This is a genomic window from Riemerella anatipestifer, assembly GCF_009663465.1.
In the GTDB taxonomy this organism is placed as follows: Bacteria; Bacteroidota; Bacteroidia; order Flavobacteriales; family Weeksellaceae; genus Riemerella; species Riemerella anatipestifer_C.
Window position 1 is genome coordinate 173014 of sequence record NZ_QXHU01000003.1, and the last position, 57671, is coordinate 230684.

Sequence of the window (57671 nt, forward strand, 5' to 3'; positions counted from 1 at the left end):
GCTAGGTTAGTAGCATATTTAGGCACACTATCATCTAGTTTTAAATCTCTAATAGTAGAAATATAATTCTCTAGTTTTACAAATTTTATAAATCTGTTTTTTATCATTCTACCATTATACCAAGCATACATACAAATACCTATAAAACCAGCAAGAACTACCGTAATCCAACCGCCCTCGTGAAATTTTATCACATTAGCACTGAAAAAGCCTAGTTCTATTGTACCATAAATACCTAAAAATAGAAAAATCAATAACTTATTAACTCGTTTTTTGATAAGGAAGAAAGATAGTAGCAGGGTAGTAGTAAGCATAGTTACCGTGATAGAAAGCCCGTAAGCGGCTTCCATTTTTTCGGATTCTTTGAAGTAAAGTACCACTACTATGCACATAAGGAGAAGTCCCCAATTAATTTTAGGAATATACATTTGTCCTTTAACTCCAGAAGGATAATCTATTTTATGGATAGGCCAAAAATTGAGCGACATTGCTTCTGAAAATATCGTAAAAGAACCTGTAATAAGGGCTTGACTAGCAATAATAGCTGCTAAAGTAGCCAGTATTACTGAAGGTAAAACAAACCAATCTGGCATTATTCCAAAGAAAGGGTTGAGGCTGCCAAGAGTTTCGTGATTGTACTTTAATATCCAGGCTCCTTGACCTAAATAATTGAGAATAAGCATTGCTTTAACAAAGCTCCAGCTTACTCTAATATTTTTAGCTCCACAATGCCCCAAATCAGAGTAAAGCGCTTCGGCTCCTGTAGTACAAAGAAATACCGCTCCCATTATAATGATGGCACTAGGAGAGTGTGTTATCAGTTTGTAAGCATAGTAAGGATTAAAGGCTTTTAAAACCTCTAAGTCTTCTGCCAAACGAAAGAAACCAAAACCTCCCAAAGCTAAAAACCAAAGCACCATTACAGGTCCAAAAAATTTACCTATAAACGAAGTTCCAAATTGTTGTACAAAGAAGATTGCTACTAATATCCCTAATGTAATGGGAACTACTGGAGTCTCGGGATTATAGATTTTCAACCCCTCAATAGCAGACATTACTGTAAGTGATGGTGTTATTACTCCGTCTGCAATCAGTGCAGAGGCACCTAGTATTGCAATTAGGTATAGCCACCTTTTTTTTAGATTTTTGACTAGTGAAAATAATGCTAAAATACCACCTTCCCCTTTATTATCCGCTTTTAAAGAAACGAGTACATATTTTATAGTGGTTTGGATTGTAAGTGTCCAAATGATACAAGAAAGAGCCCCTTCTATATATTCATCAAAAGGAATAGAAGCATCTTTTCTAGCATTAACAATGGCTTTCATTACATAGAGAGGAGAAGTACCTATGTCTCCGAAAACAATACCTAAAGAGACTAATATTCCAATGAGTGAGAGTTTTTTTGTGTCAAAATGAGAATGCTCTCCGCTAAGTGTAGACATTATAATTTTTGAATTAAAAATAAGGGCAAAATTAAGCCAAATTTAAATATGGCTAAAGAAAATTTAAACTTTCTTTATAGTAAACAGAGAAAGGAAGTAGTTTACAAAGTGCAACAAAAACACCCCATATTTTTTCAATACAGGGTTTATTTATATCATTATAATGAAATACTAACCTTCCTTTTTATAAATATTAGTGTCGTAGTAAGGGAACTTACCTTCCGTAGGAGAATAGTACTCTTTATCTTTATCTCCGCCTAAAGTAACTACCAAAGTATAGCACCAGTAGATGAAGAAGCCACAACCTAGTAAGAATAGAACCCAGTTCAAAATATTACCAGCAGCATCATAGAATCCAAAAGACCATTTAAATAAATCGCTTAAAAATAACCAGAAAGAAGTCATTGTTTTTCTTTTTTAAATTAACTTTGCACAAAATTATAAAAAAATGTTCAGATTACTCTCAAATGAAATTAAAATTTTTTCTATTCCTATCTATATAGGTGTTTTGTTTCTTATGGTAATCGGGTTTAATGCTTTAAATTTCAATACTGTAGAGGCTTTTTCTGGTTTATTTAGCTTCACGGGTATTGCTTTAGGGTATTTTTTATTTAATAAGATAGGACTGAACTATAATAGACACGTACCGTTTTTTATTTATACTTTCGTTGTATTTGCTTTTTATGAAGGAAATTTAGATATTGGGATAGCCTTTAATCTTTTCACTAATGCATTTGTATTACTTATTTTAACCACTGGAGAGGAAGTTTTTAAGAAAAATTACTATCTGATTGTGGGGGCGTTACTTGCTTTGGGATATTTATTTTTACCTACGGTGTGGGCATTTACCATTTTTGTAATTATCCATCTAATAGCAACTTCAGATAAAATAGGGCTTAATATATTTAGGCTAGTTTTTGGTTTTATGCTAGTATTATTGTCTTACTTTGGAGTAATGTATCTCCTTGGGAACAATTCATTTAATCCAGCTTATCTACCTTTAATTACGCCTCGACTTCAAGAGAATTACTATCCGTTATATTTTCTGTTACCTGTTTTGCTGATGGTGTTTTATGCCGTTGCCAATCATTTTATTCATTTTAATAAGAAAAGCCCTATTAGTAGGTTTAAATACACTTTTATATTGCTATATACACTCACTCAATCTATAACGATATTTTTATATATGGGGACGGTGTACGAATATCTGCTATTCATTGCATTACCAGTAAGTATCATCGTGAGTAGAGCATTAAGATTTATACCACAATATTGGAAGCAAGAGCTAGGGCTTTGGGTGGTAGTTTTGAGTTTAGTTTTGTTTAAAATAGGAACTTTTTTAGATATTAAAGAAATAATAAATTTATGATTCAGATAGAAGATAAACTAATTTCGGAGGATTTGTTCTCGGAGGAATTTGTATGCAACCTTAACAAGTGTAAGGGAGCTTGTTGTATAGAGGGCGATGCTGGGGCTCCACTAGAGCAGTCGGAAGTAAAGATATTAGAGGACATTTATCCTAAAATTAAAAGCTACCTTCGCCCAGAAGGAATTAAAGCCATAGAAGAGCAAGGAACTTCCGTGGAAGATTTTGAGGGTGATTTAGTAACACCATTGATTGATAATAGAGATTGTGCTTATGTTATTTTTGATGAAAATGGCATCACCAAATGTGGTATAGAGAAGGCTTATGAAGAAGGAGCTATCGATTGGCAAAAACCAATCTCCTGCCATTTGTACCCTATTAGAATTACAGAATACTCTACTTTTACAGCGTTCAATTATCATGAGTGGAAAATATGTAGCGATGCCTGTGCTTTAGGAAAAGAGCTTAAAGTACCTGTGTATAAGTTTCTAAAAACACCTTTAATCAGAAAATATGGGGAAGGTTTTTACCAAACATTAACGGAAGCTGCGGAAGAATACGAACGTGCTTTTGGTAATCGTGAGTAGTAGAAACTTGGCTTCTTTGAAGAATATGGCTTATCTTTGCAAAAATCTTAACTAAAAAACAACTAAAACAGATGAATAATAAGTATATTAAACTTGTGGTAGCTGCCCTTATGATAGCTTTTGGTATTTATTTGATGTTTAATAGAAATATAGGTTGGGGTATTGTAATGGTGTTACTATCCTCGTTGCCTATTATATTATTCTTCAAAAATGAGTTTATCCTTCTTGCGTTTTGGCAGTTAAGAAAGCAGAACTTCCCTAAAGCCGCACAATGGTTAGCTTCTATAAAGAATTATAAAAGTCAGTTGCACCGTTCGCAATACGGTTACTATCATTACTTACAGGGGCTTACTCTAGCTCAAGACGAGCCTAGAAAGGTAGAACCTCTAATGAAAAAGGCTTTAGAATATGGTCTGAATATGAAACACGACCGTGCAATGGCAACCCTTAATTTAGCAGCAGGAGCAATGCAAAGAGGACGCAAACAGGAGGCTCAAAGACTGCTAGAGGAAGCAAAAAGACTAGATAGTTCGGGTATGATGACAGAGCATATCAAAACAATGAAAGACCAACTTAAAATGCCTACTATGCAGAAACACATGCATAACCCAAATATGAGACAAAGAGGTAAATTCTTTTAAAATATAAGTTAATAAAACAAAAATCCCTTAGCAAAAAGCTAAGGGATTTTTTTATTGATAAATAATTATTTCTCTTGAAAGGTTTTGTAATGGTCTTTGGTAATCCACACTTTACCGTCTTTTGTAAAGATGAGTCTGTCGGCATTTCTTCTACCACATTGGTAGTTGATGTCCGCCTCGTAGTAACGGTCTCTTCTAGGAAGCTGATTTTCTCTGTTTCGGAATTTATCTCCACCAATAGCTTTCCCAGGCAGCACTTCGCAAAGATTACCAGAGGAAGGATTCCACCCTGATTTTTTAGCTTCACTTTTGGTAATGTAGTATGCTGGAAGTTCGTGATGTTCTTTTATATAAGCAATTACGGTGTTTTCTTCTGTAAGAGCCTCAATATCTTGCTGAGTGCTTTCTTGAGAAGACGCACTTGTGCTAACCTCTGAGGTAACATTATTTAGGGCATCAGGACTAGATTTCTGAAAACATTTAACTCCTATTAAAGTCCCTGCTAATAGTCCTAAAACTAGGAAAATCCATTTACTATTAAGGTATTTCATTGTAATAATTAAATTCCTATTTCTACTTGAAATCTAGCGTACCAATTATTATCCTTTCTTCCATCTATATAGAGAAAATTATTTTTACTTACTTCTACTTGAGCTTTAAAGGCGTGTTCCCAAATATACTTAGTAATACCAAAGGAAAACTGATTTTGTTTTGGTATTAAGTTCTGTATATTTTTACTAGGTGTCATTTCAGAGAAACGCCCAATAACTTCCCAATTCTTAGGGAAAATATAACTGAGTTGAGTATCGTAGCCGTGTCCTGCCGCCACAGGTATTACTTTAGAAAAATCGGCATTATGTGTGAGAGGGTTGCTGGTGCTTCTGCTCATATAAGCAACGGTAGCTGTCCAGCCATTGTATTTCATCATACCATCTAAAAGGATAGACTGCAAATCTCTACTCTCCAACAATCCTTTACCTCTTTGCCCTTGCGAAAAGTTAGACCTTTGGTTAAAATGATAAGTGCCTCCTAGGTAAATCTTAGGTGTAGGCTCTCGTTGTAGGTCGCCTTCAAAAAATTCTCCATTATTCTTAAAAGCTCCTAGAGGGTAGAGTTCCACTCTCCCAGTGTAGGCAAGTCCGTCAGTTTTGTCATTAAAGTTTCTTCCTTCCCCAGTAGTTATGGCAGTTTTTAAGCTGTACCCAAACTCGTTAGCTTTAGTATTGTTATAAATGGCTTGGAAACCAAAATCCCTATCAATGTTAAACATAGCGTTGTTGATGGAACGGTCAGTAAGGTCTAATGCTCCCGATGAGTTCACCCTTTGTCTGTTACCTGGTAGTTTTGTTTGTCCGAAACCAAGCATAAGTTTATTGGTGGCTTTATAAAATACAATAGCATCTCTTATGATGTTAAGAGGATTCCCTTCTTTAATTTCGCCCACATCATCAGGAGCAAAGGAAAGCTGTATGGCATACAAAAACCTAGGATTACCCACATACCCATCAAACCTCAAACGAAGACGGCGGATGGCTGCTTTATACTCTGTATTTCTGTTATCATTAAAATCAGCTTCCAGCCTGTTCTGCATTCTAAAACGAATATTAAATTGGAATAGACTATCGGGAGAAGTAATTCCTACACCTTTACCAAAACTATAGTAAGGGAGAGCCTCTAAGTGCAGCTGTTTAACCGTCTTAGAGGATAAAACAGTATCTTTTTTAAGTAGAATAATGGTGTCTTTTTTTTTAACCTCTTGAGACTTTAACCCTAGAGATAAAATGAAAAAGCATAGGCTAAATAGATGTTTCATTCTGGTATTATTTTCTAGGAAACAAATTTAATTAAATTTAAACTTTGTACCTATAACTCCTTAAAAAAAGACTCTTACTGTATCCAAAGAAAAAGATTACCTCCTTGCCGTTGAAGGGAAGTTGCCACTAACTTATATATACTCTGATATCCAGCGGCAACCAAGTACGATATAAGATTGCAGCGTGGGTAAGTTGCTAAAATTAGCACTACTGAACTTCTATGGAACTAAGCACTTTCGTTGCGTCAGCCTCGCGTAAAATTTCCATCGGGCAAGAAAATTTACGCGAGGCTGATGAAAAAAATAGTCCTCCCCTATAGAGTAAAAATAGCTTCGGGGTGGCAGATTTTGTTAGGGCTTAAAGCGACATAAAAGTGTTACGAAATACGGGAACGAATTATCAGACTAAACGAAATAAATAGAGCGAGTAAGAGCGTAAGGGACAGGAGCTACTACCTCGCAGACACAAAGCTATGAGGCTTCGTATGGCTGTAGCGAGGAGTAAAAGTGGATAGCCCAACCCGAGCGACTGGTAAAGTCATTGGCGAGGGATACACCCTCTTTTTATAAAAAACGCCTTTCTCTTCTTATAGAGAAAGACGCTTGGTTTCGTATTCTACACAAATCGCAGGGCTACTTAATAACCGATTCAAACTTTTTTTGGAAATTTTCCCATTGTTCCTTGGTCTCTATTTTCTTATATTCATCTTTGTAAAATAAAGAGAGATAAAGTTCTAGTTCTTTAGGTCTAAAAGCTCCAACTAAGTTAGTAATGGGCTTCCCTGCTTCGTCTAGAAAAACGGTTGTTGGGTAAGCATTTACATTTAGAAATCTAGCTAACTCATGCGGAGCATTTCTACCCGAAATATTAGCTCTATAATTAGGATTTGTGAAAGTTCTATCTTGATAATGGGCAACCTCATCGCCTTCGCCGTTGAATTTAACGGCATAATAGTTTTCGTTAATAATTCTAGCTATTTCAGGGTGACCGTAGGTTTCCTTTTCCATTAGTTTACACGGACCACACCAAGGTGCATATACATCTACTAAGATTTTTTTTGGTTTAATCTTTTGAGCCGCTAAAGCCTCATCAAAAGTAAGCCATTTCACCTCTTGCGCTAACACTAAATTAAACACAAACAATCCGAATACTATAATTGCTTTTTTCATTATCAATTTCCTTTAATTAGGCAACAAATGTACATAATTCTTTTTTAAACCAAAATAAATATAAAATTAAAAACTCTGAACTTTGAAGTTCAGAGTTTTTTTTAATATGTTATTTAACGCCGTGCATCATTTTAACCAAATACTTACTTAGTAAAAATAAAATAACTGAAGATATACCAGACATAAATACAAATAACATAAAGAAATCATACAAACTAGCTACTTTAAATCCTAAAAAAGATTTTTCTTTTACTACTTGAGCTTTCTCTATTTCTAATTTTATATTTTGTTTCAAATTTTCATCTTTAATATCCGCTACAGTAATCTTATCAAAAGGTATCATATTTTGCCCACCAATTTGAACAACATTCTTTTTATCATTGATATTAAAATCTTTGTTTATGAGAGATGTATTTGCTTCTTTTTCAAAATCTTGAACCTTATTTACAGAAACATATGATTGTGGATAAAAAGAAGATAATGTTCCTGCAAATTTGTTAGCCGTTGCTGTACTTAAAAACCAAACCCCCATTAGTAATGAAACAAATCTTACAGGAGCTAGTTTATTAACCATAGATAAACCTATAGGCGAAAGACATAATTCCCCAAATGTATGTATTGTATATAAACTTACTAGCCACATCATACTTACTTTCACTCCTGGAGCTAAGCCTTTTACTCCAAAAGCAATTACTAAATATCCTAAAGCCAGCAAAAATAAACCTATAGCCTGTTTATATGGGGAAGCAGGTTCCATTTTCCTTTTACTCAAAGTAGACCATATAACTGCAAATATTGGAGCAAAAACAACAATCGCTACTGCATTGATTGACTGAAAATAAGATGCTGGTACTACTTTTCCTAATAAATGTCTATCTGTTTGTTCCTCTGCAAAATAGGTAAGGGAAGCCCCCGCTTGCTCAAAAGCAGACCAAAAGAATATGACAAAGAAAGCCACTATATATATTACCCAAATTCTTTTCTTTTCAATCTTGGTTAGTGACGGGTCAGATATAATATACCCTGGTGCAGCTAATGTTAAAGAGAAAATAAAGGCACCTATTAAATCTTTATTCCCATCATCTCCACTCATTAAAAAGTAAAAAGCACCTAATAAAACTAACCAAATCCCTCCCCATACTATCATCAATTTTGTTGCTGCCGCTTTTTTTGTAGCACTGGTATCATCTGCTAAACCAACATTAACTACATCATCTTTCACGGGAGTCTCACTAATAGTTGGTTTTCCGCCTATAGCTTCTCCTTCTGGAGTAACTAAATACTTATTTTTAAATAGTAAAAAAATAATAACACTCAATATCATTCCTATACAAGCTACTAAGAACCCCCACTTAAAATCTGCAGCATTACCTGTATCTCCCAAATATCCACATAATAAAGGAGCTATAAAGGCACCCAAATTGATTCCCATATAAAAAATAGTAAAAGCACCATCTACTCTACTATCATTTTCAGAATATAATTGTCCAACCATGGACGAAATATTAGGTTTAAAAAAGCCATTCCCAAAAATTAAGAATCCTAAACCTGTAAACATAAATAAAGGAGCAATATCCTTACTCTCATATAAGTATCCCGACATAAACATTAAGAACTGCCCTAAAGCCATCAAAATACCTCCTACAACTATAGATTTTCTATTCCCCCAATATCTATCTGCTATATACCCACCAATCAAAGGTGTTAGGTATACCAATCCAGTATAACTACCATAAATTTGGGCACCTAATCCTTTATCAAACATTAAAGCCTTAGTCATAAATAATACAAATAAGGCTCTCATACCATAATAACTAAAACGCTCCCACATTTCCGTTACGAACAAAAGATACAGCCCCGCTGGGTGACCTTTTTTACTAACTGTTGTATCCATATATTAAAAATTGTTATGTTTTTTCGTTAAAGACCAACAAATATAACCTTTTTTGGAGTTCCACAAAGAAACTAGGCTAAAAAATGTTAATCTACACACAAAAGAAAATGGCTCGTGATAATATTGTAACAAAAAATGCTACTTTATTCTCTATTTTTACTAAAGTAGCATTTTTATAAAGTTTAAAAGTTAAAGCTTAATCTAGAAAACACATATCTTCCGTTGAGCCCAAACTGTGAGGTCGCTCGTGTGTAAACAAACTGTCCATTACTGGTAGAAGCAGGAAGATTTCGGCTAGGATAAACATCAAATAGGTTGTTGGCTCCTAGTGTAAAGGTAATTTTAGGAGAAAAAGCATATCCAATAGATAAATCTGTAACTACTCTATCCGTCATTATTTGGTGCTCGTTAGGCAACGTAATACCATCGCCATTTGCATCTACAACATCAGCTCCTGTTACTTTTCCGAAATAGCTATTTCTTAAATAAACATTCAGTTTTTTGTAACTAAGGGTATGAGAAAGCCCCGCCTTGAATCTAGGAATAGCTTCTTCTACGTAAATTCTAGAACGCTCGGAGAAATAAGTCTCGTCTAAACCTGCTGCTTTAAGCACTGGTGAAGAATGTATCTCTCCTACTCTTCTTGTTTGGCTAAGGTTAAGAGCAAAATCATTAGTTAGTTTAAAATCATTATTTTTAAAATCGTGGCTTATCACTACATCTAGCCCTTTAGTTTCTGTGTCTATGGCATTAGCAAAAAACTGTGCCGCATTTACGTTAGCTTGTGCAAATAGATTTTGCAACTCTGTATTAGCTCCTGCTCTGAAGGTATCCGTAAGCACCACTCTATTGTTGATACGCGTAAAGTAGGCATCTCCTGTAATGCTTAATCTTGCAATAGGAATACGATAAGTAAATCCTGCACTTACAGATTGAGAAGTCTCTTGCTTGAGTTTAGGAATCCCTAACAGATTGGCTATTCTAGAGTGATTGTTAAAAGTCCCTACCTCTTGCAGTTGCCCATTAAGGAAAAGTGTAGAAGTGGTATTGTAATAAATCTGGTGTACAGATGGAGCTCTAAATCCAGTAGAACCTGCTAGACGGAAATTAAGATTATCCGTTGCTTTTATTCTGGAAGCTAACTTGTAGTTTAGTGTAGACCCAAAATCCGAATAATTTTCAAAGCGAGTAGCTGCTGCAACTAGAAACCTTTTGGTAAAGTTAGCTTCTACATCGGCATAGAATGCGTAGGAGCTCCTACCATTACTACCTGCATTCTCTGCACGGAAGCCACCAAATACCTGTGAGCCACCAGGTAGAGTATTCCCAAAGAAATCCGTTGGTTTTTGGCTATTGGGCGTTTGTGCCGTTTGTGGGTTACCAAACACATCATAGGAAAGATAAGAAGCAGGCTCGCCTTCTCTAATTTTAAAGTTTTCGGTTCTCTGCTCTGCTCCAAAAGCCAGATTAAGCCCTGCCCAAACATCATAATTCCTATAAACATCTAAATTAAGCGTGTTTTGAAGGAAACGCAATCCTCCAGCATTAAATTCATTTGGAGAGTTGAACCTCAACGAGGTATTGCCAGAGTTTCTTACATTATAATCAAAACTGTTCTGCCCAAAAGTATTGCTCAAATCTACTTGCCACGCTCCTAAATTCCCTTTGATACCTGCCGCTAGCGAGAGGTCTTCTATATTGGTATTGATATTAGGTAAGAAGCCATCAAGATTAAACCCTGTAAAGGTTCTGGATTGGTTGGGTCTTCGGTAGAAACCTCCTGAAGTCCCGTTTCTGAAGCCATATCCCCCAAAGGTATAGACCTTCCATTCGTCATTCAAGGGGACTTCTATGTTGGCAAAAAACTGGTGAGTGCTTAGTTTAGATTGCCCCACGAGCATATTAAAATCTTTTCGGTTAAGCCCTCGATACGCTAATTCTTGGTTGGTAACGTCTTCCGAGAGTATTTTCTGCAAAGCACTAATGCTGTTGGCAGCCTGTATCTTGTTCTGAAAATCTGGTGCAAAGTAGGCTACCTTTTGGGCATAATTATGAATATAATCTACCAACTGCTGCTGGTTGGGCGTGGTATTGATATTCGTGAATAGTGAGGATAGATTAACGCCTCCCTCTGCCGCTCTTCGTTCTATAGCATTATAGGCGTTAAAGATTTTACCTTCTTCCTCGTTGGCACGATAGGTAGGATTTCTGAATTGAGATGACCAAGTAAGGTTATAGAAACCACCTTTAGAACCTATCTTATTACCGTAGTTTAAATCTACCTGAAAGGTTTCCCCATCTATCCCTTTGGTGTGGTTATTAGAGGCGTTGCTCGGATTAGCTCCGAAGGAGAGTTGCCCTTCTAGTTTGCCTGTATTTCTTTTAAGATTGAGGTTCATTACCCCTGCAATAGCATCAGAGCCATATTGTGCCGAAGCACCATCTCTAAGCACTTCTATTTTGCTAAGTGCAAAGGCTGGTATGGCGTTGAGGTCGGTACCTACGGTACCTCTCCCTGGTGTCCCATTAACATTGATGAGGGCAGAGGTATGCCTCCTTTTACCATTAACTAATACCAAGACCTGGTCTGGACCTAAGCCTCTAAGCTGTGCAGGGTCTAGGTGGTCTGTACCATCAGCTCCCGTCTGTACGGTAGAAGTAAATGATGGGGCTACCACATTCAGTATTTGGTTGATATTGGTTTGAGGCAATGTAACCCCCATTTTTTGAACATCAAACACATCTACTGGCACGGGGCTATCCGTTTTAGAACGAGCTCCAGAACGGCTCCCTAGTAGTACTACTTCTTCTACTTGTTTGGTCTTTACAGTATCCTTTCTGCTTTGTCCGTAAAGTCCTTCTCCCACAAAAAACAACGCCGAGGCTGTAATGAGGTAAGATTTTGTTCGTAATGACTGTTTCATAATAATTATACTTTTTAAAAATTAAATTCGTGATAATAAAAAAGCCGCTTACTTTTACTAAGTAGCGGCTATATACAAGTGCTTAATTTGTTATTGTTGTCTAAAACACTGGTGTACCATCTATCGCCGCATCTTGTGCAAGACACATCATAAAACACGGCATTATTGAAAGACTGTTGTACATCTAGTGAGTAATTTTAACGGGACAAATGTATCTACAATAATTGACTCTACAAAATTTTTGTTCTATTTTTTTTACTATCGTACTGATGTGGTAGCATTAGTTTCGTTCCGTATTGCTTTAGTCTAGGGCTTATTTGGAGAATATCTTCCCCAAAATTAAATTTATCTATGAAGCAGAACTATCTATTCCGATACCTTATAGATTAAAGAAACTAATGCCTCTTAAAATTGGTTTTATTCTCCTTAAAATTGGTTGGTGAATGGGCAAACAAGGAGAAGTTTTGTTCTAAAAACGGATTTGTTAAACGGAAACTATTGGTACACAAACTAAAATCAGCTGCTTATTCAATTCTATTGTAGTAAATGTATTTTTGGCTTTACAGAGCTAAACCAATTTGCGAGAAGATTTTTTTTTACAGAATAATATGTCTTAGCTCCCTCTTGAATTACTCTTCTCTCTTTTACAAATTTTAATAGTAAATGAGGCTCTTCGCCTCATTTACCTCTGTTTCTGTATTATTTTCTACTCTTCGCTAAGAATACAAGCGGACCAAATACAGGAAAAAAACATACAAATAAATGCCATAATAGTCTGTTAGGTTCGTTTTTTCCAATATTTACGACTGCCCAAATAAAGTTTGCTATAATTAAAGCAAAAACTAATGTTAAAATTAAAATGTTCATAGTAAGTTAAGTTATCAATTTATTGCCCGTCTAGCGGATAATTTCAGCGAGGCTAATGTATATACAATAATTGATTCTGCAAAATTTTTTTCTATTTTTTTTATTCTAATGTTATGTGGAGTTGGGTACAATCAGCCTGCGGGAACTTAAACACACTTGTGTGAAAGGCAAAACAAGACAATTTGTCCTATAAAACAGTGGTGGTTTGGTTTAATCAACCTGCGGGAACTTAAATACACTTGTGCGAATGGTAAAACAAGACAACTTGTCCTATAAAACGGTGGTGGTTTGGTACAATCAACCTGCGGGAACTTAAATACACTTGTATGAAAGGTAAAAAAATATCAAGGCAACTCAACATAACTGCTGGGGTTAATTATCTGCTCTATTTCAACACCACTCCCATTATATTAGAAATACTTCCTTATTGTATTTCTAATTCTATAGGATTATAGTATTTCGCCACTTCTATACTTTTCACTCTTAATTTTTGTAACATTTCGGGATCATCTATATAATTATCAAATCTATTTGGATTTGATTTCATATTTTTTTTGTAATTGAAAATTTTTGCTTTATTTACCAATTTTGCATTTGTGTAAATATTAGCTGATTTACAAGTATATTTCCGTTTTACAAAAGCGTACATTTTAAAATGATAATCATCTTTATCATCATACAATTCTACAATTAGACCTGGCAGATTTCCAAACTTATAGGGACCATATTGAAAAGGAATATCATTTGAAAAATAAGCTATCCAATTACGACCATACTTAGTTGTAACGGCTTTCTGGCAGTTTATATTACCTATCTTTTTATATTCATCAATTAGTTTCCAACTAGTATCGTTTTTTTCTTCATATTTGAAATTTTTCCCACCAATATTAAGACTAACATAAATTTTTGAATTTGTCATTCCAATACCTTCACGAAAATCATTTTGATATTTAGAACGGCTAGCCAAATCATTTAAGACATTTGATGTTTCTTTAAGTTTTTTTGTATGGACTAGAGAATCCTCTACATACTGATTCATATTTTTAAAATAAGCTTCATTTTTTCCAATCAAAAGAGCAAATGTAGTCTCATAAATTGGTGCATACTCCCTATTGCTTAACTTATAATTTAACTTATAATCAGCCTCATATTCTACATTAAAAGGGATTTGAGAGTAGAGTATTGAATGAACTAATACCAACAATAAAATTGGAATAAATTTTCTTTTTTTCATAATATCAAAAACGGCAATCCATCTTTAGGATAGATTGCCTAAATTTATTAGTGAGTATAGAAAACTATTTTCCCACTAGTTCCACAATTTATCTCGTTGATATCTTGCAATAAATCGATTAATTCCGCTCTAGTCATACCAGAGTTAGATGAAACATTCACTGAAACAACATCTCCACAAGAGGTTCTGAAAGGGAAAGCGAATACACCACCAATTCCAAGTAGCACAAAGCCCAAAGTTACCGTCTTTTTCATAATTTTTAAAACGAGTCCTCAATTTTACTTAATCAAGTCGAGGATTTTTACTTGATTAAAATTAACTATTGCTTTTCACTTCTCTTAGTGATTTCTTACTCCAAATTATGAAAGGATTAACACCTACAGCTCTTTAAAACTTTCTATACTATACTCTTAACCACGTAAAGTAAGAACAGGAGATTCTAAAACACGACATTACATCAAAATAAAATATACATCTAATGAGTAGCAACGGGGCAAATGTATCTACAATAATTGACTCTGCAAATTTTTTTTCTATTTTTTTTATTCTAATGTTATGTGGAGTTGAGTACAATCAACCTGCGGGAACTTAAATACACTTGTGTGAAAGGTAAAACAAGACAACTTGTCCTATAAAACGGTGGTGATTGGGTACAATCAACCTGCGGGAACTTAAATACACTTGTGCGAATGGTAAAACAAGACAACTTGTCCTATAAAACGGTGGTAGTTTGGTTTAATCAACCTGCGGGAACTTAAATACACTTGTGCGAATGGTAAAACAAGACAACTTGTCCTATAAAACGGTGGTAGTTTGGTTTAATCAACCTGCGGGAACTTAAATACACTTGTGCGAATGGTAAAACAAGACAACTTGTCCTATAAAACGGTGGTGGTAGAGGTTAATTACACTCACAAATACAAAAGTATCTTGTGATAAAATATTGTTAATTTTTTCTCATTATTCCCTCACCCCCACCTCGTTTCAATACACCGTTATACGATATTTTCTATAAAATAATAACCTCTCAACAAGAACGTTTACATTAAAGTTGAGAGATGAATTTGAGTTTAGTCTATATATTTTTTAACAATTAAATTGTAAAAAAATAGAACTAGCAATAAGGATAAATTCCCCACCGCAATAATAAAGAAGAAATGACTTAAATGCTTTATCTCGAATAAAAATTTAAACGACAAAAACATTGTTATTGAAATTACTGATATTATTCGTAGGATTTTTATGATAGATTTCATTTTGATAAAAAATTTATAACTAAGAAAATAATTGTATTGAAACAACCGTAAAACCGACTTTTTTATGGAAAACTTCACTAACTAAAGTCCCCCCTTCTATATGCAAATTAGCCAAATAAGCACCAATAGCACTGTTTGTTTTAAAGTTTGAGTTTATCATTTTATTGTGTTTTAATATTGTTGCCTACTTTTTTAAAATTTCAGCTCTTGAAATCTTAATTTTCTTTACAATCAAAGAAGGGGGTAATTTTCGGTTTTTTCCTCCCCATTATAAGGGTAAATTAAACAGTTTTTTTACTATTATTTCAAGGTATTCCTTCTGTTTTCCTTTTATTATTTTAATATGAAAGCAATGCTCTCATATAAAATAATATACTGGAACAAATGTATCTACAATAATTGACTCTGCAAAATTTTTCCACTTTTTTGCTATCGTTTGATGAGTGGGCATTAGTTTCGTTCTGTATCGCTTTAGCCTAGGAGCTATAATGTTTCAGCTTAATATAATATGCGGAACAAAGTACCAACTTGTCCCGCATTTTTACTCATAGTGAGTAGGTATGCATAACCTGTTATTTTTTATTAAGTACCATTAAACTAGAGAAAAGCCCAATTAAAGGTAAAAAAACTGTTACCAAAATTAGAGAGATTTTCATCGAACTTGTATTGTCCGACTTTACTAGTTTGTAGATTGTCCATACCATTGCAATAAAATATATTATTACAAATATAAATGCTGTAGATTCTAACAAAGAAATTTTCATAGTCAATAATAATTAGTTAATTACAAGTGGCACCATTACAAGCCATCGTTACAGTTGCAAAACAAATATGGCTATCCGTTACACAAGACACATCTGTTCCAATTATTTTGCAATCACCATGCCCATCATTAATAAACTGTACCGCATCATATCTTGCTCTATAAGCGGCTGCAGAACTTGTAAAACCAATACTACTTTCAAATTCTGCACATGCTTTTTGCTCAGCTAGTCTCATTGTTTCAATCCCTCCCATTTTTCTAATTGAAGTATCATATAGCTCAATATACAAAGCTATCAATCTTTTCAATACATATGCATCATTACCTTTAACAGTATCAATAAATTCATTTGTAACTTCAACTTCCTCTTTTCCATTGTTAAAAAATAAAGTACCCTTTATAACATCTTTTTTTATGGAATATAGATTCGAAAACATAGCTGTTGAAAACACAACAAGATTATCCTCTAATGAAACATTAGTATTTTCAACTATCTCTGGATTTCCTCGCCTACCAGCTGCTCTTAACGACGAAACTTTATATCGTCTATTATTTATCTTATCTATATTAATCCGTTTAATATTAAAATTAATGCTAAATGGAGACAGACTCCTCAGACTTTGCTCTTTTAATGTATAATTTTCCATTTTTGATTCAATATTTTCATTAGAATCATTTCTGCATGACATAAAAAGTAAAAATGAAAAAGTTATAAGCCCAAACAGTACGATTTTTTTTAAGTTTAAATTTATCATTTTATTATATTTTAATATATTGCCTACTTATTTTGTATGATTATACTTTATAATCTAAACTTTTCGCATAAGCGAAGGCAGGTGTTCGGCTTTTCCTTCCCATTATAAGGGCAAATTAAATAGTTCCTTTACTGTCGTTTTCAAGGCATTCCTTCTGTTTTCCTTTCATTATTTCAATATGAAAATGATATTCGGGTAATGTTCTTAAATAAAATAACTTATAACGAGGCTAATGTATCTACAATAATTGATTCTGCAAAATTTTTTTCTATTTTTTTTATTCTAATGTTATGTGGAGTTGGGTACAATCAGCCTGCGGGAACTTAAACACACTTGTGTGAAAGGCGAAACAAGACAACTTGTCCTATAAAACGGTGGTGATTGGGTACAATCAACCTGCGGGAACTTAAATACACTTGTGCGAATGGTAAAACAAGACAACTTGTCCTATAAAACAGTGGTAGTTTGGTTTAATCAACCTGCGGGAACTTAAATACACTTGTGTGAAAGGCGAAACAAGACAACTTGTCCTATAAAACGGTGGCGGTAGAGGTTAATCAAGTGGTGGGTGTTTATGCGGCTGGGAGGGTAGCCCCTACTTTGCTTGGGCGATAAAAAAAACACTTGCCGACTTCTAGTGAGTAAGCCCGCAAGTGCTGGTAAACGGAAACTGAAATGAGGTCTTGTGCCTAAAACACGATTTTTACTTCTTCTTTATAGCTCTGCATTGTGCCGTTGAGGCTTGCCGTCCAACCGTCTATAAATACTTTGCCGTTTTTTATTGCCATAGCGTACTGTTCTGGGGTTAGGCTATGGCTATTGGTAATGTAATAGTGGTGGCCTATTTTGTAGATGGCGTCTTCTACTACTACTTCTGGGGCTTGTGTAGGCTCGTCTATCCCTACGGTAAATATCATATTGTAGATGCGGCTTAGGGCATCGTTGGAGAGTTTTGGGAAAACTATTTCTTCCTCGTTGAGCTCTAGTTGGGGGGCTTCTGTGCTGTCGAACACTTTAAATCCTAAGTCGGGCATTGGTTTTGGGTCTTCGCCAGAGGTGCTTCTGCGGGTGTTTTCTTCTTCTATTTTTTGGGCGATGCTCTGCCCTGCTCGTTTGAGGCGTTCTATGGTGATGCTAGAGATTACGGGCTCTAGCTGGTGGTCTTTGCAGAACTGATGGGCAGGTTTTTTGGGGTCTATGGGTTCGTCTATCTGGCAAAGGATAAACTTACGGTTGCCCCCGTCTTCGGCATTGAGCTGCATTACGGCGTGCCCCGTAGTCCCCGAACCTGCAAAGAAGTCTAAAATGATGGAGTCGGGGTCATTAAAAACAACAGCATTAACTAAATATCTAATGAGGCTAGAAGGTTTGGGAAAATCAAAATATGTTGACTGTCCAAACACACTTTTTATTTCTTTATTAGCATCTTCGTTAGTTCCAACATTACATTCATTCTTATTTATAATATTTGAAGGTGTTTTTATTCTTAGTTTATTTCTTTCATAACGAATTGCAAATTTTTCAGTTTTAACCCAAAATATAGTATCATTATCAATTTCATCATCTACCGTTGATTGCACCCACTTAAATTTACCTTTTAATTTTAAGTCTGTATTAGCTTTTCCATTTTTAATTTCAATATCTTCCAATAGCTCCACTCTATCATAATTACCCTTTTTGAAAAATCCATCAAATTTAAAATTGACATTCTCTTTTTTAAAAACTAAAGTTCTTTCAGAGTTAGACTCATTCAACAAAGGCATATCACCTCCTTCTACCTTCCCAGCTGATAATCCATTACTTCTATTATTGGATTTCTGATAACACAAAATATATTCATACTTTCTACGAACATCATTTGATAAACTTGGTGGCGTTGCTGTTTTATTCCACAGAAACTGACTCACAAAATTCTCTTCGCCAAAAATTTCATCGCAGAGGAGTTTTAGGTTGGCTTGTTCGTTATCGTCAATAGAAATAAAGATAACGCCGTCTTGGCTTAGTAAATCTCTTGCCAATAGTAGGCGTGGGTACATAAAACTCAACCAACCGTTGTGGCTTTTCTTGGTTTTAAAACTAAAGTCCATTCGGTCAAACTCGTCCTCGCTTAAATCGGCTAAACCTAAGACTTGGGCTTCTTCTTTGTCAAACTTATCGGGATATACAAACTCATCGCTAGTGGTATTGTAAGGCGGGTCTATATAGATGCATTTTATTTTGCCCGTGTAGTGGCTCTTGAGTATTTTGAGGCTGTCTAAATTGTCGCCTTTTAGTACGAGGTTTTGGGTGGTGTCTCTATTTTGACTTAGCGTGGTATTAAGACATAGCTCTTTGGTGGTTTTTTGGGTGTATTTTGCACGAGCAAAGTTTCGCCCCACAAAGTTGAGCCCGTAGCCATTTACTTTCTCGTCTATGGGCAAGCCTAAAAGAGTTTTGAGTTCTTGTAGGTTGATTTCGTTGTCTTTTAGGACACTGGGATAGTGCTCTTTTAAGAATTGGTACAGTGGGTGCTGGTGTGGCTCTCCTATAACGGAGAAGCCTTGGTCTATAAAGTGTTGTTTGTTCATTGTTTTGGTTTCTTGGTTCTACTTTTTTAGTCTTCTATCAAACTTGCGAGTTAGTCTTCATTATTTTTAACCTATGGAAATAATCTTTCTAAAATTCCTTACGTGTGCTAAAAAATTCCTTACGCATACTAAATAATTGGTTTTTAATAAATAAAAATACAGTATTTCAGGTTCCTTATGTTTTCTTTAATTTATATACAGCGTTAATATCTCTTATTTTATTTGTGTCTTTCTCCATAATTCCATTTTTAATAAACTCGTTAAGATATCGTCTAATTGTTTTTTCATTTGCACCTATCTTATCATCTATTTGTTTTATATTAAGTTTATGATTGATGAAAAGAGTAGATATAATTTGCTTTTGAATATCTGTGTATCTGCTCCACTGTCTTTCTATTTTATTGATAAGTTCTGCTGATATGGTTTTACTGTGTTCGCTAATCTTATTCTTAAGTATTAGATATACATTGCCATTTTGCACTCTGTATTCTGGAACAGAAAGCATAGATTTTTCCATAGATTCATAAATACGAGCTACTCCCTCATTAAGTTGCCGAACATACCCTAAATCTTCAAGTACTCTTGCTATTCTAGGGTTTCTAGCAAATCGTTCTGTTTTTATATTATCTACCGTAACCTGTGCGGGTAAAGGTCCGCTATTTGAAATTTCTATTCTATCATCAAAGTGTTTAATATAAATAGCACTCCCTTGCACATTATATGAACGATGACATAGAGCATTAACAATTCCTTCAAGCCAAGCTTCTTCTGGATATTCAGGCACTTTGATAAATTTTCCTATTTCAAGGTCTAAAAAATAGTATTCCTTTAATGTGATTTTTATAAAACGATGTAGTTCTGTAATTAAGTTTGGGATATTATTTTCAAATCGTTGATCTTTTATAACATTGTGATTTGTGCCTGTTTGAGATAAAACACCCTCATATCGTATGTAGCGAACTGATGCTGATGGAATATATTTTTCGGGGTCTTTTGAAAAAAGTAATACTGCTGATTTTTTAAAAATGTAATTGTTTTCTTTTTTAATAGCAAGATGTCTTTGTTTTAGTAACTCAAATATTTCACCTTGGTAATTTAGTTTTTGTTTATAAACCTCTAATAGCGTAGTATCAAAATCTTCAATATCAAAATCTTCTACTAACTCCTCTTCAAATCTTCTAATATTTTTATCATACTCTAATTTTCTTACCTGCTCTCTACCTAATTCTCTATTAGAGTCAGCCACTCGTAAAAAAATCTTTTCATTATCCTTACGACTAAACACACGCTCTATATCTTGTTCTACATGATATAAAAAAATTAGATTGCCGTCTATTTCTACTTCTTCTAATCTGATGTTAGACGGAGGAGTAATGTAATCATATACAATTTTTCTATAGTCGTTTAAATTAGCCACCTTCTTTAAGTCTAAAATTTGTCCATCGTCTGAAATACCGAAAACTAAGACACCACCATCCGCATTGAGCATCCCAATCAATTCTTCAGCTATTTTAGAGGGTTTGCAATCTTTTTCTCCAAAACCTTTTCGCTCAAAATATTGATTTTCTTTTTGAGTTAACAAATACTCTTTTGTAAGAATTGTATTTTCTTTAGAGATGGATATTTTCATATTTACTATATATTTTTTAGTTCCTTATTAAGGGGCTAAAGTTCCTTATGTTTTCTAATATACTATTAATTAGTTGCTTTTAATCAAAAAAATGCGTTCCTTAATTCATAACTTAATGTTCTTAATCTTCTATCAAACTTGCGAATTGGGTTTTGCTAATACGCTCTTTAAAGGATATTTTTATGGGCTGGTCTTTGTAATAGGCACTCAACGCTTCAAAATATTTTCGGGCGAAGTCTATTTTAGATTTCTCGTCGGTAGGTATTTCGGTGGAAAGCTGATAGCCTTTGGCTTCTACCACAAGGAATACCTTTTTGCCTTCTTTGGATTGTACGGCATAGCAAAAATCGGGATTGTATTCTCCCATCGGCGTTTTGATTTTTAGGCGTGGCAGTTTTCCAAAAATCTCAATACTATTCATATCGGGGTCTTTTTGTATGAGGTTTAATTCAAAATCGCTATCATACTCTATCACATCCTCAAATACCCATTTGTTTTTAAGCGGAAAGTCTTGTTCTATGGTTTTTTGGAATTTCCCTGTACTGCCAATATCTAGATAGGTTTTCCCTTGCTCTGTTTTGAACAGATTAGGCATTGCTGTGCCACTAATGCCATCGTAACGGACATTGGCTTTAAGCATTGCGACTAAATTTTTTTTGATAATTTCCGAAATTTCTTTTTGTGCCTGTGCAGGATTATTGCTAATGATTTTGCTTTTGAAATCTTTATCCAATGCGTTGAATATCTTAACCACAAAGGCAATAGGCGTTTTGGTACTACTAGAAAGTGCGCGTACCAACTCCAAATAATCCACTTGGTTTTGGTAAGAAATGGTATTGGTAATTTGCTCCGTAATGGCGTTGCTTTTCCCTATTTGGTTTATATTCAGTTCTGCACGAACGGTTTGGAGGCGAATGCTGCTGACCTCCAATCTTTCTATTTCTTGCTTTATATTGCTGATTAGTTGTTGTTCTTGTGCTTCGTTTAATGTTTCTAAGATATAGAAAGTATTTTTGTGTATGGCATTCCATAAATTTTGGAACTCCTTGAGATGCGTCGGTTTTATAAATACTTTTTTCTTCTCGCTTCTTTCTTTGCCTTTTTGTATATACGCTCCAGCATCTGTGGCAAATATATTTTCTAGCACTCTTCTTTGTTCGTCTGGCAGATTTTGCTCTCTAAGGATTTGGAGAAAATCTGGAGATTTTTCAAAAACATCAATCCCATCTACCATTGTTTTGTAGATAATCATTTTGGTATGTTCCATCGCTCGGAATAGATTCCGAATGGTAGAGTCATCAAAGTTAGATTTTGCTTTAATTCTTATTTTGAGTTCTTGCTCCGTGAAGACTTCTGCAAGTAAATAAGAATTGCTTAGTATTTCGCTCTGAATTCCCTCCACAAATCCTTTTTCCTTGTCGGATACTATCACATCTAAATTGTTTATTTCCCAAAACAACTCTTGGTCGTTCCCTAAATTCTTGAGCGTTTGTCTCTCTAAATCCTGATTAACGCAAATCCTAAGTCCACGCCCTATTTGTTGGAGTTTGGAAATATCGCTTCCCTCGTTAGAGAGTTTACATATAGTAAATACATTTGGGTTATCCCAGCCTTCTTGCAATGCCCAAATGGAAAATATAAATCGTGTAGGACTGTCAAGGGATAGGAGTTTCTTTTTGTCCTTGAGAATTTCATCAACGCCTTGTTTTATTTTGGCATCTTTGCTTCCCTTATCTCCCGAAAAGTAGCCCTTGTGTACTTGCAGTTTGCCCTCGCTGTCAAAATCTTTTTGGAGGTAAGCATAGTAAGGATTATCGGGGTCTAAACTTTGCAACAACTGGGTTCTATAACGGGTATATTCTTCTTCAAAAATGATTTTTATTTTGGGCTGGTCTCCACGATAAGCACTAATGTTGCTTTCCATAAAAAAGAGTGTAAGGGCTTTGATGCCTTTTTCAAAAAGTTTTTTCTCTTTTTCAAAATGAATTTTAATGGTTTCTTTAATCATAGCCCGTAGAGCCTCATCGGACAAAGCGTATTCTGGGCTCACGATGGTATCGTCTCCTAGTATTAGATTTTTTTTATTGATTTTCTTTATCGTTTTTCCATTAAAGACCTCTCCAGATACGAGCTTTCTCCTTACCGAAATCCCGTTGATTAAAGTATTTACAAGAGCGGTATTTTTGGACTGTATAGTTTCAATCCCCACAAGCGTATCTTCACCAGTGGCTATACCTTGTGTATAAACCACAATTTTCTTAACCAAACTCTGCCGAAACGATGATATACTGTCTAATACATACGCCACATTAGACAAAGACAAGCTGTCTTTTTTCTTCGGAAAAGTAGCACCAAAACGAAGGTAATAATTATCAAATCCTTCAAAATATTTTTTAAACGCATCGCCTTCAAAACGGTGAGGTTCGTCCATTATAATAATGGGATTAAGGCGTTTTAGGCACTCTAAGTAAGTTTTAGGCGATTTTTGCTCACTTTCAAACAAAGTAGGTGTATGTATTTCTTTGTCTAACGGACGGTTCAATATATTATCACTACTATTGAAAGAACTTGGCGTCATTACCAAAACGGATAAGTGATTAGCCATTATAAATTGCCTTACCGCAGAAATATTACCACCTTCGTAAACGAAAGTTTCAATCTCCTTATCCCTTTCGTTGGCGTAGAGACTTCTGAAATAGGTTTTGGTATCTTCTAAGTTGGTCTTAGTACCCTCTCGGATAGGAACCGTAGGCACTAGAATGATAAACTTCTTATATCCAAAGTTTTTACTTAACTCAAAGATAGTTTTAATAAAAGTAAATGTTTTTCCCGTTCCCGTCTCCATCATTACATCTATATTCCTAGTTTCTTGGACAGGGAAATTATATAAATGTGTCTCTTGATGGGTTTGCAATGCTTTTGTGAAGGGTACTCCATCTCTGAAATTTTCAAACAGACTAATGATGTTCCCAACACAATCTTCTTGATATGCTTGTACTTCGTACTGAAACTGTTTTACTTCTGCCCTCATTTACTTTCTTAAAGTTTTCAATGGGGTCAAAGATAACTCATTTCTGTCGTTTTATTAAACAAGAACCAATAAAAATAATTTAAAATTACCTTCAAGCATATTCATTTTTTTTAACAGAATATAATCTTTTTTATAAATTTGCCACCAAGTAAAAAAAATAAAAATGCTCCAAGAAGATATAAGGCGCAGAATAGAGAACCTTAGAGAAACTCTGCACCAGCATAATTATAATTACTATGTTCTAGACACTCCAGGTATTTCTGATTATGAATTTGATGTAATGCTGGAAGAACTAAAAAACCTAGAGCTAGCTCACCCCGAATTTGCAGATGATAACTCTCCCACACAAAGAGTAGGTGGTAACATTACCAAAAATTTCCCCACGGTAGAACACCGTCACAGAATGTATTCCTTAGATAATTCTTATAACTTCGAAGACCTATCCGACTGGCAAAACAGACTGATTAAAAGTTTAGATACAACCGATATAGAATATGTAGCAGAACTAAAGTATGATGGAGCATCTATTTCTATACTTTATGAAAACGGTGCATTCAAGCAAGCGGTTACTAGAGGCGATGGTTTCCAAGGCGACGAAATTACAGCCAATGTAAAAACCATTTCGGATATTCCGCTAAAAATCAAAGGAGAATACCCTAACACCTTCTACATCAGAGGAGAAATATATCTCACAAAAAAACACTTCAACCTCATCAATAAAGCTAGAGAAAAAGAGGGTTTAGACCTTTTTATGAATCCTAGAAATACCGCTAGCGGAAGCCTTAAAATGCAGGACAGCACAGAGGTCAGAAAAAGAAAACTTTCGGCAGTACTCTACCAAGTAGTAGCAGAAGACACTCCTGTAAAAACACACTGGGAACTACTAGAACAAACTAAAGACTGGGGATTTAAAACATCTCAACAAGCTAAACTCTGTAAAAATCTAGATGAAGTAAAAGATTTTATTGACTATTGGGACAAAGAAAGACAACATCTTGATTTTGAAATAGACGGGATTGTAATTAAAGTCAATAATCTTAATCAACAACAGCTACTAGGCTACACTGCCAAATCTCCAAGATGGGCAATGGCTCATAAATTTAAAGCAGAAAAAGTAGAAACACAATTAGAAAGCATTTCTTATCAGGTGGGACGTACTGGGGCCATAACCCCTGTAGCTAATCTAAGACCCGTACTTCTGGCAGGGACAATCGTAAAACGAGCCTCTCTACACAATGAGGATATTATAAGGAAACTCAATCTACACACTCAAGACTTTGTTTATGTAGAAAAAGGTGGAGAAATTATTCCCAAAATAGTGGGCGTTAATGAAGAAAAAAGATTGCCAAATGCAACGTTGGTAGCCTACATCAGCCACTGTCCAGAGTGCCATATGCCACTAGTGAGAAACGAAGGAGAAGCCGCACATTTTTGTCCCAACGAAACCCATTGCCCTCCACAAGTAATAGGAAAAATGATACACTATGTTTCTAGAAAAGCTCTCAATATAGAAAATTTAGGCTCCGAAACTATAGAACAACTTTTCAGAGAGGGACTTATTTCCAACATTGCCGATTTTTATACTCTTACTAAAGAGCAGCTACTCCCCTTAGATAGAATGGCAGAAAAGTCTGCACAAAATATTTTGGACGGCATTGAAAAATCCAAACAAATTCCATTTGAAAAAGTGCTATTTGGCTTAGGCATTAAGCACGTAGGCGAAACTGTAGCCAAAAAGTTGGTAAAAAACTTCCGTTCTATTGAAGGGTTAAAAAAAGCCACCCTAGAAGAGCTTACAGAGGTAGAAGATGTGGGTATAAAGATAGCTGAAAGTCTCGTCAATTATTTTCAGAATGAAGAAAATATTGAAATCTTAGATAGATTGAAATCTTACGGTATCCAACTAGAACAAGAAGAAAACACCAACACAAAAGTAAGTGATGTTTTAGAAGGTAAAACCTTTTTATTTACGGGTAAATTATCACTATTTACCAGAGAACAAGCCGAAGAAATGGTAGAAAAATACGGTGGCAAAAATATTTCTGCTGTATCCAAAAACCTCAACTATTTGGTAGTGGGCGAAAAGGCAGGGAGCAAACTTAAAAAAGCCCAAACTCTAGGCACTGTAACCATATTAGACGAACAAGAATTTTTGGATTTAATAGATAGTTAAGATATTTTTAGTGTTTTTTCTATATATTCTAACCTATTCATTATATCATTGATAAGACTGGTACTTTGATTAGAATAAATACAGCCTACAATTAAAAAGCATTCCTCATCTACATTAGGAACACAGCTTATATAAGACTTTTCAGAAGTGATGATAAGGTATTGTCCCTTGTTTCTGTCTTTTTCGTAATTTTTTCTAAGCAACAAGATATCCTTATCCTGATAAAAAGGATTATCCTCTATTTTAGAAGTTACTTCCAAAGAATACTCCACATTCGCGAACAGAGATTGTTCAACTTTAATCGGATAAAATTCTTTTTTATTTTCGATAATATTTTCTTTCTTATAGATTAAATCTTCTACTTCCTCAAAATTAGCTAATTGATTAACCGTAAGAGGCTTAGATATTAAATCATCTGTTTTCATATCTAAAAACTGTGCAATTCTAAGGAGAGTTTCCACCTTAGGTTCAGCTCTACCATCTTCGTAAGAACTTATAATTCCTCGTGTTAAATTCAGCATATCCGCAAATGCTTGTTGAGAAAGCCCTTTTATTTGCCTTATTTTTTTTATATTAGTACCGAAATAAGTCATAATTGCTAATATTTTATGCAAAACTAAAAAATATTTTTCTCTTTAATGTTAAAAATATTTGCAATTTTAATTTTTATAATTATATTTGCATAAAATATTAGCAAAATTATTAACTATGAAACAGCTTAATTTATTTCAAACCATTAAAGAATGGTTATTAGAGTGGGAGTTTCAGCTCATATACGAGAGTGCAGACAATAAAGTATTCATCATTGAAAAAGAAACAGATGGCATTAAAAATATGATGATAGCCATTGCTCCACAAATCCTCATCGTAGAACAGTTTCTATTTTATTGCAAAAATAATAAGCAAAATATATTTAAGGAACTTCTAATTAAGAATAGAGATATTGTTCACGGAGCTTTTGTACTAGATGAAACAGGAGAAAAGGTAATTTTTCGCAACACTTTGCAAACAGAGAATTTGGACCAAAACGAGCTTATGTCAACCATAAATTCACTAAGTTTATTATTAAGTGAGTATTCATCGGAAATGATAGAATATAGTAAAGATTAGCACTATGGCATACTTACTCGTTACCTTAATTTACTTTATCTTAGAATTATTATTAACCTAATTAAAAAAATAAAAAATGAACATACTTAAAAGACTTTTCAGAATAGGCAATGCAGAAACTCACGCTGCAATAGATAAATTAGAAGATCCTATTAAAATGACCGAACAGGGCATTAGAGAAATGAAAGACCAGCTAAGCAAAAGCATAGATGCTCTAGCTCAAGTGAAAGCCTTAGCAATAAGAAGAAAAAACGAACAAACAGCCTTAGAGAACCAAGCGGAAGAGTATCAAAGTAAAGCCATTATTCTTGTTCAAAAAGGAATGAAGGAAGAAATGCCAACCGAAGAGGCGGATAGATTAGCTAAGGAAGCTCTTAAAAAGAAGGAACTTTCTTTAGCCGATTCTAAAATCGCAGAAACCGACCGTAAAAAATTAGAAAGTGATGTTGAGAAAATGCAAGCAAATATCAACACGCTTAAATCTAACATTGCCAAATGGGAAGGCGAACTAAAAACTCTAAAAGCAAGAGTACAGGTAAGCCAAGCAACTAAAGATATTAACCAAAAAATGTCTCAACTTTCAAACGATAGTACCATCGGTATGTTAGAAAAAATGAAAGAAAAAGTACTTCAGCAAGAAGCTGTCGCAGATGCTTATGGAGAAATAGCCAATGCTAGCAAAAGTATAGATGAGGAAATAAATCAAGCAGCGGATACTTCTAATGCAAAAGCAGAAACAGCATTAGCAGCACTGAAAGAACAACTTAAAAATTCCTAATCCACAATGACTATCCGAGAGCTTATAGAAGTATCTTTCAATCCAGCCAATACTGTACTAAGCATATTACTCATTTTAAGCGTATTGTATTGGCTTCTCACTATATTTTCTGGCTTAGGAGACTTTGATTTAGACCTAGATTTAGAATCTGATAGTATAGCTGTTAAAAATCCAGATGGCACGCTAGAAGTACCTCATGAACCCTCTGCTTTTATTCAGTTTCTAAAGTTTTTAAACTTAGATATTGTTCCTATCACCTTCTTTTTAACCCTAGTATTGCTTTTTACTTGGCTTATCAATGTTAATATCAGTTACTTTATTATGTTACCACAATGGGCATATTTTATAACGATATTTCCTGCTTTTTTTATAAGTTTGTTTATCAGTAAATATATGTCTATGCCTTTAAAACCAATATTTAAAGAAATTAATCATAAAGGAGAAATAGCATACGACTATTTAGGGAGAGTAGGCACACTAAAATCTAGTATAGAACAAGATAAAATAGGTATGATAGAACTAGTTATCAACCAAAACCCAATTAAGCTATTAGTAAAAAGCAAAAACGGAATACCTTTAAAAGAAAACGACAAAGTCATCATCATAGATGAACATCTTGATAAAAAATATTATTTCGTAGAGAAATACTATGAGCTTTAATAACCAAAATCATGAAAAACAAACTATCATTAAAAAATAAATTAAACTAATATGACAACATTCTACATTAGCGTTGCTGTAATTGCTATTGCAACTTTAGGGCTTATCTTTTGGATTTTATCCATGTACAAAAAAACAGTACAGGGCGTAGTATTACTCAGAACAGGATACGGAGGTGCCAAAGTGTTCTTTAATGCAGGAGTGGTAATCCCAATTATCCACAGATTAGAGCAAATGGATATTTCTGTTAAAAAATTAGAAATTGCTAGAGAAGGAAAAGATGGATTGATTTGCAAGGATAATATGCGTGCTGATATTCAAGTAGCCTTCTTTGTAAGAGTAAATAAATCTGTAGATGACATCATCAATGTAGGACAAACCATTGGTTGCCAAAGAGCCTCCGATATATCTACCCTTAGAGAACTTTTTGAAGCAAAATTTTCGGAAGCTCTAAAAACTGTTGGTAAAAAATTTGATTTCATCGAACTTTACGAAGCCAGAAGTGAGTTTAGACAAGAAATATTAAACATCATCGGAACCGACCTTAATGGCTATGTACTAGACGACTGTGCCATAGACTATTTAGAACAAACCAAAATTGAATATCTTAACAAAGATAACATCTTAGATTCCGAAGGTATTAAAAAAATTACAGAACTCACGGCTTCTCAGAATATAAAGGCTAACCTTGTAAGAAGAGAAGAAGAAAAAACCATAAAAAAACAAGATGTAGAAGCTAGAGAGGCTATCTTAGAATTAGAAAAACAATTAGCCGAAAAAGAAGAAACACAAAAAAGGGAGGTTGAAAACATCAAGGCGAGAGAAAACGCAGAAATCCTGAAAGTAGCTGAAGAGGAAAGATTAAAATACGAATCTGTACGAATTGCAACAGAAGAAGCGCTACAAATTGCAGAAGAAAACAAACAAAGACAAGTGGTAATCGCTGCTAAAAACAAGGAAAGAGCCGACTTGGTAGAAACCGAAAGAGTACAGAAGGATAAAATGCTAGAAGCTACAGAAAGAGAAAGAATTGTAGCTTTAGCTGACATAGAAAAAGATAAGGCAGTAGAACTAGAGAAGAAAAACATTCAAGATGTTATCCGAGAAAGACTAGCCAAAGAAAAAACAGTAGTAGAAGAACAACAAAACATCTACGATGTAGAAGCACTTAAATCTGCAGAAAGAGACAAACAAGTACAACTCATTATAGCTGCAAGAGAAGCAGAAGAAAGACTCATCGCAGAAACAAAAGCAGCAGAAGCAAGAAAACTCGCTGCCGAAAAAGATGCTCAAAAATATGTAATTGAAGCACAAGCCAAAAGAGATGCCGCCGAAAAAGAAGCCGAAGCAAGAAAAATAATTGCAGATGCCCTTGCAAAAGAGGAAGCTACCATAGGATTATCAGAAGCTCAAGTGATGCACGCAAAAGCTGAAGCATCAGAAAGACAAGGTATTGTAGATGCCAACATCATAGAGAAAAAAGCTCAGGCTAAGAAGATAGAAGGTCTAGCCGAAGCTGATGTAATTAAAGAAAAAGCACTAGCCGAAGCCGCAGGTATCACCGAAAAAGCCGAAGCTATGAAAAAACTCAACGATGCTGGAAAAGAACACGAAGAGTTCAGATTGAAATTAGCTAAGGAGAAAGAGGTAGAATTAGCTGAAATAAACATTCAGAAAGAGATAGCCCAAGCTCAAGCACAGGTGCTAGGAGAAGCCTTTAAAACAGCGAAAATAGACATTGTAGGAGGCGACCACTCTTTCTTTGATAATGTTGTAAGACAAATTTCGGCTGGTAAAGGAATAGATAAACTTATCCAACACAGCGAAAATGCACAGATTTTAAAAGAATCTCTACTAGATTCTGATAACGAAAACAATCTGATAGGAAAGGTAATGCAGATGGTAGAAAAGTATAAAATTTCTTCAGAAGATATTAAAAACCTAAGCATTGCTTCTCTCATCTTCAAGCTCAAAGGGGTTGCAGAACCACAAGAGCAAGGTCTTCTCACCAGAGCTTTAGATGTAGCCAAACACTTAGGCATCCAAGATAAACCTATCAGATAGAAAATAAAACTCCGCTCACTTAAAATGTGGGCGGACTTTTATCCCTTTATTTCAGATTCTAACATTATTATCAACCATAAATCGTAGCTCATAAAATGTCAAAGGACAATCTACAATCAGGTACTTACGAGATTATTCAGAACCGACTTAACGAACAGAAAAACCATCTTTCTCATAAACTCGCTGCCCTTAATGAAGACCGAAAGAAAGTATTTGGAGGAATAGACTTCTCACTGATTGCCAACGAACGAATTTCTACGGAACAATCGTGTAAGATAAAAGACCTATTTGCCGTTAACCATCTGTGCATCGTAGGTTATAATACCCACTTAGGTCTGAAAACAGAAGTGGAAGTTACTGATGTATTTGCCCTTTATGCCTTTCAAGAAAATCGTTTTGAGCCACAACCCATCACTTTTCTAGATGATGCCAATTTTGTACAAGAGTTCAAAAATCTTTACAAATATTATAGAAACACCCAATTCGTTAGGTTCTATTATACCCAAAATTATCTTTACTTCGTATTTCAGCTCTCTGCAAATGCTTCGGATATTAAGGCTTTTAAATGGTTAATAAAAGACAACGAACTGCACTTTATAGATTCTAGAAGTGCTTCGGAGGTAAAGTATCCTCCACAGCACGAGTTCCAGTGGGTTAAAGCCACTAGAGATATGCACCGTACAGGTAGGCACCCGCACATTTCTCTGGCAGACAAGGTTTTTGTGGAAGCCATAGGCGGAGATATTACCATTAAAGTGGAAGATAATACCCAAACAGGCAAAGGAATTTACAGCGAACCCGTAGCTCATAAAGACCAAACGCTAGACGATGCCGAAGTACACTTTTTTGATTATGACAACCTCGTATTATTCAAAATAAAACCTTACCAAGAAGACGAACGCTACTTTATATACAACCATAAAGAGAAAAAGGTAAAGCGTGTAGATAGCCTCAAACATTCGGCTATACTTCTTCCCGAGAACCAAGGCGTTATTTACTCCAACGGATTTGCCCTCCAAACAGGCGAAATAAAGGTGATAGAAACCGAAGAGAAAAATATTTTCTTTGACAGAAAGATAACTGCCAGCAACGGAGAAAACTTCCTCTTCGCTTTTTATGACGAAACTTCTAATGATTACGCTCTTATCCCTTATAACATCATCAATCAGACCATAGATACGCCTATCTATTGTAATGGTTTCAGCCTTTTTGACAACGGTATCCTAGCCTACCTTAAAAATACCGAGGAAAGCAAAAACCATCTAGTACAGCTATGGCAAACGCCTTTTACCAAAGAACTTGTCATTAGTGAAACTCTTAGAGAAAACGAGCTTTTTAAGATTGGCAACAAAGACCTCGTAAAGGCTATGGCAGACTGCCAAGAGCTTATAGTGCTACTCAACAAAAAAGACTCTTACGCAGGGCTATATACCGATATTGTAAAAAGAGCCACTTCCATTCTAGACAACTACTATTTTTTGGATAAAGAAAGTGTAAAGCATCTATCGGAGCCTATATCAGAAATCCGAAAGATAGCTCACGCCGCCATTAACGAGTATGAAAAGGTGGTAGAAATCCGAAAAAACACACAAGCCGCATTAGATACTTTAGAAGAAAAGTTTAAGCAACTGCTTTCGCAGACCTCGCTGGTAAACTATACCGCTTTGCACCAGTTTATAGAAACCCTGTCGGAAATAAGAACCTTAAGGGGCGAAATGATAAGTGCCAAAGAACTACAATATTCCGACCTGCCCAAAATAGAAGCGTGGGAGCAACAGCTTAATGAAAGGGCTGACGAACTCGCAGCACAATGCGTTCAGTTTTTGTTACAAGACGATGCTTTGGTGGTTTACGAGGACAAGATAAATGCACTTATTAGCGAAACGCAGCAGTTATCCAAATCGGTGGAGGCTAAGAATATAGAGCAAAGCCTAGACGAACTCGCACTACAGCTAGAACTATTGGTAAACATCGTTAACAATTTAAAGATAGACGATGCCTCCCATTCTACCCAAATCATAGAAAAAATTTCGGTGATTTTCTCGCAAATCAACCAGCAGAGAATAGAACTTAACAACAAGAAAAGAGAAATTTCTGGAACAGAGCTTTCCGCAGATTTCAAAGCTCAAATTACATTGTTTGACCAAGCCTCCATCAACTTCCTAGAGTTGGCAAACACCCCAGATAAGGCAGACGAATACCTTACCAAACTCTCCATACAACTAGAAGAACTAGAGACCAAATTCATAGACTTCGAGGAGTTTATACAGATAATCGCCGATAAGAGAGAGGAAGTTTACACCCATTTTCAGAACAAAATGGTGCAGCTTACCGAGGCTCAAAACAGAAGAACACAAAACCTATTTCAGTCTGGAGAGCGAATCTTGAAGAGCATCATCAGCAAAGCCGAATCTTTTGATACAGAAGTGGAAATCAACGGCTATTTCGCTTCCGATTTGATGGTGGACAAACTAAGAGAACTCGTTGCCCAGCTTAACGATTTACAGGATAGCAACAAAGCCGAAGAACTACAAACCCACCTAAAAACAGCTCAACAAGACGCTATACGCAAACTTAAAGACAAAAAGGAAATCTATACCGATGGCGAGAATACCATTAACTTCGGCAAGTACCAGTTTGCGGTTAATCAGCAGAAGCTAGACCTTAGCTTAGTGCTAAGACAAGGAGCCTACTACTACCATATTACTGGGACGAGCTTCTACGAACCATTGGCTTTTGAGGCGATACAAGATTATCAAGAGGTATGGCATCAAGAATTTGTTTCGGAAAATACAGAGGTGAAAAAGATGGAATACCTCGCTTGGGAAATCTTCCTTAAAAACCCCGCTATTTCGTCCGAAGAAACCAACCGACTGCTCATAGAGCAATTCCTCAAAAATCACTTTGGAGAAGGCTTAGTAAAAGGCGTACACGATGAAGATGCCCTACTGATTCTCACCAAACTACAACAGCTCAACAACCACTTAGGACTCCTTAGATACAACCCGTCCGAGAGGGCTTTGGCACAGCTATTTTGGTTCTTCCTTGCCCCAGAAGAAAAGGTATTTTACGAGAAACAGTTTTCGGCAGTACACCTACTATCGGACACCTTTGCCAACTCTAAGCAGTTTACCTACCTCAACGCTACCCTATCCCAAAAGATAGACGATTTTAATAAAGACTTCCAAGGCTTCTGCCACACCTCTGCCTATAACGCTGCCGTGTACCTCAAGAAAGAGGACCGAAACCGCTTTGTAATCTCAAAAGAAGCAGCAGAACTCTATCAGAAATTCGTTAACGGATTAAAAGAAAAAGGCAAAGACCTCGTGTTCAGTCAGCAAATAGAAGATTTGCACCACTACCCTTCGGCGTGTTATGATATTGTAGAAAATGCCCTAAAAACCTTCCTCCTTGCCGAGCATACAGAAGCAAGCCAAATGGTTATAGAGGAGGCTTCTGCATTTATCATTACCCAAAACTTCCACGAGAACCAAATCTCCACAGTAAGCCACACCGAAGCCATTGCAGGGCTAAAGTCTTTGGATACCAATACAGAATATATTTTAGACTTCCACGACTTCAGCCAAAGGCTAAGCTACTACCACCAGAACATCATTCCTAAGTTCACCGAGCTACAAAAGCTAAAGAAAGAATGGATAGAGAAGAAGAAAAAGGAACTAAAGCTCAGCTCGTTCAAGACCTCGGTGCTTAGCTCTTTCGTGAGAAACAAACTCATTAACGAGGTGTACTTCAACCTCATTGGAGCCAACCTCGCAAAGCAAATAGGAGCTTTGGGAGAACAAAAGAGAACCGACCGAATGGGAATGCTGCTCTTGGTATCGCCTCCAGGCTACGGTAAAACTACGCTGATGGAGTATGTGGCAGACCGAATGGGCTTGGTGTTTATGAAAATCAACGGACCTGCCATCGGGCACGAAATTACCTCTACCGACCCTAGCGAAGCCAAAAATGCAGGAGCTAGACAGGAACTAGAAAAGCTCAACCTCGCCCTAGAAATGGCAGATAATGTAATGCTGTACCTAGACGACATACAACACTGCAACCCCGAGTTTTTACAAAAATTCATTTCCTTAGCAGATGGGCAACGAAAAATAGAAGGCATCTACAACGGCGTTTCTAAAACCTACGATATGCGCTCCAAAAGGTTCTGCCTAGTAATGGCGGGCAACCCATATACGGAAAGCGGCGACAAGTTCCAAATCCCAGATATGCTGGCCAACCGTGCCGACATCTATAACCTAGGCGACATATCAGGCACACAAACAGACCTATTTGAGCTTAGCCTTATCGAAAACGCCATTACCTCCAACCCTTACCTCACTAGGCTTACCCAACCCGCCTACCAAAACCTATATCAGCTCTACGACGCCATACAAAACCAAACGCCAGACCCTACCATAGAAGGCAACTTTACGGCACAAGAGATAGCCGACTTTAGAGCCGTTTTGGAGAAAATCATACAAATAAGGCAGGTCGTACTGCAAGTCAATTCCCAGTACATACAATCCGCCGCTATGGAAGACGATTACAGAACAGAGCCCGCATTTAAGCTACAAGGCTCCTACCGAGATATGAGCAAGCTAGTTACCAAAGTACAGCCCATACTCTCCGAGGCAGAAGTACAGGCACTTATCCTAGAACACTACCAAAACGAATCCCAAACCCTCACCACAGGTGCAGAAGCCAACCTACTCAAACTAAAAGAAATGATGGCACTCCTTACCGAAACCGAAGCCACCAGATGGCACCACATACAAGAAACCTTCCAGAAGAACAAGCGTCTCAAAGGACTAGGCGAGAACGATAGAATGGCACAAATAGCCGCATTACTTGCCGAGTTTTCGGACGGACTAAAGGGGATACAAGAAGTTCTAAAGAGAAGCTAGCTCCACCATCTTATTTACAGGGGCGTATCCCTCGCCAGTGCTTAAGCCCGCTGCTCGGGTCGGGCTATCCGCTATTACTCCTCGCCACAGCCCACGCACGGTGCCTACCCTCTGTGGCTGTGGGGTAGCCGCTCCTATCCCTTACGCACCCCACCCCCTAGCCACAGTGCCAAGCCCCACGCTCCACCACTACTTTGCAACCACCACGCACACCCCCCAAAACAAAAAACACCCTCCCCGAAGCCCATTTCATTCCATCGAGGAGCAAAATTTTTTCCATCAGCCTCGCGTGATTTTTCCGTCGGCCTCGCGTAAAATTTCCATCGGGCAGGAAATTTTACGCGAGACCGACGCAGTGAAAAGACTTGATACCGTAAGATAAACCTAGTATACAATCACCAATATTACTACCTTTGACAGCACAACCAAATTATCAAAAGTTTTCAGATATTCTCTATTTTTAATTGGAAACGAAAATTTGTACCTTTGTCCCCCTTTTGTTGAAACAATGATGAATAAATCCACTATTTTTTTACTGCTCAACTTTTTATTTCTCGGTTTATACAATGTAATAGCACAGACAAAAGACTCCGCTACAATTAAGCTCCTAAATGACTGTGCCCAGTCCAAGGAAACTTTAATTTGGAAAAAAAGCTCCTCCACTCCCTCCCAAAAAGATATTAGTGTCTACTTGGGTTACAATATAAACAACCAACTGACCGTAGTGGCTTCTATACAAGGGACTAATGTAGAATGTAGTAATGTAGGAGAACACAATGATGAACACTACTGCCCTGTGGAAGCAGAAAAAAAGGAACCTTCTCGCAAAAGAAGAGACCTAAACAACCTAGAAAACAGAACCCTACAAAACATCAGCTCTGACGAAACTTTGCTCTTCAAAGACAATGTACTAAGAACTTACAGACTGGCTCTTGCCATTGCGCCCACGATTTTCAAAAGTCAAATATTTGATAGTAGTAACGATAAAGTCTACACCTTTTGGAGCCGAGTGGAAGCGTACCTAAATGAACTCTACCTTAGAGATGTTGGCGTTAAGTTTGAGGTAATTGCAGACGATAGGCTTATCAACATAAGTCAATATCCTAATGATAATGTTTATAATGCCTCTACTCTAATTAGCAGCTCTACAAGCGTTATAAATCAACTCATTGGAACAGAAAATTACGATATAGGACTTGTAGTTGCCAACATTAACTATAATGGATTGGCAAGACTGGGAGGTGCTTATATCAATTATGAGAAAGCAAGAGCAACCGCTAGACCTCTCTTAGCCTCCATCGCCCACGAGATAGGACACCTCTTTGGTGCAGACCATACCTTTACTGAACCCAACTCTGGCTCTGGGTCGATACAAACGGAACCATTGAGGGGAACCTCTATTATGAGTTATGGTAATCCGAGAGATTTCTTTTCGCTCCCTAGTGTCTATCAAATTAAGAAACGACTTACCCAAACGCCTTATTATACAGATAGAGAAAGAACCACTGTGGTTGGCGAAACTACCCTACTCTCCAATATCCCTTACGGCGAAGTCCTCAACAATACCGCTCCCGTAATCCTCAATAATTTTGAATCTACCTATACCATACCCCTCAACACTTGTTTTGAGTTTGATATTGAAGCCTCCGACCAAGATGGCGACCGCCTCTTCTACCTAGCCCACCAGTCTGACTTCAACCCTTCACGGCTACGCCCTCGAAGACAAGCTCTTTTTGTATCCCGAAAAATGAGTCCAAACTCTGTGGTAGAATTTAAAGACGAATATGTCGATGGATTTTACTTGTTTGGCTTACCCTCCTCTTCATCGGGAGCTATTGCAGATTTTTGGGTTGCCGTAGCCGACCAAAAGGCAAACCCTAACACCCCTCATATCACAATGTATGATGTTAAAAACATTACGGTTATGGCCAACCCGAGCTATAAACCATTTCGCATTACCTCCACCCTACAACCGAGCTATAACGGAGGAGAAACGATTCCACTGACTTGGGAAATGGACGAAAGTATGAGGGCTCAATACGATAAGGTAAGCATCTCTATCTCCAACGATTTTGGAAAGACTTATACGCTTTTGGCCGATGATGTCCCGAATACTGGGCAATACCAACTCACCTTGCCCAACAGAAGTATAGGTACCGTTTCTGTACGAGATAGAGAGGTCCCTGCGGGTATCATCAAAATAAAACCTAAGAACAGCATCATCTTCGCTCTGACCAATTACCAACCCTACACTTCTAATGAGCCTGATGCTACGGTATTAGGTGGTTTTACGCTTACCCCTACAGCAGCCATCAGTACTCCTAAAAGCAAATGCCACAAGCCTGCCAACACCTCCAAAGAGGCTCTACCTACCAAAGTTGTTATCTCTACCCTTAGTAATAACGACCAAATTACAAATAGCTCCAAAGGAGGCTTTATAAAATTGGTATCTCATAACAAACCTTTCGTCATCACAAGGCTCACTACCGACGAAAGGGACCAAATAGCAGACCCCAAAGAAGGTATGCTGATATGGAACACTACCAAACAATGTTTGGAGCTTTATAAAGACTTCGGCTCTGGTACTATGCAGTGGGATTGTATTACTGAAGGCTGCAATGAGTAGACAAAAGTTTATCACTTTTTAACCCATAAGAACACAATTATTAAGGCTAAAACTCGTTAAACTGTACTAAATTCGCTAATGAAAAATATCAATAATAAATATATATTAGGAGGGCTATTTTTAGTAGTGCTACTCCAGTCGCTTTTTATAGTTAAACTCTATTCCGAAAAAGACGACAAAGCCTACGAAGTTAATCTCGTTAAAATCAACACCCAAAAGGATAGTGTAGACTACTCCAAAATGAAGCAAGATTTAGGACTTATACACAAGACTGTAAAGGATTTGCATCGTTTCTTAGCTTCTAAGCAAGTGGTTAATTCTAACCTAGAAAACCTCGCTCAAGACAGCCTCAACAATAGTGTTTACCTCGCCAAAACGGCTAACAGATACAGCCAATACTTGGTAGATTTACAAGAGAAACTCCAGACTGTACCACTGGGCATACCTACGGAGGGCTATATATCATCTCATTTTGGGAAAAGAAAAAATCCTATCTCACCCCAAACCGCTTTGGCTTCTGTAAAGCCTTCTGCTAAAGCGAATACAGACTCTACCGCTACCAAAACCAGCACCACCCCAAAAGAGCCAGAGCAAATGCAATTTCATAAAGGGATAGACATTGCGGTAGGCATTGGTAAAGACATCAAAAGTGCCGCTGCGGGAACTATCCTTTTTGCAGGAGAGAAAAGTGGCTACGGCAAATGCGTGATTATCTCTCACGGCAACGGACTAGCCACTCTCTACGGACACCTCTCGCAAGTCTTGGTAAAGGCTAACGATAAGATAAAAGCAGGAGAAACCATTGCCAAATCAGGAAATACAGGACGCTCCACAGGACCGCACTTGCATTACGAAGTCCACAAGAACGGTACTCCTGTTAATCCGAAGTTATTTTTAACCCTTTAGAGGCTATCGGTAGTGCCTGAAAATACCGAAATCTGTAGGTGTCCACAGTGCTGCCTTTTGCCCCGCCGCCTTTAGACCATTATTTGCCCAAGTGTTGCAGGTATGCATAAAACTATAACTGCCTTTAGCCTCGTAGAAGGCGTCGTTAGCGCCATACACCGCATCGGTTTCTATGAGTATCGTCTTGCCGCTTTCATCGGTATCGAAACTTTCCTTTACAAAGCGAACAAGGTTAGCATATTGCGTTTCTGTAAGCATTATTTTCTTGCAATCTTCGCCTTCTTTCATTTTAGCGTAGTAAGTACAGTGCATTGCCGACTCGCCCAGCCCAAATGCCGCATTAAACGCCGTAGAAAACTTTAAGTCTGCCCATTCTGGCGTATCTAGGTAGAAGCCTTTATCTCCCCAGCCTACTGCTAGATAGGGTAAGTTTTCGTTTTGCGAACGCGTATTTTTGTAAGGCACCACCTCGCTCCAATTAACGAGTGGCGTCTGGGTAGGCATCACCAAATCGGTATGGACGCCATTGGTATAGATGTAAATAGGAATGGTCTTCGCCTCACTCACCCGCTCCTCCGAAACAGGTATCAGCGGCAATAGCAGCGCTAGCAATACATACACCGCCACAAAGCCTACCACAACACCCAGTGCCTTTAGTAGGAAGAACAATAGCTTTTTCATTTTTCATCAGAATTATAGACCACGAAGATAGCTTTTTATTTTATTCACAGGCACCTCTCTCTCCAAAAACTTGCACATTTCCCAAAAAAAATTACAGGGCGTCCCCCTCGCCAACGCTTAAACCCGCCGCTCGGGTCGGGCTATCCGCTATTACTCCTCGCCACAGCCCTCGCACGGTGCCTACCCTCTGTGGCTGCGGGGTAGCCGCTCCTATCCCTTACGCACTCCCCGCTCCAATCATTCCACCGAAACCTACTTTCCACACCTCCATACCCTACCGTTACCACAATGCCCAAAGCCCAACAAAACTCGCCACCCCGAAGCCCATTTCATTCCATCGAGGGGCAAAATTTTTTCCATCAGCCTCCCGTAAAATTTCCATCAGCCTCCCGTAAAATTTCCGTCGGCCTCGCGTGATTTTTCCGTCGGCCTCGCGTAAAATTTCCTGCCCGATGGAATTTTCACGCAAGACCGATGCTGCTCTAACAACCAACTGACCTTACGCCTCATCTATCAGTAAGTTTATTCTTTTACAATACTGTATTAAATCCTCAACCTCGTTTCCTATCATATTTTTTATAACGGGGGTTTTCACCATTCTACTTAATTCGTATCCCACAGATAACAATAGCTCTGTAACAGTAAAAGCAGCCTGCCTTAAATCCTGAATCCGCTCCACTTCAACATTCCTATTGTTGGCAGACAAAATTTCTACGATACGGTCAATTTTCTTCAAATAATCCATAACAAAACCCTCTCGGTGGCCAGTCTTTAGTCTGGTAGCTCTTGGTCTAAGAAAGAGATATTCCGCTGTAACCCTGCAAACTTAGTCCTTTTAACAGGCGATTTTCTAAATATTTCGGAAAACAACTCTTGGGTGAGCTCTCTCCATTCCTTTTTAGTAAAGTTTTTAAGGGCAGGATTTGGGTTAAACAAAGGCTGGTTGTGAGGTTTAGAAAAGCGGTTCCACGGGCAAACCTCTTGGCAAATATCACACCCAAACATCCAGTCTTGCATATTAGACCTAAACGCCACAGGAATTTCCTCCTTAAGTTCTATAGTGGCATACGAAATGCAACGGCTGCCATCTATAATTTTTTCATTAACGATAGCATTGGTAGGACAGGCATCTATGCAACGCGTACAACGCCCGCAATGGTCGGTTGTAGGAGCGTCTGGCTCTAGCTCCAAATCGCAAATAATTTCGGCTAGAAAGAAGAAAGACCCGCTTTTCTTAGAAATTAAGTTGGCATTCTTCCCCACCCAGCCAATTCCAGATTTTTTTGCCCACGCCCGTTCCAGCACAGGTGCAGAGTCCACAAACACTCTAAAGCCAAAAGCTCCTATCTCTTCCTGAAGTTCTGCAACCATATCCCTCAAAATATCTTTAATAACCTCGTGGTAATCTCTACCATACGCATACTTTGATATTTTAAAGTTATCTATGGTGGGCAACTCCTCTTGCGGAAAGTAATTATACGACAACGAAATAACGGAGCGAGAGCCTTCCACCAGTAGCCTTGGGTCTAAACGCTTGTCAAAATGGTTTTCCATATAAGACATCTTACCGTGATAGCCCTTTTTTAGCCACGCTTCTAGCCGAGGCGCTTCCTCCTCCAAAAATGCAGCCTGCGAAATACCACAAGACTGAAAGCCAAAAGCTTTGGCTTTATTTTTTATCAGCTGGGTATAGTGGGCTTTTTTGTTCACAGGTGCAAAAGTATAAATTTAATGCCTAAAATTTGGGTATTGTGCTAATCTCTTCTATCTTTACGCCTCGAAACCTTATAATTTAACCGTATTATGATTGAAGAAGTATTAAAATCAGGAAATTACCACCTTATAGATGTAAGAGAGCCGATGGAGCTAGAAATGGACGGAAACATAAAAGCCGCTAAAAACATTCCACTAGGAGAATTAGAAGACAGAAAAGAGGAAGTTACCAGCCTAGACGGCAATGTAATCTTGTTTTGTAGAAGTGGTAACAGAAGTGGCAAAGCCGTAGAATATTTTAAATCCCTTGGGCTTACCAATGTCTATAATGGTGGCGGCTATGTTGATTTAAAGGAAGTTTTAGATAACCTCTAAACCTTTACTAACTCATAACAAAGGTGGCTTATTGCCACCTTTGTTTATTTAAGAATTTTCTCAAAGGCTTTCCTAGAGCTACCTCTAAAATAAACCTCCCCGCAATACTGATAGCCTAAATGCTGTAAAATGTGGAGCATAGGTTGGTTATCGTAATTGGTATCTACTTTTATACTGTAAATATTTTGTTGTTTCGCCCAACCTTCTACCCACAAGAACATCTGCTTAGCAATCCCTTTGCCTAAGCACCTATCGTGTACTACCACACGATGCACCACTATATAATCTCCATTGGATAACCACTCGCCTTCTATATTATCATAGGCTGGTTCGTTATTGAGCATTAGAGCGGCATAGCCCAAGACCTCATCACCTTGAACCCAAACATAGCCCACCCCATCACAAATGTCTTGTTCTACTACATTTCTATTAGGGTAACCATCTTGCCACTGGTTACTGCCGTCTTCTTTTCTTCTTCTAATGCCCTGCTGAAGCATTTCCCAAATAATATCTGTATTTTCTATTCTCGCTGGTTGAAACATCTATTCCCGTTTTTCAATATGATACTTTGCTACTTCTAAATCTTAACGCTCTGCTATGCGTAAGGGATAGAGGCGATATCCTTTATCTTTTGACTGCCAAAGTCTTCGCTAAGGGCAAAAGATAAAGATAAAGCCGAAAGCCCGACCCCTAGCGGTGGGATTTTCGGCTGATGGAAAGGGGTTACGCCCTATTAGTTTAGTTTGGCAGTGAGCTTTTTGAACTGTTTTTCTACATTTTTGCCTTCGTAGAGAACATTATATACCGTGCTGATGATAGGCAGTTTAAGCCCCTTTTCTTTGGCGGTATTGTAGATAGATGCCGCAGCGTAGTAGCCTTCTGCCACCATATTCATAGATTGTATCGCCGATTTTACCGTGTAGCCTTTGCCCACTAAATTTCCTAAAGACCTGTTTCTGGAAAACAGCGAGTACGCCGTTACCAATAAGTCCCCTAGATAGGCACTTTCGTTAACATCTCTTGGTGCTTCGTAAATGGCTTCTAGGAAGATTTCCATCTCACGAATGGCGTTGGATACATACACCGCTTGGAAATTATCGCCGTAGCCCAAACCGCTTGCCATACCTGCCCCTATAGCGTAAATGTTCTTTAGTATTGCACTGTACTCGTTGCCTAGTATATCGCTACTGGTACTCACTTTAATATAACTAGACGAGAATAAATCTTTCAGTTTTTGAGCATTTTCTTCTTCTACGGTAGCGACGGTAAGGTACGAAAGGCGTTCCATAGCGACTTCCTCCGCGTGGCAAGGTCCTGCAATTACGGCCTGATTTCTAAATCCTATCTGAAATTGGTCTCTAAGGTAGTGTGCTACTATATCGTTGTGCTTAGGGACAATCCCTTTTATAGCAGATACAAACAACTTGTTGGAATAATCGCAAGTCATTTTCTCTAAACTGTCCGACAAATAGATAGACGGCGTCGCCAAAATAATAACCTCACAAGCGGACACAAGCTGATTAACATCGGTAGTAATACTAAGATGACGCGTATTAAACATCACCGATTGCAAGTAAGTAGGATTGTGTTTTCTAAGTTCTATGGCTCCCTTTACAAACTCATTACGAACGCACCAATGTACCATTTTTGAGTTCTCTTGAAGCATCTTTACTATGGCTGTAGCAAAACTTCCGCTACCTAAAACGCCCACGCTGATTGCTGATTTTTTATCTTTTTTAGCCATTATAAATTTGATTTTTGAGTTATAGTTTTTCTAAAAGTAGACTTACCCACTCTTCTCTTTGTACTTTTTTGTTGAGTTTAAGGTTCTGTGCCGTGCAAACTTCCATAATGTCTTCTACATCAAAAAAGCATAAGCCTGATAATAACAACTGACCGCCTTTTTCTAATACCGAAACATAGATTGGAATATCGGAAATAAGGATATTTCTATTGATGTTTGCCAATATAATGTCAAATTTTTCCTGTCCTAAATTCTCGGCAGTACCTTCTTCTATCCTTAAACTGACTTGGTTTCGTTCTGCATTTTCTTTAGAATTTTCTACCGACCAAGGGTCTATATCTATGGCTAAAGTATCTCCTGCTCCTTTCAGTTTAGCAAAGATTGCCAATACCGAAGTCCCACAGCCCATATCCAAGACTTTTTTACCTTGAAAATCCATCTCCAACATTTGCTGAATCATCAAATAAGTAGTGGCGTGATGCCCCGTACCAAAAGACATTTTAGGCTGTATGATAATTTCATAATCCAACGATTGAGGTTCGTGAAACTCTGCTCTAATGTAAACTTTATCTTCTACATTGATAGGCGAAAAGTTCTTTTCCCACTCTTCGTTCCAATTGATGTTAGGCATTTCGGTATAGGTATAATCTATCTCTACGCCTTCTTGCTCAAAAATATAGAGTGACTTTATCGCGTCTTCGTTTAAATCGTTCTTCGGAATGTAGGCTAAAATACCGTTAGTTTCCTCTGTAAAGCTATCAAAACCAATATGTATAAGTTCTGCCATTAAAATCTCGCTCCAAGGCTGAAGTGGCGTAATGGTAAATTTGAATTCTAAATAAGATTGCATTCTAATTGTATTGTTTCCACAAAAGTACAGAAAAATCGCTGATGTACCTTAATTGTATTTAATTGCTTTAACTGGTGATATTTTACTAATTAAATAACTAGGAAAAATAAGCGATACCGCAGACACCAACAAAATCCCTAAAGAAATAGCCACAATGTAAATAGGATTTAAGTCTATTGGTACTGTACTAATATAGTAGTTATCAGGGTTAAGCTGAACGATGCCCGTCCATTTTTGTAAAAGCAGTAGTCCCAATCCTATGAAATTCCCCACTAACAATCCTGGAACCATAATAAGTAAAGTGTAATTGATGAAAATAGCTCGTATTTGAGCATTATTTGCTCCTAGCGTTTTCAATATCCCTATGGAATTGGTGCGTTCTATAATTAAAATAAGCAACACCATTACGATATTGATGACTACAACCACCAACATAATTGTGATGATTAAAGCGATATTGGTGTCAAAAATGTTAATCCAATTTACAATTTCAGGATACTTATCTGTTATTTTTTCAGCGTAGTTCTTATACCCTATTTTTTCCTCAATTTTTGGAAATACCTCGTCTATCTCTCCTATATTTTTAAGGAAAATATCTATACCTCCTATGGCAGTTTTATCCATATTTTGTATCCTCCTCACATGGTTGATGTCTCCTATGATAAATAGGTCGTCTATCATTTTGATATCCGTTTTGTAAATCCCTTTTACTTTGAATTTTCGGTAGATTGGCTTTTGGTCTTCTTTAGAGAAAATAGCCACGATTTCATCGTTTAGTTTAAGCCTTAAATCATTGGCTATTTTTTCTGGTAATATAACCTCATTATTATATCCCTTTTCTGTAAAGTTCGGAACGCTACCTTCCACCAAAAATTTTTCAAATCTTTTGGTATCAAAATCTTTCCCAACACCTTTTAACAAAATCCCAGAGAAATTATCCTCTGTTCTAAGAATGCCACTTACAGACGCATAAGACTGCATACCTTCTACTTCTTGTAAAGCCTTAATTTGATTTATATTGATTTCTTTTAAATCTAAAACTGAAGAGTTATAAGACGAATTAGACCTAGTAGATTTCACAGAAATATGCCCCGAAAAATCTCCCATCTTATTTTTGATGGCTTTTTTGGCTCCCAAACCTGTGGCTACCGTAATTAAAGAAACAATGACACCCAAGGCTACCGACAACCTACCGATAAATACAATCACCTTAGAAAGATTATTTTTATTATCTTTGGAGAATGCTATTTTTTTAGAAAAATATAATGGAAATTTCAAAACCTATGTATTTAAGCCTCAAAATTAAAAATTTACTGTTGATTTGCCTAATTTATTTAGGGTTATCTGGTAAAAACTATGCTCAAAATGGTAATAGTTATCCTAATTTTAAAACAGGAGCCGACCAACCAGAACTTTATCTCTCTCTGCTAAAAAATAAAAAAGTAGGCGTGGTAACCAATCAAACAGGACTGGTACTAAAACCACAAAAACATCACCCTACTACCATAGATACCCTTAGTATCGTAGATTTCCTAAGAGAAAACACCATAGATATCAGAAGGGTTTTCGCTCCTGAACACGGTTTTAGAGGCGAAGCCGATGCAGGAGAATATGTAAAAAATGGCGTGGATACCAAAACAGGAATTCCCATTATTTCTCTTTATGGTAAAAACAAAAAACCAACTGCAGAGCAAGTCAAAGATTTAGACATTATTCTTTTTGACATTCAAGATGTTGGAGTAAGATTTTACACCTATATTTCAACCCTTGCCTATGTGATGGAAGCCGCCGCAGAGCATAATGTAGAAGTGATTGTACTAGATAGACCTAACCCTCACGATGGCTACACAGATGGACCTATATTAAAGGAAAAATGGACAAGTTTCGTAGGTATGCACCCTGTTCCTGTAGTCTATGGACTTACCATTGGCGAGTACGGTAATATGGTAAACGGCGAAGGGTGGCTTAAAAATAAAATAAAAGCCAAGTACACCTTAATCCCAATGAAAAATTACCATAAAAAGCAACGCTACCCTATACTCAGACGCCCTTCCCCTAACTTACCAAATGATAAGTCTATCAACCTATATCCTTCCCTATGTTTTTTTGAAGGAGCCGAGGTTTCGGTAGGACGCGGCACTGATTATCCTTTCCAAATTTATGGTTCGCCGTGGACTAAAAAATTAGATTATAAATTCACTCCAAAGCCTAATTTTGGAGCTAAAAATCCGCCTTTTAATGGACAATTATGCTATGGCGAAAACCTCTCCGAATATCCTAAAGATTTGAGAGAGCTTAACTTAGAATGGGTAATTACAGCTTATAAAAACTACAAAAATCCTAATAAACCGTTTTTCATCAAAAATCTTTGGTTTGATACTTTAGCAGGAACTGACCAACTAAGGCTTCAAATTATACAAGGAAAAAGCGAAACAGAAATCAAAAAATCTTGGCAAAAAGACCTACAAGAGTTTGAGAAAATTCGTAAAAAGTATATTGTTTATAAAGATTAGTATAGCAGATTAGTTTACAAAGCTCCGTCCTAACTATTACAGATTGATTGGACGGAGCTTTGTATTTTCTCTTATTGTAAAGAATCATTCTGAGGAGAAGAATCTGCAGTGTTATTTGGATTTGACCTCATCTCCTTTTTTAGAATTTCTGTTTCCAATGGGAAATCATCAAACAAACCAGATAACGCAACCGCCGAATAGACTCTCCTAGAAAATTTATTACCTATCGCAATAATACTTACCTTAGAATCTAAAAGATGTACAAATACGGAATTAGAGCCGTGCCACCAACCATTGTGATAAGTCAGTTTTTTATTGTTATCAAAAATTTTCATTCTAAACCCTAAGCCGTAATTGTTAATCCCTTTTTTCTCATTACTATAAGGAGTGAATATCTTTTCTTTCAAATCCGAAGGTAAAAACTCTTTAGAGAACATCGCTTGTGAAAACTTTAATAAATCTCTAGGAGTGGTATAAATGTTTTTATCTCCGTAGATAAGGTCTAAATTATTAAGAGGATACAACTTGTTATTTTTATAATAGAACGATTGTGCCGCCATGGCAATATCCTTTTGCTGAAATACGAAAGTATGTTTCATTTCAAGAGGTGCAAAAAGCATTTCCTTCATTGCAGTAGGATAATCTTTTTGAGTAACCTTCTCTATAATTAGAGCTAGTAGAGCGTAGTTGGTATTACAGTACATAAACCCTGTGCCAGTAGGTCTAGCTAGTTCTGGTTTATATCTAATAAGTAGATTTAGAATATCTTGATTGGTTAAAAAAGACTGTGATAACTCTTTAGGTTTAGGCTCCAGAGTTTCAATAAAATGTTCATACTTTGGGAGTCCACTTCTATGGCTAAGTAAATCTATAACTTTGATATTAGCATACGGAAACTTTGGAAATAAAGTGGTAATATCTTGGTCTAGTTTTATTTTTTTTGCTTCTATCAGCTTCATAATCGCCATTGCTGTCATCGTCTTAGAAATAGAAGCAATATGTAAAGGTGTATTTTGATTGATGGGCATCTGTTGGTTCTCCCTACCATAGCCCCTGTATTGTTCAAAAATAATATTATTGCCTTTAGCGATTAAGATTCCACCACTTAAATCACCTCCCACCCAAGTGTTTTGATAATATTCTTGTAAAAGGTGTTTTAGAGAATCTTCATTAGCTACCGAATTTTCCTCCTTTGTAAAAATATCCTCAACATCTACCTTAGAAAAATGAGGCAAATTGGTTTTAACTTCCTCATTACTTTCTTGCTTTTTAGCACAAGAAAATGTGAGCAATCCGAACGCTATCATCCACCACCATTTCATATTTTAATCTATTATTTTTTAAACTTTGCTAAAATCTTATCTACAATCACTTGGGCTAATTTTATCTTGCTTTCGTGCGTCCAACCTGCAATATGAGGCGTAACAATCACTTTATCTGAGTTTAAAAGAAAAGCTAACTCTTTATTCTGGATTTCTAAGTTTTCAAAAGAGCTTTTTTCGTATTCCAAAACATCTAGACAAGCCCCTTTTATCTTACCGCTTTTAAGTGCTGAAACCACATCTGCAGTTACCACATTCTTCCCTCTAGCTGTATTGATAAGGTAAAAACTCTTCTTCATTTTTTGGATAGAATCAGCATTAAGCCAACCTATGGTATCCTCTGCTAAAGGTAAATGCAGGCTTAGAATATCCGCTTTTTCTTGTAACGCTTCTAACGGAACTTGTTGGGCGTATTGGTCTGACAAGTTAGGTTTAATATCGTGAAATATCACCTCACACCCAAAACCTGATAGTCTTTGAGCTAAGGCTTTTCCCATATTGCCATATCCTATGATGCCTACCGTTTTATCTTTAATTTCTTCCCCTCTGTTTTCCTCTCGCTTCCAAATGCCTTTTTTGACCTCTTCCGATGAAATAAACAAACGATTCATCAGTACCAAAAGACAGCCTAAACTGTGTTCTGCCACCGCATCTCGGTTACCTTCTGGAGAGTTAAAAAGACAAATACCCAATTCTTCTGCCTTTTCGGTATCTATATTTTCCATTCCTGCTCCTACTCTAGCAATCCATTTTAGATTTTTAGCTTGAGTTAAAAAACGAGCGTCTAGCGGAATTCTACTCCTAATAATCACACCCTCGTAAGGTTCTATTTTTTCTAAAATTTCTTCGTAAGAAGAAGTAATATCCTCATCTATTGTAAACCCATTAGCTGTGAGCTGCTCCGTAATAAGAGGGTGATTTTTATCTAGTTGTAAAACCTTCATAAATGATTAAATGAATAGTTTTTTTAGCTCTACAGAATCTTGAGCCTTCATTCTTCCAGACAGGATAAGGGAAAGTTCTTTTCTTCTAAGAGCTGCCATATAGCGTTCTTTTTCTATATCTGTTTCTGGTTCTAACTCTGGGATAGGCACAGGTTTGTTGAACGCATCTACCGCTACAAAGGTGTATATTCCTTCGTTGGTATGCACTTTTTTCTGTGTAATAGGGTCGTCCATCCATACATCTACATAAACCTCCATAGAAGTAGAAAATGCACGCGTTACTTTGGACTCCAAAACCACCACACCTCCTTCTGGAATAGGGTGATTAAAGGAAACATGATTTACCGAAGCCGTTACTACCCTCCTTCCGCAATGTCTAGAGGCTGATATAGAAGCACATCTGTCCATTTTAGAGAGAAGTTCTCCCCCAAATAAATTTCCCAAATGATTGGTTTCGTTTGGGAGTACAATGTTAGTCATTATCGTAAGGCTATCTTTAGGCGTTTTTTTCGTCATATTATTTTAAATTGTTAGCTGGTAAAGAGTCTTGTTTTAAACTATCTATTACCAAAGTATCATTAGTCTTAGTTGTTTTTACAGGTTGAGGTGTAGTGGTCTTTTGAGTTTTATCCTTTTCAAAACTTTTCACACCAAATAAAATTTCAGGATGATAGAAATTCAAATACCCCAATATCCCCGCTGGAATAATAAAAATAAGTAGCCAAAGCACTACTTTCCAAGCGTTAGATTTCTTAGGTTGAGAAGGTTGAGTTTCTTTTTTAGAACTCATTTCAGAGAGATTGATTGCCTCTAGCCCATAGACATCAGGCGAATCTAAATAAAGCCGTTGCCCTATAAAAGAAAACCCTTGAGCGTCCGAATTAAATGCTCCTAGAGCCTCTACCTCAAAAGATTCTCCTGCTTCTATTTTTTTCTTCCAATAGTCTATTTGTGTTTTTATTTCAAAGTCAGCTGTTTGGGAACTGATGCCTTTAATTTGAGCCACAAAATTGACGAAACTATTCTCTTTTAAAAGGTAGTTCTTTTCTAGTACAATCTGCTTAGCGGGAGGCAGTATATGACCGTCCTCGTTACTGATAATTGCACCAGAGTACTTTAAAGAAAAAACACCAAAGTGAGGCACAGCTACACTGCCATGAGTTTTAAGAGCCTCTAAAATACAACTTGCTATATTCATTATGGAGGCAAAGTTATACTTTTTTTGGCAAAAAATGGGCGTAATCCCTTAGGAATTACCCAAAACTATTGCCTTATAAATAGGTTTAGTTATTAAGATAAGATATGAGTCATTTTCAACAGAGTGCCTGTCCTTGCCGTAACAGACCCTCCGTTAGCCTAAGGACAGACACCCCGTTACGGTAAGTGCGGAGACTCTGTTCTGTAGCACTTGGTAAAAGATAACAAAATAGGCTACCCGTTAAATGAGTAGCCTTGGTTTTAAAATTAAAATGCTTTACTAGGAAATAACCACAGGATTAGGCAGTCGCTCCGTTCTTGGTTCTTTTAGTAAGACGGAACCCGTGCTACTTTGCGTGGTAATACTTAGCTCATAGTTCCCCGCTTCTAAATCCGAAGGCACAAGAATAAGCAACCTTGACGGCTCATTGATTACGATACTATCTTTAGCCAACTTAACCTCATTTTGATTGTCTATATTTTTAAAGACGATGCCGTTTTTAGGGTTATCACCGTCTATTTTAATATAAGTGCCTTTGATTTCGGCATTTTTGCCTTTAGTTAAAGTACCGTCTGCTTTACCAGTGGCTTTGTCGGTGATGCTGAACAAACTCATTGGGCTAGATTGTTCGCCTAGGATTTCTACTTTGGTATCATTAGCGGCTTTTCTTAGGTCAGTGCCTTGGTTCACATTTACATAAACGGAGTGCTTCTCCTTATCCCAAGTTTTGTCGTAAAATACACCCTTAATGGCAGGACGCATATACACCAGCCCTGTATTCACACTATACCCATTGAGTACCAACTCTGATGCCTTGCGGTTAAAGCGAGTGATAATATCTACCGCGGTTTCGGTTTTTATTTCCATACCCTCTTTTTTAAGGGCTTCTATAATTTCTGTAATGCCAAGACTGCCACCTAGAAGGGGCACGGCTACAAAATCGTTAGGGTCGTCTTTTGTGAGTAGGTTGGGACGCAACCACGCTTTTAAAGTGTTCATAATGTTTGTATTTTTTTAGATGATTAGATATGACTCATTTATAAAAAATGGTCAAAAACTGAGAGCTTTGACCATAGTAGATATTTAAGGGTTAAGTTTTACCCAACCTGTAGATTTACAGCCATAGAAGTTATCATCGCTATCATATACAATAGCCCCTCTATTTATATCAGAACAACTTCCTTTGGTGGTTAGTCGTAATCTAATTTTACCATTCACATCTAGCATTTCTGTTGGTTTTTCCCTTGCTAAACCTATACCTGTAAAGCCATCACGGAGAACAATAAAAGCATTACTTGCTATAGCTTGATCTCCTCCATTAGCGATTGTACTTGCTCCATTTCCTAGAACAAAAAGTTCATACTTGTTATCTTTAGTAAAAGTAGCAGTATTTCCTTCTAGTGGATCTGTATTAAAATTGTTATTCCCTAAAACAGTTGAAAATGAGGTTCGTGCTGTAATATGATTGCCTAAAGCGGTGGCATTACTACCCAAAGCAACGGCACCTCCACCTATAGCAATACCACCTCTATTACTTGCTAACGCCCAACGCCCAAGTGCAAATGAATAATCCCCCGAAGCAATTGAATGCCCCCCCATAGCTGTTGATATATATCCAGAAGCTATAGTACTCATACCCGAAGCGAAAGAATAAGTACCAGTAGCTCCAAAATCATTTCTTTGATAACCATATGAGTAACTAAGATCCACGGCTTCTCTACCTATATCTCCATAAATACTAGGACTTCTCCCTACAAGTCTCCAACCTCTGTTTCCATTTTCGGTAATTTCCTCTAAACCTGTTCTAGAAAAAGTATTCCCAGAAAGCTTCATCCCCGTTCCTGCTGTATAGACTGTGTTAGTATCTGTATCTAGCATTTTTTTCCATATCCCTCCTGTTTGCTGGCTGTCCCAATAGTAATAGCCTTTGCTAGTAATCAATGCATATTTCCCTGTTTTGTCTGATGTGTTGGTAAACGGTCCTGTAACATAAACCAAAAGTGAATGTTGCTCTGTACCTACATTTCCTGCATCGGTCATGGCTTTTACCTCTTCGGCTGTTAAACGCGGGATAATGATGCCTTTAGCTGTATCTGCACCAGCTTTACTTACCTCTAAAGTTGCTTTGGGATTAGGTGTGTTGATGCCAACTCTACCATTGTTTTGTCCGTAAACCACGAGTCCTAGACCTAAAAAGGCACATACACTTAGTTTGGTTGTTTTCATAATATTTAATTGTTTAAGATTATAGATGTTAGATATTGAATATTAGATTTTAGAAGTTGGAGGTTCAGTTGTTCAAAGTTCAAGGAGCTGAAGCTGTTCAAGGTTCTATGTTTAAGGTTTAAGGGATATGTACGCTTATTCAACCTTAAACTTTGAACTTTAAACCTGAAACCAATGAGAAAACGCCTCCCCCCTCTCAACACACACAAAACGAGGAGGAAGGCTAAGACAGAAAGAACATAACGCTCCTCCTGTACGCTAGAAGCCTTAAACCCCAACCACCTATTCAGCTGATGAAAAAGACGGACTTCTAGCGGATATTTATGAAAACAAAACTTAGAGTGTGCTAAATGCCAAATGCCCCCAACAAAAGTTGGAGGAAAATTATTTATGATTGATGATAAAAATCTAAAGAATTTTCTATATAATACGACGCGTACGCAGGTAACTAGTGTGTGTGTGTGTGTGTGTGTGTGTGTGTGTTTACACAATTATTTGGAACTACCAAATTTTTGTGTAAGTTTTTTTCACTTTTTTGTATGTAGTTGGTATCGTGTCGCATAAACTGGAGGCAAACATATCACCTTTTGTGGAAGTATGCAAATTTTTGGAAAAAAAAGTAATAAATAGGACATAATTTTATCTCCCCCACTCTATAAAAAACAAAACTAATTTTCTTTTTGTTTCTAATGGGCTTTCTTTCGTTCCTCGTAAAAAAAGCGTACTTTTGCACACGGAAATTTGCAAGCGGACGATATGAAAAGATGGTATCTCTATCCTTTTTCCTTAATCTATCATCTAGGGACTTCTGTAAGAAACAAAATGTATGATTGGGGACTGTTGCCTTCTACTAAGTTTAATACTCCCACCATCAATGTGGGTAACCTCTCCGTAGGTGGTAGCGGGAAATCTCCAATGGTAATGCATATCGCAGAACTACTTTCAAAAAATTATCGTACGGGAGTGCTTTCTAGAGGCTATGGGCGTACGACCAAAGGCTATGGAGTTGTAAACTACAATAGTAACTATAGAACGGTGGGCGATGAAGCTATGCAGCTTTTTGAACGCTTTAAAAATCGTTTTGTAATTGGAGTAAGCGAGGATAGAGTTTTCGGGGCTAAGAAACTTATTTCTGATATGGATTTAGATGTGCTAGTGCTAGATGATGCATTTCAGCACCGCCGAATCAACACAGGGCTTAACATCTTAATGACCGACTACAACGACCCTTACTTTAAAGACTTTATTCTTCCTGCAGGGAATTTAAGGGAGAGCCGAAACGGAATGAAAAGGGCTCATATCATCGTAGTTTCTAAGTGTCCTGCTAATATTACTGAGGAAAAAAAACAATACTACATTTCTAGAATAAGCCCTAAACATTACCAAAAGGTATTTTTCTCCACCATCAATTATGATGAAACGGTGTTCTCCAAAACACAATCTTTACCAGATAATAATTTGGCTTATTACGATATATTAGTCATTACAGGAATTGCCAATCCAACGCCTTTCCTAGAACATCTGAATAGATTTGCTAAGAAAGTAAAGCACCTTAAATTTAAAGACCACCACAGTTTTACAGATGCTGATGTGCAAAAAATAATCTCCGAGTATAAAAAAATGGGAGATTATAAGATGATACTTACCACAGAAAAAGATTTTGTAAGGCTAAAAACTTTTGAATATCTAAGTGATAAATTATATTACTGGCCTATCAATGTAGAAATGGATAAGCTAGAGGAGTTTAACAAAATAATACTGAATTATGTTAGAAAAATTTAAAGAAACTGCAGCGTTCATTAAGAACATTATTGGAGATACACCAGACTTTGCTATCGTGCTAGGCTCTGGATTAGGTAAATTAAAAGACGAAGTAGAGGCAATCCACACTTTGGATTATGCTGATATTCCTAACTTTCCTCAAACTACAGTAGTTGGGCACGGAGGTAGCTTAATCTACGGTATGCTAGAAGGTAAGAAAGTGCTTATGATGAGCGGAAGATTCCACTACTACGAGGGACATTCTATTGAGACGGTAACTTTCCCTTTCCGTGTGTTCCACTTATTAGGAATTAAAAATCTAATCGTGTCTAATGCTTCGGGTGGGGTAAATCCTAACTTTAAAGTGGCTGATGTGATGCTGATTAACGACCACATCAATATGATGCCAGAACACCCATTAAGAGGTAAAAATATAGATGAATTAGGACCTCGTTTCGTAGATATGAGTGAGCCTTATAACAAAAAAATGTTGAGCATCGCTGAAGAAGTAGCAAAAGAGAATAACATCACGGTACACCAAGGGGTTTATGTAGCTCTGCAAGGACCTACTTTTGAAACACCTGCTGAATACGGGTTAATTCGTGCTATTGGTGGTGATGCTGTGGGTATGAGTACCGTGCCTGAAGTTATTGTAGCAAAACATCAAGGTATGGATGTATTTGGTATTTCTATCATTACCGATTTAGGCGGACCAGAAATTGCGTTCAATGTTTCTCACGAGGAAGTTTTAGAAGCGGCTAACAAAGCAATGCCTAATGTAATCAAAATTGTAAAAGGCTTAGTAAAGAATTACTAAGAAAAAAGTAAATGATTAGCTAAGAGACTGTACTTGTTGCAGTCTCTTTTTTTTATTGCTAAAAAGATAATAACAAGTTTTTAACATTGTAGCTCTATAAAACATAAAACCACTATCTTTGCCCTATGGCACAAAAGGAAACATTATCATCTTTAGTCAACGGTAATTTTGCGAAGGAACTCTCTATTTCTCAAGGCAAAATGCCACCCAATGCAGTAGATTTAGAAAGACTGGTTATAGGAGCTTTTCTTATTGATAAAAAGGCACTTGATAATACTTACGATTTACTCACGCCTGAGGTATTTTACGACCCTAGACATCAGGAGATTTACCGTATCATCATTAAGTTATTTGGCGACAATACACCGATAGACATTCTAACGGTAATCCAAGAATTAAAGAAGCAAGAAAAACTTAATTTGGCTGGTGGGGACGCTTACATCATAGATTTAACCACAGGCATCAGTTCTTCTGCCCATATAGAATATCACGCAAGAGTTATCCTAGAAAAATACATTTTAAGGTCGCTCATCAATGTATCTGCAAATGTGATAGATAATTCTTACAAAGAATCTACAGATGTATTTGAACTTTTAGACCGTGCCGAGCAATCTTTCTTTGAAATTACCAACGGAACGATAAAAAAAGGCTTTGATACCGCTAGTTCTTTAGTAAGTGAAGCCATTGAAAAAATTAAATCTCTTAAAGATAAAGAAGGGCTTTCGGGTATTCCTTCGGGATTTACCCAACTTGATAAGGAAACAGGAGGTTGGCAAAACTCGGATTTGATTATCATAGCGGCTCGTCCTGGTATGGGTAAAACGGCGTTTATCCTTTCTATGGCTAGAAATATTGCAGTGGAACATCAAATTCCTATTGCTGTATTTTCGTTAGAGATGGCATCAGTGCAGCTTATTACCAGAATGATTTCTTCCGAGACAGGGATTTCCTCTGAAAAATTAAGAAAAGGTCAAATGAGCGATGAAGAATGGCAACGCCTTTTTAACAATGTTGCCGCTTTAGAGAACGCTCCACTTTATATAGATGAAACACCAGCTCTCTCCATTTTTGACTTTAGAGCAAAGTGCCGAAGACTTGTAATGCAGCACGGCGTGAGAATCATTATGGTGGATTATTTACAGCTGATGACTGCAAACTCTGGAAAAGGTGGCACAAGGGAGCAAGAAATTTCTACCATATCCCGTTCACTAAAAGCCATCGCAAAGGAACTTAATGTGCCTATTATAGCTTTATCACAGCTTTCTAGAACGGTGGAAACTCGTCCTAATAAACGCCCTCAACTTTCTGATTTAAGGGAATCTGGTGCGATAGAGCAAGATGCAGATATTGTATCCTTTATCTTCCGTCCAGAATATTACAAGATAGATTTTTGGGATAACGATGAAGAAGGAGCACAAACCAGCACTACCAACCAAGCCGAAATTATTTTAGCAAAACACCGTAATGGTGCCACGGGCGAAGTAAGGCTTTCTTTCTTTAAAGAAATTGCCAAGTTTGCGGATTTAGATTTATACGGCGGTTACGAAAGTTCTAATTTTGGACAAATGGATAATAATCCTAGCGGATTTGAAAGCATCAAAACTACCATACAACCAAGTGCTGCATTTGATATTCCAGATAATATTTCTGGGTCTTCTATGAATGAGATTGACGATTATGACGATATGCCATTCTAAATGAAGATTGACATCTACACAGACGGAGCCTGTAGCGGAAATCCAGGCAAAGGTGGCTATGGAATTATTATGCGAGTTTCTGGACTGAACTATGAGAAAGCATTTTCGCAAGGGTTTAGAAAAACGACTAATAACCGTATGGAATTATTGGCGGTTATTGTAGCATTAGAAAAACTTAAAAACAACGAAAACGAAGTTCATATCTATACCGATAGCAAGTATGTCGCCGATGCCATTAACCAAAAGTGGCTGTATGGTTGGATAAAAAAAGGATTTAATAAAGTTAAAAATCCTGATTTGTGGCAAAGGTTAGTCCCTTTGATGAGAATGCACAACCCAACTTTCCATTGGATTAAAGGGCATAACGGACACCCTGATAATGAACGCTGCGATAGGCTAGCCGTAGCCGCTGCAAATGCTCCTACACTAGAAATAGACAAGGGTTACGAAGAAAACGCAACCCTTAACTCATTGTTTTAGTATTTTATCCTTTATAATTTAATCTAGCTGAAATTTAACATTAACAAAAGTCTCGTACTTGATTTTATTAAACTCTATATCAATAGGAGCTTCTGAAGTAGCATCATAGCTTTCCACTGCTTTTGCGGAACGCATCATCATAGGACTTACTTGAGGATAGGCATTATTTTCATCGGAAATAAA

46 protein-coding genes (2 of these 46 only partly in view) are annotated in these 57671 nt (G+C 36.9%); 17 read left to right on the forward strand and 29 right to left on the reverse strand.

Annotated elements, in window-relative coordinates; translation table 11 throughout:
• Both D1003_RS05260 and D1003_RS05265 read right to left on the reverse strand, forming a co-directional pair.
• Positions 1-1445: the 5' portion of a KUP/HAK/KT family potassium transporter gene (locus D1003_RS05260; protein WP_153936019.1), read on the reverse strand. Its footprint begins 541 nt before the window's first position; 1445 of the gene's 1986 nt are visible here — the first part of the coding sequence; its start codon is at positions 1443-1445; its stop codon lies off the left edge, out of view.
• Between the two features lie 171 nt (positions 1446-1616).
• The gene (locus tag D1003_RS05265) at positions 1617-1850 is read right to left on the reverse strand and encodes a DUF6341 family protein (RefSeq protein ID WP_014937333.1); all 234 of its coding nucleotides are present in this window, start codon (positions 1848-1850) and stop codon (positions 1617-1619) included.
• A 43-nt stretch (positions 1851-1893) separates the two neighbouring features.
• Here D1003_RS05265 and D1003_RS05270 point away from each other — a divergent pair, with 43 nt between their 5' ends.
• The 3 genes from D1003_RS05270 to D1003_RS05280 all read left to right on the forward strand — a co-directional run bounded on the left by D1003_RS05270 (position 1894) and on the right by D1003_RS05280 (position 4039).
• On the forward strand, positions 1894-2814 hold the full coding sequence (locus D1003_RS05270; RefSeq protein ID WP_153936020.1) for a DUF6427 family protein: 921 nt from the start codon (positions 1894-1896) through the stop codon (positions 2812-2814).
• Positions 2811-3398 (forward strand): DUF3109 family protein, encoded by a 588-nt coding sequence (locus tag D1003_RS05275; RefSeq protein WP_052910239.1) that lies wholly within the window; start codon positions 2811-2813, stop codon positions 3396-3398. The genes D1003_RS05270 and D1003_RS05275 overlap by 4 nt, the downstream gene beginning before the upstream one ends.
• Before the next feature lie 71 nt (positions 3399-3469).
• Positions 3470-4039, forward strand: a complete 570-nt coding sequence (locus tag D1003_RS05280; RefSeq protein WP_153936021.1) for a DUF2892 domain-containing protein — start codon at positions 3470-3472, stop codon at positions 4037-4039.
• A 65-nt stretch (positions 4040-4104) separates the two neighbouring features.
• Here D1003_RS05280 and D1003_RS05285 read toward each other — a convergent pair whose 3' ends face one another.
• The 12 genes from D1003_RS05285 to D1003_RS05345 form a co-directional block, all read right to left on the reverse strand.
• Entirely contained in the window at positions 4105-4590 is a 486-nt protein-coding gene (locus tag D1003_RS05285) for a ribonuclease domain-containing protein (protein WP_153936022.1), read from the reverse strand.
• A gap of 8 nt (positions 4591-4598) precedes the next feature.
• The gene (locus D1003_RS05290) at positions 4599-5852 is read right to left on the reverse strand and encodes a porin (protein WP_153936023.1); all 1254 of its coding nucleotides are present in this window, start codon (positions 5850-5852) and stop codon (positions 4599-4601) included.
• A gap of 633 nt (positions 5853-6485) precedes the next feature.
• Complete coding sequence (locus tag D1003_RS05295; RefSeq protein ID WP_153936024.1) at positions 6486-7022, reverse strand: thioredoxin fold domain-containing protein; 537 nt, start codon at positions 7020-7022, stop codon at positions 6486-6488.
• A gap of 109 nt (positions 7023-7131) precedes the next feature.
• Positions 7132-8916: a peptide MFS transporter gene (locus tag D1003_RS05300; RefSeq protein ID WP_153936025.1), complete on the reverse strand. Its 1785-nt coding sequence runs from the start codon at positions 8914-8916 to the stop codon at positions 7132-7134.
• 182 nt (positions 8917-9098) lie between these two features.
• On the reverse strand, positions 9099-11840 hold the full coding sequence (locus tag D1003_RS05305) for a TonB-dependent siderophore receptor (RefSeq protein WP_052910235.1): 2742 nt from the start codon (positions 11838-11840) through the stop codon (positions 9099-9101).
• 699 nt (positions 11841-12539) lie between these two features.
• Complete coding sequence (locus tag D1003_RS05315) at positions 12540-12707, reverse strand: PLDc N-terminal domain-containing protein (RefSeq protein ID WP_013447143.1); 168 nt, start codon at positions 12705-12707, stop codon at positions 12540-12542.
• Between the two features lie 424 nt (positions 12708-13131).
• Entirely contained in the window at positions 13132-13941 is an 810-nt protein-coding gene (locus D1003_RS05320; protein WP_153936026.1) for a GLPGLI family protein, read from the reverse strand.
• 47 nt (positions 13942-13988) lie between these two features.
• Positions 13989-14195 (reverse strand): hypothetical protein, encoded by a 207-nt coding sequence (locus D1003_RS05325; protein WP_153936027.1) that lies wholly within the window; start codon positions 14193-14195, stop codon positions 13989-13991.
• 1782 nt (positions 14196-15977) lie between these two features.
• The gene (locus D1003_RS05330; RefSeq protein WP_153936028.1) at positions 15978-16715 is read right to left on the reverse strand and encodes a hypothetical protein; all 738 of its coding nucleotides are present in this window, start codon (positions 16713-16715) and stop codon (positions 15978-15980) included.
• Positions 16716-17404: 689 nt separating this feature from the next.
• Complete coding sequence (locus D1003_RS05335) at positions 17405-19282, reverse strand: site-specific DNA-methyltransferase (RefSeq protein ID WP_153936029.1); 1878 nt, start codon at positions 19280-19282, stop codon at positions 17405-17407.
• A 175-nt stretch (positions 19283-19457) separates the two neighbouring features.
• The gene (locus tag D1003_RS05340; protein ID WP_052910233.1) at positions 19458-20912 is read right to left on the reverse strand and encodes an ATP-binding protein; all 1455 of its coding nucleotides are present in this window, start codon (positions 20910-20912) and stop codon (positions 19458-19460) included.
• A gap of 121 nt (positions 20913-21033) precedes the next feature.
• Entirely contained in the window at positions 21034-23943 is a 2910-nt protein-coding gene (locus D1003_RS05345; protein WP_153936030.1) for a DEAD/DEAH box helicase family protein, read from the reverse strand.
• A gap of 163 nt (positions 23944-24106) precedes the next feature.
• Between D1003_RS05345 and ligA the strand changes: the two genes are divergently transcribed.
• A complete protein-coding gene (gene ligA / locus D1003_RS05350) occupies positions 24107-26116 on the forward strand; it encodes an NAD-dependent DNA ligase LigA (RefSeq protein WP_153936031.1) in 2010 nt (669 codons plus the stop codon).
• Here ligA and D1003_RS05355 read toward each other — a convergent pair.
• Positions 26113-26730, reverse strand: coding sequence for a helix-turn-helix domain-containing protein (locus tag D1003_RS05355; protein ID WP_236627946.1), 618 nt, complete (start codon positions 26728-26730; stop codon positions 26113-26115). The genes ligA and D1003_RS05355 overlap by 4 nt on opposite strands.
• A 94-nt stretch (positions 26731-26824) precedes the next feature.
• Between D1003_RS05355 and D1003_RS05360 the strand changes: the two genes are divergently transcribed.
• The 7 genes from D1003_RS05360 to D1003_RS05390 all read left to right on the forward strand — a co-directional run bounded on the left by D1003_RS05360 (position 26825) and on the right by D1003_RS05390 (position 39167).
• Positions 26825-27226 carry a hypothetical protein gene (locus tag D1003_RS05360; protein ID WP_014937345.1) on the forward strand — a complete coding sequence of 134 codons (402 nt, stop codon included), beginning with the start codon at positions 26825-26827 and terminating at the stop codon, positions 27224-27226.
• A gap of 76 nt (positions 27227-27302) precedes the next feature.
• Entirely contained in the window at positions 27303-28004 is a 702-nt protein-coding gene (locus tag D1003_RS05365) for a PspA/IM30 family protein (RefSeq protein ID WP_153936032.1), read from the forward strand.
• Positions 28005-28010: 6 nt separating this feature from the next.
• Positions 28011-28664 carry a hypothetical protein gene (locus D1003_RS05370; RefSeq protein WP_153936033.1) on the forward strand — a complete coding sequence of 218 codons (654 nt, stop codon included), beginning with the start codon at positions 28011-28013 and terminating at the stop codon, positions 28662-28664.
• Between the two features lie 51 nt (positions 28665-28715).
• Positions 28716-30728 carry a flotillin family protein gene (locus D1003_RS05375; RefSeq protein WP_153936034.1) on the forward strand — a complete coding sequence of 671 codons (2013 nt, stop codon included), beginning with the start codon at positions 28716-28718 and terminating at the stop codon, positions 30726-30728.
• Between the two features lie 95 nt (positions 30729-30823).
• Positions 30824-35635 carry a DNA repair ATPase gene (locus D1003_RS05380; protein ID WP_153936035.1) on the forward strand — a complete coding sequence of 1604 codons (4812 nt, stop codon included), beginning with the start codon at positions 30824-30826 and terminating at the stop codon, positions 35633-35635.
• A 508-nt stretch (positions 35636-36143) separates the two neighbouring features.
• Positions 36144-38261, forward strand: a complete 2118-nt coding sequence (locus D1003_RS05385; RefSeq protein WP_153936036.1) for a reprolysin-like metallopeptidase — start codon at positions 36144-36146, stop codon at positions 38259-38261.
• A gap of 78 nt (positions 38262-38339) precedes the next feature.
• Entirely contained in the window at positions 38340-39167 is an 828-nt protein-coding gene (locus D1003_RS05390; protein ID WP_153936037.1) for a M23 family metallopeptidase, read from the forward strand.
• 3 nt (positions 39168-39170) lie between these two features.
• Here the strand turns inward: D1003_RS05390 and D1003_RS05395 are convergent, their stop codons facing one another.
• The 3 genes from D1003_RS05395 to queG all read right to left on the reverse strand — a co-directional run bounded on the left by D1003_RS05395 (position 39171) and on the right by queG (position 41558).
• Positions 39171-39848, reverse strand: a complete 678-nt coding sequence (locus tag D1003_RS05395; RefSeq protein ID WP_153936038.1) for a TIGR02117 family protein — start codon at positions 39846-39848, stop codon at positions 39171-39173.
• Between the two features lie 499 nt (positions 39849-40347).
• Positions 40348-40593, reverse strand: coding sequence for a hypothetical protein (locus tag D1003_RS05400; protein ID WP_153936039.1), 246 nt, complete (start codon positions 40591-40593; stop codon positions 40348-40350).
• A 26-nt stretch (positions 40594-40619) separates the two neighbouring features.
• Complete coding sequence (gene queG, locus D1003_RS05405) at positions 40620-41558, reverse strand: tRNA epoxyqueuosine(34) reductase QueG (protein ID WP_014937359.1); 939 nt, start codon at positions 41556-41558, stop codon at positions 40620-40622.
• 93 nt (positions 41559-41651) lie between these two features.
• Between queG and D1003_RS05410 the strand changes: the two genes are divergently transcribed.
• Positions 41652-41936: a rhodanese-like domain-containing protein gene (locus D1003_RS05410; protein WP_153936040.1), complete on the forward strand. Its 285-nt coding sequence runs from the start codon at positions 41652-41654 to the stop codon at positions 41934-41936.
• A gap of 44 nt (positions 41937-41980) precedes the next feature.
• Here D1003_RS05410 and D1003_RS05415 read toward each other — a convergent pair whose 3' ends face one another.
• The 4 genes from D1003_RS05415 to D1003_RS05430 form a co-directional block, all read right to left on the reverse strand.
• A complete protein-coding gene (locus D1003_RS05415; protein ID WP_153936041.1) occupies positions 41981-42478 on the reverse strand; it encodes a GNAT family N-acetyltransferase in 498 nt (165 codons plus the stop codon).
• Between the two features lie 191 nt (positions 42479-42669).
• Complete coding sequence (locus tag D1003_RS05420; RefSeq protein ID WP_052910215.1) at positions 42670-43680, reverse strand: NAD(P)H-dependent glycerol-3-phosphate dehydrogenase; 1011 nt, start codon at positions 43678-43680, stop codon at positions 42670-42672.
• A gap of 19 nt (positions 43681-43699) precedes the next feature.
• Positions 43700-44530 (reverse strand): 50S ribosomal protein L11 methyltransferase, encoded by an 831-nt coding sequence (prmA, locus tag D1003_RS05425; RefSeq protein WP_153936042.1) that lies wholly within the window; start codon positions 44528-44530, stop codon positions 43700-43702.
• A gap of 48 nt (positions 44531-44578) precedes the next feature.
• Positions 44579-45808 carry an ABC transporter permease gene (locus tag D1003_RS05430; protein WP_052910213.1) on the reverse strand — a complete coding sequence of 410 codons (1230 nt, stop codon included), beginning with the start codon at positions 45806-45808 and terminating at the stop codon, positions 44579-44581.
• Positions 45809-45813: 5 nt separating this feature from the next.
• Here D1003_RS05430 and D1003_RS05435 point away from each other — a divergent pair, with 5 nt between their 5' ends.
• Positions 45814-47043, forward strand: coding sequence for an exo-beta-N-acetylmuramidase NamZ domain-containing protein (locus tag D1003_RS05435; protein WP_185148333.1), 1230 nt, complete (start codon positions 45814-45816; stop codon positions 47041-47043).
• Positions 47044-47114: 71 nt separating this feature from the next.
• On the opposite strand, the gene D1003_RS05440 is transcribed toward D1003_RS05435, so the two are convergent.
• From D1003_RS05440 to D1003_RS05465, 6 genes are all read right to left on the reverse strand, one after another.
• The gene (locus D1003_RS05440) at positions 47115-48365 is read right to left on the reverse strand and encodes a serine hydrolase (RefSeq protein ID WP_153936044.1); all 1251 of its coding nucleotides are present in this window, start codon (positions 48363-48365) and stop codon (positions 47115-47117) included.
• 11 nt (positions 48366-48376) lie between these two features.
• On the reverse strand, positions 48377-49309 hold the full coding sequence (locus D1003_RS05445; RefSeq protein WP_153936045.1) for a 2-hydroxyacid dehydrogenase: 933 nt from the start codon (positions 49307-49309) through the stop codon (positions 48377-48379).
• A gap of 6 nt (positions 49310-49315) precedes the next feature.
• Positions 49316-49825 (reverse strand): acyl-CoA thioesterase, encoded by a 510-nt coding sequence (locus D1003_RS05450; protein ID WP_153936046.1) that lies wholly within the window; start codon positions 49823-49825, stop codon positions 49316-49318.
• 1 nt (position 49826) lies between these two features.
• Entirely contained in the window at positions 49827-50507 is a 681-nt protein-coding gene (locus tag D1003_RS05455; protein WP_153936047.1) for a hypothetical protein, read from the reverse strand.
• A gap of 279 nt (positions 50508-50786) precedes the next feature.
• Entirely contained in the window at positions 50787-51506 is a 720-nt protein-coding gene (locus D1003_RS05460; protein WP_153936048.1) for a DNA-binding domain-containing protein, read from the reverse strand.
• A gap of 84 nt (positions 51507-51590) precedes the next feature.
• Positions 51591-52733: a hypothetical protein gene (locus D1003_RS05465; RefSeq protein ID WP_153936049.1), complete on the reverse strand. Its 1143-nt coding sequence runs from the start codon at positions 52731-52733 to the stop codon at positions 51591-51593.
• A gap of 756 nt (positions 52734-53489) precedes the next feature.
• Between D1003_RS05465 and lpxK the strand changes: the two genes are divergently transcribed.
• The 4 genes from lpxK to rnhA all read left to right on the forward strand — a co-directional run bounded on the left by lpxK (position 53490) and on the right by rnhA (position 57488).
• Entirely contained in the window at positions 53490-54515 is a 1026-nt protein-coding gene (gene lpxK, locus D1003_RS05470) for a tetraacyldisaccharide 4'-kinase (protein ID WP_079206782.1), read from the forward strand.
• Entirely contained in the window at positions 54499-55311 is an 813-nt protein-coding gene (locus D1003_RS05475) for a purine-nucleoside phosphorylase (protein WP_014938159.1), read from the forward strand. Before lpxK ends, D1003_RS05475 begins: the two co-directional genes overlap by 17 nt.
• Before the next feature lie 125 nt (positions 55312-55436).
• Positions 55437-57008: a replicative DNA helicase gene (gene dnaB, locus D1003_RS05480; RefSeq protein ID WP_004918470.1), complete on the forward strand. Its 1572-nt coding sequence runs from the start codon at positions 55437-55439 to the stop codon at positions 57006-57008.
• The gene (rnhA, locus tag D1003_RS05485; RefSeq protein WP_079206779.1) at positions 57009-57488 is read left to right on the forward strand and encodes a ribonuclease HI; all 480 of its coding nucleotides are present in this window, start codon (positions 57009-57011) and stop codon (positions 57486-57488) included. It abuts the gene before it with no gap.
• An 18-nt stretch (positions 57489-57506) separates the two neighbouring features.
• On the opposite strand, the gene D1003_RS05490 is transcribed toward rnhA, so the two are convergent.
• Positions 57507-57671: the end of an SIMPL domain-containing protein gene (locus D1003_RS05490; protein WP_153936050.1), read on the reverse strand. It continues 528 nt past the right edge of the window; only the last 165 of its 693 coding nucleotides appear in the window; the start codon falls outside the window, past its right edge — the gene reads right to left on this strand; its stop codon occupies positions 57507-57509.

Bases quoted from the DNA above. Each gene is read 5' to 3' on its own strand.
- D1003_RS05265 (WP_014937333.1), bottom strand. From the start codon at position 1,850: ATGACTTCTTTCTGGTTATTTTTAAGCGATTTATTTAAATGGTCTTTT.
- D1003_RS05270 (WP_153936020.1), top strand. From the start codon at position 1,894: ATGTTCAGATTACTCTCAAATGAAATTAAAATTTTTTCTATTCCTATC.
- D1003_RS05275 (WP_052910239.1), top strand. From the start codon at position 2,811: ATGATTCAGATAGAAGATAAACTAATTTCGGAGGATTTGTTCTCGGAG.
- D1003_RS05280 (WP_153936021.1), top strand. From the start codon at position 3,470: ATGAATAATAAGTATATTAAACTTGTGGTAGCTGCCCTTATGATAGCT.
- D1003_RS05285 (WP_153936022.1), bottom strand. From the start codon at position 4,590: ATGAAATACCTTAATAGTAAATGGATTTTCCTAGTTTTAGGACTATTA.
- D1003_RS05290 (WP_153936023.1), bottom strand. From the start codon at position 5,852: ATGAAACATCTATTTAGCCTATGCTTTTTCATTTTATCTCTAGGGTTA.
- D1003_RS05295 (WP_153936024.1), bottom strand. From the start codon at position 7,022: ATGAAAAAAGCAATTATAGTATTCGGATTGTTTGTGTTTAATTTAGTG.
- D1003_RS05300 (WP_153936025.1), bottom strand. From the start codon at position 8,916: ATGGATACAACAGTTAGTAAAAAAGGTCACCCAGCGGGGCTGTATCTT.
- D1003_RS05305 (WP_052910235.1), bottom strand. From the start codon at position 11,840: ATGAAACAGTCATTACGAACAAAATCTTACCTCATTACAGCCTCGGCG.
- D1003_RS05315 (WP_013447143.1), bottom strand. From the start codon at position 12,707: ATGAACATTTTAATTTTAACATTAGTTTTTGCTTTAATTATAGCAAAC.
- D1003_RS05320 (WP_153936026.1), bottom strand. From the start codon at position 13,941: ATGAAAAAAAGAAAATTTATTCCAATTTTATTGTTGGTATTAGTTCAT.
- D1003_RS05325 (WP_153936027.1), bottom strand. From the start codon at position 14,195: ATGAAAAAGACGGTAACTTTGGGCTTTGTGCTACTTGGAATTGGTGGT.
- D1003_RS05330 (WP_153936028.1), bottom strand. From the start codon at position 16,715: ATGATAAATTTAAACTTAAAAAAAATCGTACTGTTTGGGCTTATAACT.
- D1003_RS05335 (WP_153936029.1), bottom strand. From the start codon at position 19,282: ATGAACAAACAACACTTTATAGACCAAGGCTTCTCCGTTATAGGAGAG.
- D1003_RS05340 (WP_052910233.1), bottom strand. From the start codon at position 20,912: ATGAAAATATCCATCTCTAAAGAAAATACAATTCTTACAAAAGAGTAT.
- D1003_RS05345 (WP_153936030.1), bottom strand. From the start codon at position 23,943: ATGAGGGCAGAAGTAAAACAGTTTCAGTACGAAGTACAAGCATATCAA.
- ligA (WP_153936031.1), top strand. From the start codon at position 24,107: ATGCTCCAAGAAGATATAAGGCGCAGAATAGAGAACCTTAGAGAAACT.
- D1003_RS05360 (WP_014937345.1), top strand. From the start codon at position 26,825: ATGAAACAGCTTAATTTATTTCAAACCATTAAAGAATGGTTATTAGAG.
- D1003_RS05365 (WP_153936032.1), top strand. From the start codon at position 27,303: ATGAACATACTTAAAAGACTTTTCAGAATAGGCAATGCAGAAACTCAC.
- D1003_RS05370 (WP_153936033.1), top strand. From the start codon at position 28,011: ATGACTATCCGAGAGCTTATAGAAGTATCTTTCAATCCAGCCAATACT.
- D1003_RS05375 (WP_153936034.1), top strand. From the start codon at position 28,716: ATGACAACATTCTACATTAGCGTTGCTGTAATTGCTATTGCAACTTTA.
- D1003_RS05380 (WP_153936035.1), top strand. From the start codon at position 30,824: ATGTCAAAGGACAATCTACAATCAGGTACTTACGAGATTATTCAGAAC.
- D1003_RS05385 (WP_153936036.1), top strand. From the start codon at position 36,144: ATGATGAATAAATCCACTATTTTTTTACTGCTCAACTTTTTATTTCTC.
- D1003_RS05390 (WP_153936037.1), top strand. From the start codon at position 38,340: ATGAAAAATATCAATAATAAATATATATTAGGAGGGCTATTTTTAGTA.
- D1003_RS05395 (WP_153936038.1), bottom strand. From the start codon at position 39,848: ATGAAAAAGCTATTGTTCTTCCTACTAAAGGCACTGGGTGTTGTGGTA.
- D1003_RS05400 (WP_153936039.1), bottom strand. From the start codon at position 40,593: ATGGATTATTTGAAGAAAATTGACCGTATCGTAGAAATTTTGTCTGCC.
- D1003_RS05410 (WP_153936040.1), top strand. From the start codon at position 41,652: ATGATTGAAGAAGTATTAAAATCAGGAAATTACCACCTTATAGATGTA.
- D1003_RS05415 (WP_153936041.1), bottom strand. From the start codon at position 42,478: ATGTTTCAACCAGCGAGAATAGAAAATACAGATATTATTTGGGAAATG.
- D1003_RS05420 (WP_052910215.1), bottom strand. From the start codon at position 43,680: ATGGCTAAAAAAGATAAAAAATCAGCAATCAGCGTGGGCGTTTTAGGT.
- prmA (WP_153936042.1), bottom strand. From the start codon at position 44,530: ATGCAATCTTATTTAGAATTCAAATTTACCATTACGCCACTTCAGCCT.
- D1003_RS05435 (WP_185148333.1), top strand. From the start codon at position 45,814: ATGTATTTAAGCCTCAAAATTAAAAATTTACTGTTGATTTGCCTAATT.
- D1003_RS05440 (WP_153936044.1), bottom strand. From the start codon at position 48,365: ATGAAATGGTGGTGGATGATAGCGTTCGGATTGCTCACATTTTCTTGT.
- D1003_RS05445 (WP_153936045.1), bottom strand. From the start codon at position 49,309: ATGAAGGTTTTACAACTAGATAAAAATCACCCTCTTATTACGGAGCAG.
- D1003_RS05450 (WP_153936046.1), bottom strand. From the start codon at position 49,825: ATGACGAAAAAAACGCCTAAAGATAGCCTTACGATAATGACTAACATT.
- D1003_RS05455 (WP_153936047.1), bottom strand. From the start codon at position 50,507: ATGAATATAGCAAGTTGTATTTTAGAGGCTCTTAAAACTCATGGCAGT.
- D1003_RS05460 (WP_153936048.1), bottom strand. From the start codon at position 51,506: ATGAACACTTTAAAAGCGTGGTTGCGTCCCAACCTACTCACAAAAGAC.
- D1003_RS05465 (WP_153936049.1), bottom strand. From the start codon at position 52,733: ATGAAAACAACCAAACTAAGTGTATGTGCCTTTTTAGGTCTAGGACTC.
- lpxK (WP_079206782.1), top strand. From the start codon at position 53,490: ATGAAAAGATGGTATCTCTATCCTTTTTCCTTAATCTATCATCTAGGG.
- D1003_RS05475 (WP_014938159.1), top strand. From the start codon at position 54,499: ATGTTAGAAAAATTTAAAGAAACTGCAGCGTTCATTAAGAACATTATT.
- dnaB (WP_004918470.1), top strand. From the start codon at position 55,437: ATGGCACAAAAGGAAACATTATCATCTTTAGTCAACGGTAATTTTGCG.
- rnhA (WP_079206779.1), top strand. From the start codon at position 57,009: ATGAAGATTGACATCTACACAGACGGAGCCTGTAGCGGAAATCCAGGC.